This window comes from Variovorax sp. 05L425, assembly GCF_056397705.1.
Genome location: NZ_JBFTNY010000019.1, coordinates 1 through 54,994, shown reverse-complemented (window position 1 = coordinate 54,994; position 54,994 = coordinate 1). Strand labels below are relative to the sequence as shown.

General features: G+C 63.9%; 56 protein-coding genes and 1 pseudogene. 17 read left to right on the top strand and 40 right to left on the bottom strand.

Annotated elements, in window-relative coordinates; genetic code table 11:
- The first annotated feature begins 358 nt into the window (after positions 1-358).
- From AC1DN9_RS21085 to AC1DN9_RS21070, 4 genes are all read left to right on the top strand, one after another.
- Positions 359-760, top strand: a complete 402-nt coding sequence (locus tag AC1DN9_RS21085; protein WP_478103454.1) for an RNA recognition motif domain-containing protein — start codon at positions 359-361, stop codon at positions 758-760.
- A gap of 83 nt (positions 761-843) precedes the next feature.
- Positions 844-1,746 carry a site-specific tyrosine recombinase XerD gene (xerD, locus tag AC1DN9_RS21080; RefSeq protein ID WP_478103452.1) on the top strand — a complete coding sequence of 301 codons (903 nt, stop codon included), beginning with the start codon at positions 844-846 and terminating at the stop codon, positions 1,744-1,746.
- 49 nt (positions 1,747-1,795) lie between these two features.
- Entirely contained in the window at positions 1,796-2,770 is a 975-nt protein-coding gene (locus AC1DN9_RS21075) for a Bug family tripartite tricarboxylate transporter substrate binding protein (protein WP_478103451.1), read from the top strand.
- 51 nt (positions 2,771-2,821) lie between these two features.
- Positions 2,822-3,289 carry a MaoC family dehydratase gene (locus tag AC1DN9_RS21070; protein WP_478103450.1) on the top strand — a complete coding sequence of 156 codons (468 nt, stop codon included), beginning with the start codon at positions 2,822-2,824 and terminating at the stop codon, positions 3,287-3,289.
- Between the two features lie 4 nt (positions 3,290-3,293).
- Here AC1DN9_RS21070 and AC1DN9_RS21065 read toward each other — a convergent pair whose 3' ends face one another.
- The 15 genes and pseudogenes from AC1DN9_RS21065 to AC1DN9_RS20995 all read right to left on the bottom strand — a co-directional run bounded on the left by AC1DN9_RS21065 (position 3,294) and on the right by AC1DN9_RS20995 (position 19,101).
- Complete coding sequence (locus AC1DN9_RS21065; RefSeq protein ID WP_478103449.1) at positions 3,294-3,671, bottom strand: VOC family protein; 378 nt, start codon at positions 3,669-3,671, stop codon at positions 3,294-3,296.
- A 22-nt stretch (positions 3,672-3,693) separates the two neighbouring features.
- Positions 3,694-5,169: an SRPBCC family protein gene (locus tag AC1DN9_RS21060; RefSeq protein WP_478103447.1), complete on the bottom strand. Its 1,476-nt coding sequence runs from the start codon at positions 5,167-5,169 to the stop codon at positions 3,694-3,696.
- A 161-nt stretch (positions 5,170-5,330) separates the two neighbouring features.
- Positions 5,331-5,774, bottom strand: coding sequence for an SRPBCC family protein (locus AC1DN9_RS21055; RefSeq protein WP_478103446.1), 444 nt, complete (start codon positions 5,772-5,774; stop codon positions 5,331-5,333).
- A gap of 3 nt (positions 5,775-5,777) precedes the next feature.
- A complete protein-coding gene (locus AC1DN9_RS21050) occupies positions 5,778-7,472 on the bottom strand; it encodes a flotillin family protein (RefSeq protein ID WP_478103445.1) in 1,695 nt (564 codons plus the stop codon).
- Positions 7,473-7,486: 14 nt separating this feature from the next.
- Positions 7,487-8,326 (bottom strand): phosphoenolpyruvate hydrolase family protein, encoded by an 840-nt coding sequence (locus AC1DN9_RS21045; protein WP_478103444.1) that lies wholly within the window; start codon positions 8,324-8,326, stop codon positions 7,487-7,489.
- A 17-nt stretch (positions 8,327-8,343) separates the two neighbouring features.
- Positions 8,344-9,561: a Tm-1-like ATP-binding domain-containing protein gene (locus AC1DN9_RS21040; RefSeq protein WP_478103544.1), complete on the bottom strand. Its 1,218-nt coding sequence runs from the start codon at positions 9,559-9,561 to the stop codon at positions 8,344-8,346.
- Between the two features lie 522 nt (positions 9,562-10,083).
- A pseudogene (locus AC1DN9_RS21035) lies at positions 10,084-10,593 on the bottom strand (ABC transporter ATP-binding protein); the annotation flags it as partial.
- A complete protein-coding gene (locus AC1DN9_RS21030) occupies positions 10,593-11,411 on the bottom strand; it encodes an ABC transporter ATP-binding protein (RefSeq protein WP_478103442.1) in 819 nt (272 codons plus the stop codon). The pseudogene AC1DN9_RS21035 and the gene AC1DN9_RS21030, both read right to left, overlap by 1 nt.
- A gap of 7 nt (positions 11,412-11,418) precedes the next feature.
- Entirely contained in the window at positions 11,419-12,672 is a 1,254-nt protein-coding gene (locus AC1DN9_RS21025; RefSeq protein ID WP_478103441.1) for an ABC transporter substrate-binding protein, read from the bottom strand.
- 16 nt (positions 12,673-12,688) lie between these two features.
- Positions 12,689-13,840, bottom strand: a complete 1,152-nt coding sequence (locus AC1DN9_RS21020; protein ID WP_478103440.1) for a branched-chain amino acid ABC transporter permease — start codon at positions 13,838-13,840, stop codon at positions 12,689-12,691.
- 61 nt (positions 13,841-13,901) lie between these two features.
- Complete coding sequence (locus AC1DN9_RS21015; protein WP_478103438.1) at positions 13,902-14,843, bottom strand: branched-chain amino acid ABC transporter permease; 942 nt, start codon at positions 14,841-14,843, stop codon at positions 13,902-13,904.
- On the bottom strand, positions 14,840-16,123 hold the full coding sequence (locus AC1DN9_RS21010; protein ID WP_478103437.1) for a metal-dependent hydrolase family protein: 1,284 nt from the start codon (positions 16,121-16,123) through the stop codon (positions 14,840-14,842). The genes AC1DN9_RS21015 and AC1DN9_RS21010 overlap by 4 nt, the downstream gene beginning before the upstream one ends.
- 15 nt (positions 16,124-16,138) lie before the next feature.
- Positions 16,139-17,431 (bottom strand): metal-dependent hydrolase family protein, encoded by a 1,293-nt coding sequence (locus tag AC1DN9_RS21005; protein WP_478103436.1) that lies wholly within the window; start codon positions 17,429-17,431, stop codon positions 16,139-16,141.
- Positions 17,432-17,433: 2 nt separating this feature from the next.
- On the bottom strand, positions 17,434-18,231 hold the full coding sequence (locus tag AC1DN9_RS21000; RefSeq protein ID WP_478103435.1) for an alpha/beta fold hydrolase: 798 nt from the start codon (positions 18,229-18,231) through the stop codon (positions 17,434-17,436).
- A 3-nt stretch (positions 18,232-18,234) separates the two neighbouring features.
- Complete coding sequence (locus tag AC1DN9_RS20995; RefSeq protein WP_478103433.1) at positions 18,235-19,101, bottom strand: fumarylacetoacetate hydrolase family protein; 867 nt, start codon at positions 19,099-19,101, stop codon at positions 18,235-18,237.
- 171 nt (positions 19,102-19,272) lie between these two features.
- Here AC1DN9_RS20995 and AC1DN9_RS20990 point away from each other — a divergent pair, with 171 nt between their 5' ends.
- Positions 19,273-20,052 carry a TetR/AcrR family transcriptional regulator gene (locus AC1DN9_RS20990; RefSeq protein WP_478103432.1) on the top strand — a complete coding sequence of 260 codons (780 nt, stop codon included), beginning with the start codon at positions 19,273-19,275 and terminating at the stop codon, positions 20,050-20,052.
- Between the two features lie 3 nt (positions 20,053-20,055).
- Here AC1DN9_RS20990 and AC1DN9_RS20985 read toward each other — a convergent pair whose 3' ends face one another.
- Together AC1DN9_RS20985 and AC1DN9_RS20980 are read right to left on the bottom strand one after the other, a co-directional pair.
- Positions 20,056-20,460: a DUF3224 domain-containing protein gene (locus AC1DN9_RS20985; protein WP_478103431.1), complete on the bottom strand. Its 405-nt coding sequence runs from the start codon at positions 20,458-20,460 to the stop codon at positions 20,056-20,058.
- Positions 20,457-21,284: a ferritin-like domain-containing protein gene (locus AC1DN9_RS20980; RefSeq protein WP_478103429.1), complete on the bottom strand. Its 828-nt coding sequence runs from the start codon at positions 21,282-21,284 to the stop codon at positions 20,457-20,459. Before AC1DN9_RS20980 ends, AC1DN9_RS20985 begins: the two co-directional genes overlap by 4 nt.
- Before the next feature lie 38 nt (positions 21,285-21,322).
- Between AC1DN9_RS20980 and AC1DN9_RS20975 the strand changes: the two genes are divergently transcribed.
- Positions 21,323-21,847, top strand: coding sequence for a gamma carbonic anhydrase family protein (locus tag AC1DN9_RS20975; protein ID WP_478103428.1), 525 nt, complete (start codon positions 21,323-21,325; stop codon positions 21,845-21,847).
- 119 nt (positions 21,848-21,966) lie between these two features.
- Positions 21,967-22,965 (top strand): Hsp33 family molecular chaperone HslO, encoded by a 999-nt coding sequence (gene hslO, locus AC1DN9_RS20970; RefSeq protein WP_478103426.1) that lies wholly within the window; start codon positions 21,967-21,969, stop codon positions 22,963-22,965.
- Positions 22,966-23,077: 112 nt separating this feature from the next.
- On the opposite strand, the gene metG is transcribed toward hslO, so the two are convergent.
- The 16 genes from metG to AC1DN9_RS20890 form a co-directional block, all read right to left on the bottom strand.
- A complete protein-coding gene (gene metG / locus AC1DN9_RS20965) occupies positions 23,078-24,772 on the bottom strand; it encodes a methionine--tRNA ligase (RefSeq protein WP_478103425.1) in 1,695 nt (564 codons plus the stop codon).
- A 59-nt stretch (positions 24,773-24,831) separates the two neighbouring features.
- On the bottom strand, positions 24,832-25,995 hold the full coding sequence (locus tag AC1DN9_RS20960) for a YcaO-like family protein (protein WP_478103424.1): 1,164 nt from the start codon (positions 25,993-25,995) through the stop codon (positions 24,832-24,834).
- A gap of 3 nt (positions 25,996-25,998) precedes the next feature.
- Complete coding sequence (locus AC1DN9_RS20955) at positions 25,999-26,508, bottom strand: DUF6817 domain-containing protein (protein WP_478103422.1); 510 nt, start codon at positions 26,506-26,508, stop codon at positions 25,999-26,001.
- Complete coding sequence (locus tag AC1DN9_RS20950; RefSeq protein WP_478103421.1) at positions 26,505-27,059, bottom strand: 2OG-Fe(II) oxygenase; 555 nt, start codon at positions 27,057-27,059, stop codon at positions 26,505-26,507. Before AC1DN9_RS20950 ends, AC1DN9_RS20955 begins: the two co-directional genes overlap by 4 nt.
- Before the next feature lie 47 nt (positions 27,060-27,106).
- Positions 27,107-27,988, bottom strand: coding sequence for a nitroreductase family protein (locus tag AC1DN9_RS20945; RefSeq protein WP_478103420.1), 882 nt, complete (start codon positions 27,986-27,988; stop codon positions 27,107-27,109).
- Positions 27,989-27,992: 4 nt separating this feature from the next.
- Complete coding sequence (locus AC1DN9_RS20940; RefSeq protein ID WP_478103416.1) at positions 27,993-29,018, bottom strand: SagB/ThcOx family dehydrogenase; 1,026 nt, start codon at positions 29,016-29,018, stop codon at positions 27,993-27,995.
- Positions 29,019-29,024: 6 nt separating this feature from the next.
- Positions 29,025-30,065 carry a nitroreductase family protein gene (locus AC1DN9_RS20935; protein ID WP_478103415.1) on the bottom strand — a complete coding sequence of 347 codons (1,041 nt, stop codon included), beginning with the start codon at positions 30,063-30,065 and terminating at the stop codon, positions 29,025-29,027.
- A 34-nt stretch (positions 30,066-30,099) separates the two neighbouring features.
- The gene (locus tag AC1DN9_RS20930; RefSeq protein WP_478103414.1) at positions 30,100-30,960 is read right to left on the bottom strand and encodes a nitroreductase family protein; all 861 of its coding nucleotides are present in this window, start codon (positions 30,958-30,960) and stop codon (positions 30,100-30,102) included.
- Positions 30,957-31,829: an McbB family protein gene (locus AC1DN9_RS20925; RefSeq protein WP_478103412.1), complete on the bottom strand. Its 873-nt coding sequence runs from the start codon at positions 31,827-31,829 to the stop codon at positions 30,957-30,959. Before AC1DN9_RS20925 ends, AC1DN9_RS20930 begins: the two co-directional genes overlap by 4 nt.
- Before the next feature lie 904 nt (positions 31,830-32,733).
- Positions 32,734-33,720, bottom strand: a complete 987-nt coding sequence (locus tag AC1DN9_RS20920; RefSeq protein WP_478103411.1) for a hypothetical protein — start codon at positions 33,718-33,720, stop codon at positions 32,734-32,736.
- A 4-nt stretch (positions 33,721-33,724) separates the two neighbouring features.
- Positions 33,725-34,390: an AAA family ATPase gene (locus AC1DN9_RS20915; RefSeq protein ID WP_478103410.1), complete on the bottom strand. Its 666-nt coding sequence runs from the start codon at positions 34,388-34,390 to the stop codon at positions 33,725-33,727.
- 28 nt (positions 34,391-34,418) lie between these two features.
- Positions 34,419-34,697 (bottom strand): cell division protein FtsB, encoded by a 279-nt coding sequence (gene ftsB / locus AC1DN9_RS20910; RefSeq protein WP_478103408.1) that lies wholly within the window; start codon positions 34,695-34,697, stop codon positions 34,419-34,421.
- 18 nt (positions 34,698-34,715) lie between these two features.
- Complete coding sequence (gene eno / locus AC1DN9_RS20905) at positions 34,716-35,999, bottom strand: phosphopyruvate hydratase (protein ID WP_478103407.1); 1,284 nt, start codon at positions 35,997-35,999, stop codon at positions 34,716-34,718.
- 19 nt (positions 36,000-36,018) lie between these two features.
- Positions 36,019-36,309, bottom strand: a complete 291-nt coding sequence (locus AC1DN9_RS20900; protein WP_478103406.1) for a DUF1330 domain-containing protein — start codon at positions 36,307-36,309, stop codon at positions 36,019-36,021.
- On the bottom strand, positions 36,306-37,163 hold the full coding sequence (gene kdsA / locus AC1DN9_RS20895) for a 3-deoxy-8-phosphooctulonate synthase (protein ID WP_478103404.1): 858 nt from the start codon (positions 37,161-37,163) through the stop codon (positions 36,306-36,308). Before kdsA ends, AC1DN9_RS20900 begins: the two co-directional genes overlap by 4 nt.
- Before the next feature lie 79 nt (positions 37,164-37,242).
- Complete coding sequence (locus tag AC1DN9_RS20890) at positions 37,243-38,913, bottom strand: CTP synthase (protein ID WP_478103403.1); 1,671 nt, start codon at positions 38,911-38,913, stop codon at positions 37,243-37,245.
- A 73-nt stretch (positions 38,914-38,986) separates the two neighbouring features.
- Here AC1DN9_RS20890 and coaBC point away from each other — a divergent pair, with 73 nt between their 5' ends.
- The 3 genes from coaBC to AC1DN9_RS20875 all read left to right on the top strand — a co-directional run bounded on the left by coaBC (position 38,987) and on the right by AC1DN9_RS20875 (position 41,398).
- Positions 38,987-40,231, top strand: a complete 1,245-nt coding sequence (coaBC, locus tag AC1DN9_RS20885; RefSeq protein WP_478103402.1) for a bifunctional phosphopantothenoylcysteine decarboxylase/phosphopantothenate--cysteine ligase CoaBC — start codon at positions 38,987-38,989, stop codon at positions 40,229-40,231.
- A gap of 28 nt (positions 40,232-40,259) precedes the next feature.
- Complete coding sequence (gene dut, locus AC1DN9_RS20880; RefSeq protein WP_478103400.1) at positions 40,260-40,706, top strand: dUTP diphosphatase; 447 nt, start codon at positions 40,260-40,262, stop codon at positions 40,704-40,706.
- A gap of 200 nt (positions 40,707-40,906) precedes the next feature.
- Positions 40,907-41,398 carry an outer membrane lipoprotein gene (locus tag AC1DN9_RS20875; protein WP_478103399.1) on the top strand — a complete coding sequence of 164 codons (492 nt, stop codon included), beginning with the start codon at positions 40,907-40,909 and terminating at the stop codon, positions 41,396-41,398.
- Positions 41,399-41,464: 66 nt separating this feature from the next.
- Here AC1DN9_RS20875 and AC1DN9_RS20870 read toward each other — a convergent pair whose 3' ends face one another.
- The gene (locus tag AC1DN9_RS20870) at positions 41,465-41,989 is read right to left on the bottom strand and encodes an FKBP-type peptidyl-prolyl cis-trans isomerase (RefSeq protein WP_478103398.1); all 525 of its coding nucleotides are present in this window, start codon (positions 41,987-41,989) and stop codon (positions 41,465-41,467) included.
- A 14-nt stretch (positions 41,990-42,003) separates the two neighbouring features.
- On the opposite strand from AC1DN9_RS20870, the gene AC1DN9_RS20865 reads away from it, so the two are divergent.
- From AC1DN9_RS20865 to AC1DN9_RS20855, 3 genes are all read left to right on the top strand, one after another.
- The gene (locus AC1DN9_RS20865) at positions 42,004-43,143 is read left to right on the top strand and encodes a JmjC domain-containing protein (RefSeq protein ID WP_478103396.1); all 1,140 of its coding nucleotides are present in this window, start codon (positions 42,004-42,006) and stop codon (positions 43,141-43,143) included.
- Entirely contained in the window at positions 43,133-43,639 is a 507-nt protein-coding gene (locus AC1DN9_RS20860) for a hypothetical protein (RefSeq protein ID WP_478103395.1), read from the top strand. Before AC1DN9_RS20865 ends, AC1DN9_RS20860 begins: the two co-directional genes overlap by 11 nt.
- 88 nt (positions 43,640-43,727) lie before the next feature.
- Entirely contained in the window at positions 43,728-44,006 is a 279-nt protein-coding gene (locus tag AC1DN9_RS20855) for a hypothetical protein (RefSeq protein WP_478103394.1), read from the top strand.
- Positions 44,007-44,061: 55 nt separating this feature from the next.
- Here AC1DN9_RS20855 and AC1DN9_RS20850 read toward each other — a convergent pair whose 3' ends face one another.
- The 6 genes from AC1DN9_RS20850 to AC1DN9_RS20825 all read right to left on the bottom strand — a co-directional run bounded on the left by AC1DN9_RS20850 (position 44,062) and on the right by AC1DN9_RS20825 (position 48,951).
- Complete coding sequence (locus tag AC1DN9_RS20850) at positions 44,062-44,838, bottom strand: MBL fold metallo-hydrolase (RefSeq protein WP_478103392.1); 777 nt, start codon at positions 44,836-44,838, stop codon at positions 44,062-44,064.
- A gap of 12 nt (positions 44,839-44,850) precedes the next feature.
- Positions 44,851-45,933 (bottom strand): outer membrane protein assembly factor BamC, encoded by a 1,083-nt coding sequence (gene bamC / locus AC1DN9_RS20845; RefSeq protein ID WP_478103391.1) that lies wholly within the window; start codon positions 45,931-45,933, stop codon positions 44,851-44,853.
- A 116-nt stretch (positions 45,934-46,049) separates the two neighbouring features.
- A complete protein-coding gene (gene dapA, locus AC1DN9_RS20840; RefSeq protein ID WP_478103389.1) occupies positions 46,050-46,940 on the bottom strand; it encodes a 4-hydroxy-tetrahydrodipicolinate synthase in 891 nt (296 codons plus the stop codon).
- 94 nt (positions 46,941-47,034) lie between these two features.
- Positions 47,035-47,553 (bottom strand): class I SAM-dependent methyltransferase, encoded by a 519-nt coding sequence (locus AC1DN9_RS20835; protein ID WP_478103387.1) that lies wholly within the window; start codon positions 47,551-47,553, stop codon positions 47,035-47,037.
- 32 nt (positions 47,554-47,585) lie between these two features.
- Complete coding sequence (locus AC1DN9_RS20830; RefSeq protein WP_478103386.1) at positions 47,586-47,726, bottom strand: hypothetical protein; 141 nt, start codon at positions 47,724-47,726, stop codon at positions 47,586-47,588.
- Between the two features lie 7 nt (positions 47,727-47,733).
- Positions 47,734-48,951, bottom strand: a complete 1,218-nt coding sequence (locus tag AC1DN9_RS20825) for an MFS transporter (RefSeq protein WP_478103384.1) — start codon at positions 48,949-48,951, stop codon at positions 47,734-47,736.
- Between the two features lie 149 nt (positions 48,952-49,100).
- Between AC1DN9_RS20825 and AC1DN9_RS20820 the strand changes: the two genes are divergently transcribed.
- The 4 genes from AC1DN9_RS20820 (at position 49,101) to AC1DN9_RS20805 (ending at position 54,716) form a co-directional block, all read left to right on the top strand.
- Complete coding sequence (locus AC1DN9_RS20820; RefSeq protein WP_478103383.1) at positions 49,101-51,098, top strand: DNA topoisomerase IV subunit B; 1,998 nt, start codon at positions 49,101-49,103, stop codon at positions 51,096-51,098.
- A 76-nt stretch (positions 51,099-51,174) separates the two neighbouring features.
- Positions 51,175-52,059 (top strand): lytic transglycosylase domain-containing protein, encoded by an 885-nt coding sequence (locus tag AC1DN9_RS20815; RefSeq protein ID WP_478103382.1) that lies wholly within the window; start codon positions 51,175-51,177, stop codon positions 52,057-52,059.
- A 74-nt stretch (positions 52,060-52,133) separates the two neighbouring features.
- Positions 52,134-54,518 carry a DNA topoisomerase IV subunit A gene (gene parC, locus AC1DN9_RS20810; protein ID WP_478103380.1) on the top strand — a complete coding sequence of 795 codons (2,385 nt, stop codon included), beginning with the start codon at positions 52,134-52,136 and terminating at the stop codon, positions 54,516-54,518.
- A gap of 18 nt (positions 54,519-54,536) precedes the next feature.
- A complete protein-coding gene (locus tag AC1DN9_RS20805) occupies positions 54,537-54,716 on the top strand; it encodes a hypothetical protein (protein ID WP_478103379.1) in 180 nt (59 codons plus the stop codon).
- Positions 54,717-54,994 lie beyond the last annotated feature (278 nt).

Sequence of the window (54,994 nt, the reverse complement as noted above, 5' to 3'; positions counted from 1 at the left end):
GAATCGATGCTTGGCAGAGCATTTCCTGTGCCTGTCGTTGCGCAAGGTTTTTCGAGTGGCCGGCGTGCAAATGCACCGCAGAGGCGCGAAATAATCTCAACCGCTCCGTCATGGTGCGCGTGGCACTCCCATGGGTCGGCCCGAGGTCACGCACCGGGATGATGTGTCCGATTGCGACAATTCAAGACATTTCACCCAAAAGCCGAATAGTCGACGACAATACCCGCGCGTCGCGGTTCTCTTGAAGTCCGCGCGTGAACCGGTGATCGGTCAGTTTCGCGCCACAGCGCCTGTTTAGTTTGTTGTGATATTGGGACTCCATCGCTTTGTGTTATTGGTTTGAATTAGGAGTCCCTCCATGGGCAAGAAACTTTACGTAGGCAACCTCGCTTACTCCATCCGCGACAACGATCTCGAACAGGCTTTCAGCCAGTACGGCACGGTCGCCAGCGCCAAGGTCATGATGGAGCGCGACAGCGGCCGCTCCAAGGGCTTCGGCTTCGTCGAAATGAGCACCGACTCCGAAGCTCTCGCAGCCATCCAGGGCCTGCACGAGCAGTCGCTCGGCGGTCGCAACCTCACCGTCAATGAAGCCCGTCCCATGGAGCCCCGTTCGCCCGGCGGCTTCGGCGGCGGCGGTGGTGGTCGCAGCGGTGGCGGCGGCTACGGTGGTGGCGGCGGTGGCTACGGCGGCGGCGGCGGCGGCAACCGCAGCGGCGGTGGTGGCGGCTACGGCGGCGGCGGTCGCGGCGGCTACTAAGCAGCGCGCACCGGCAACGGTAGAAAGGCTCCTTCGGGAGCCTTTTTGTTTTTCCCCCTCGATCTTTTGTTATCTTGCGCCGCATGACCGTGGCCAACGAAACGCCTGAAATCGACGACTTCATCGATGCCCTCTGGCTCGAGGACGGACTTTCCAAGAACACGCTGGCCGCCTATCGCCGCGATCTGGAGCTCTTCGCGAATTGGGTAGCGGCCGAGCGCGGCAAGACGCTGGATGCCGCGTTGGAGAACGATCTCCAGGCCTACATGGGCGTGCGCCTCTCCGACAAGGGCAAGGCGACCTCGGCCAACCGGCGCCTCACGGTGTTCAAGCGCTACTACCGCTGGGCGCTGCGCGAACAGCGCATTGCCGCCGATCCGAGCCTGCGGCTGGCGCCGGCGCGGCAGATGCCGCGCGCGATCAAGACCTTGTCGGAAAAGCAGGTTGACGACCTGCTGGCCACGCCGGACGTCGACACGCCGCTGGGCCTGCGCGACCGGGCCATGCTGGAACTGATGTACGCCAGCGGGCTGCGCGTGAGCGAACTGGTCGCGCTCAAGGTGTTCGAGATGAGCCTGAACGACGGCGTGCTGCGCGTGCTCGGCAAGGGCAGCAAGGAACGCCTGGTGCCTTTTGGCGGCGAGGCGCGGCGCTGGATCGAGCGCTATCTGCGCGAGTCGCGCCCGGCCATCCTCGACGGCCAGCAGACTTCCGACCTTTTCGTGACGAACCGTGGCGCCGGCATGACGCGGATGATGTTCTGGGTCATCGTGAAGAAAAACGCGCTGGCGGCGGGCATTCATGTGCCGTTGTCGCCGCACACGCTGCGCCACGCCTTTGCGACGCACCTGCTCAACCACGGTGCCGACCTGCGCGCGGTGCAGATGCTGCTCGGCCACGCGGACATCTCGACCACGACGATCTACACGCACGTCGCGCGCGAGCGGCTGAAGCAATTGCACGCCAAACATCATCCGCGCGGCTGAAGCGAGTTCGCCGATCGCTGGACAATCACATGACCGAGGAGTTGTATCGATGCCTTTGAATTTTTGCCGTCGCAGCGTGGTGGCGGCGCTGGGTCTTTCGTTGTTTGCCATGGCGGCGCAGCCGCAGGTCGTGCCGAAGACCGTCCGCCTCATCGTCGCGTATCCGGCCGGCGGGGTCAGCGACGTGGTCGCGCGCGCCTTGGCCGACAAGCTTGCAGCGCAGCTCGGTGTGACCTTCGTGGTCGAGAACAAGGCCGGCGCAAGCGGCACCATCGGGATGGATGCGGTCGCCAAGGCGGCGCCCGACGGCGCCACACTGGGCTTTTCGGCGATCAGCCCGTTGGTGCTCAATCCGCACCTGGGCAAGTCGCCTTTCGATCCGATGAAAGACATTGCGCCGGTGGCGAGCGTCATGTATTCGCCCGTGGTGCTGCTGGCGACGCCGGCCACCGGGACGCGCGATTTCCGGACGCTGCTCGATGACGCGCGAGCGCGGCCCGGTGCCATTCGATGGGCGACGTCGGGCCAGGCTTCGCTGGGCCATGTCGTGCTGGAGCAGCTGCGTGCAGCGGCCAAGATCGACGTCACGCACATTCCGTACAAGGGCGGCGGCCAGCAGCTGAACGACGCCATCGGCGGGCAGTTCGAGATCCTTTCGACCAATGCGGGTGCGACGGTCTCTGCGCAGATTCAGGCGGGCAGGCTGCGTCCGCTGGCGGTGGCGGCACCGGCGCGCCTCGACAAGCTCCCGAAGGTGCCGACGCTGGCCGAACTGGGCTATCCCGCGGCCAACATGTCGTCGTTGTTCGGCGTCTTTGCGCCGGGCGGAACACCGTCGATCCTGATCGAGAAGTACAACGTCGAGATCAACAAGGCGCTGAACAGCCCCGACCTGCGCGCCAAGCTGCTGGCCACGGACAACGTGCCGACCGGCGGTCGCATCGAGGATTTCGCCGACGAGATCGCGAGCGAGTATGAGAGCAACGGCCGCATCGTGCGTGCTGCAGGCATCAAGGCAGACTAGACGCCCGTCACGCGACAATGATGCCCGCCTGCGTCGATCGAGGAACACACCATGGCCCAACTGACCCCCGCCACGCGGAACCTGTATCTGGAAGACCTGAAGCCGGGCGATCGCTTCGTCAGCGACGAGCATGTGCTGGACGAGGCGCAGATCATCGAGTTCGCAACGCGCTTCGACCCGCAACCCTTTCACCTGGACGCCGAAATCGCAAAGAGCACTTTCTTCCAGGGGCTCGCGGCGAGCGGCTGGCACACGGCGGCGATCACGATGCGGCTGCTCGTCACCAGCGGCATTCCACTCGCCAATGGCGTGATCGGGTCAGGCGGCGAGATCCAGTGGCCCAAGCCGACCCGGCCGGGCGACGTGCTGCGCGTCGAGAGCGAGGTGGTGGAGGTGATTCCCTCACGCTCGAAGCCGGAGCGGGGGTTGGTGGTGATGCGTTGCGAGACGAAGAATCAGCACGGCGATGTGGTGCAGCGCCTCTCGCCGAAGCTGGTGGTGATGCGCCGGCCGACCTGAGGCGCTAAAGCGTCTCCGTTGGCGCGAAATCCAGCTCCACCTTCGCCCCGTTCGGGTCATGGCAGAACAACTGCCAGATTCCCGCGCCGGGCAGTTGCCGCAGCTCGTATTTCGTGCCGCTCTGGTCGAAGCGGGCTTTCACCTCTTTCAGGCCGCGTGCCGTGAAGGCCATGTGGTCGATCACGCCCGCGCGTTGTGCCGGTGGCTGTCGGTCGAAGTAAAGGTGCAGCACGGCCTGCGGGGCCTCGCCATACAGCCACGCGCCATCGAAGCCCAGATCGGGTCGATGGCCGACCTTGAGACCCAGCAGCCCGGTATAGAAATCCAGCGTGGCCTTCGGGTCCTCTGCGATCACGGTGAAGTGGTTCATGCCGACGATCATTCGTTTCTCCTTGCAGGTGGATTCAGGGCAGCAGCACGAGCGCGCCGGTGGTGCTGCGCGATTCGAGCCGCGCATGTGCATCGGCCGCAGCGTCCAGACCGAAGCGCTCGATCGGCGGCAGTTTGATCGTGCCGTCGGCCAGCGCGCTCCAGACACGCTGCGCGCGCCGCGCGAGTTGGTCGTTGGTGGCGACGTAGTCGAACACCACCGGCCGCGAAAAGCTCAGCGACTTGGCGACCAGCGCATCGGGTGGCAGCGGAGACAGCGGCCCGCTGGCCTGGCCGAGGCTGATCCAGTGGCCGCGCCGCGCGAGTGCAGCAAGGTTCTCGTCGCGCGCGGCATCGCCCAGGCCGTCGATCACCACGTCGGCACCACCGCAGGCGCGTTGCACCGCATCGGCAAAGCGATAGTCGCGCGTCACGATCACGTGCTCGCAGCCGTGCTCGCGCGCGATGCGGGCTTTCTCTTCGCTCGACACGGTGCCCAACACGGTCGCACCCAGACGGCGCGCCCAGGCGCAGACGAGCAATCCGACGCCGCCGGCAGCCGCATGCACCAGCAGCCGAGTGCCCCTCTGCACGTGGCCCAGGTCGTGAAGCAGGTAGTCGGCCGTGATGCCTTTGAGAAGCAGTGCGGCGGCAACTTCGTCTTCGATCGCGGCCGGCAGCCGCACTGCCCAATCAGCAGGCACGCAGCGCACGCCGCAGTAGGCGCCTGGCACGGGCCCGAGATAGGCGACGCGATCGCCGGGCAGGAAGCCCGTCACCTGCGGTCCGGTGTCGAGCACGCTGCCCGCGGCCTCCATGCCCGGCACGCCGGGCGCGCCGGATGAAACCGGCATGAGACCCGGTATCCAGCCGCGCCGCAGGTACACATCGAGGAAGTTCACGCCGACGGCGCGCTGCTGGATGCGAATCTCGCCCGCGCGCGGCGCCGCCACTTCGCTGGCTTGCGTGCGCAGCACCTCCGGACCGCCATAGCGCTCGACGGCGACACGGCGCGTGGGAAGCGGCAGGGCCGTCGGCATCGGCGCGCCGCCGGTCGGCCGCAGGTCGCCGCCCTGGCGCAGATGGCGGCGCAGGTTCTCGAAGCCGGCTTCGTAGACGTCCTCTGCGACCATGTCGCTCAGTTCGCGTTCCATGCCCGGCGGCGTCGAGAAGTTCGATGTCCAATGCCAGAAGGTGCGGTTGCCGTCGGTCACGCGCTTGAGCGTCAGCGTGGACACGTACCGCTGCAGCGGCACGGTCGCTTCGACGATGCAGTAGGTGCTCTTGTGTTCGGCGTCCGACAGCGTCAGCAATTGCTCGCGGATGCGGTTGCCGTCGCGCAGCGTGAAGCTGCGCACGCAGCCCACTTGGTCGCTGCGCTCCTGCGCTTCGATGCGGCTCGCCTCCACCACGTCGTGCCAGTCGGCATGGCTGTTGAAGTCGCGCAGCACGGCCCATACGCGCTCGATGGGCGCGTCGATGATGGTCGAGCGAACCACGCGTTGAAGCATCTCAGCAATCCGCCGCGCTTGGTGCGACCCACGACGCATGCGACCGGCGCGGCCAAAGCCAGGAACCCCGCGGAACCGGCTTTGCCGGGCCGCTGGGGTTGCCCCCGGAGAGGGGGTGTCCGAGCCACACGAAGTGGGCGAGGCTGGGGGTGAGCTTCATCTCAGCGGCTCGTTCCAAAATGCCGTTTCAGCGCATCGAACCCGCCCTGGAAAACGCCGTTGCCGATCGTCTCAGTCAGTTCCCGCTCGCGACCTTCGTCGCATTCGAACTCGGCACTCCATTCGGCGAAGCACCGCGCGCCATCCGTCACCGGCGTGAGCTTGAGCGTGGCGATGTAGTTCGACACGCCCATCGGGCTTTCGAGGATCTCGTAAGTGCAGCTGTATTCGTAGTCGGAAAGCGCCAGCAGTCGCTCGCGAACGGCGCCGCCGTCACGCGTGTGGAGGTGCCGGATGCAGCCGACACGATCGGCAGGCTGGCTGTTCTCGATCCGGCAGTCCGCGATGCCCGGGTGCCACAGCGGCAGGCCGTTGAAATCGCGAATGCGCGACCAGACGCTGTCCGCGCTGGCGTCGATGACGCTCGACACGTAGATCTGCACCATGCGCTATTCCCTGTCCTTGGCCGGCACCGACGGAAGCGCGGCCCGTGCGCCGCTGACGTCGCCGACAAGGCGCTGGATGTCGCCGCCCTCGATGCCGATCTCGCGCAGCAACTGGTCGACCAGCGGCGCCTGCGCGCGGAAGCGCAGCGCCGAATTCACCAGCCCGTCCGCAAAGCCGCCGCCGTCGCCATTGCGTTCACCGCCGCCCGACGAACCGCCGAGCCCATCCACGTGCAGGATCTTGATGCCCTCGATGCGCTCCATCGGCTTCACCGACTCGCGGATGATCGCCTCGGCCTTCTCGACCAGCTTCATTCGCAGCGCGGACATGCGCGCTTCGGGCGACAGCATGTTGTGCGCTTCGTTCATCATGCGCATCGCCTCAGCCTCGATCTCGGCGCGCACGCGCATCGCCATCGACTTGATCTTGTCGGCATCGGCATCGGCTTCGGCCTGGGCGCGCACGGCGGCGCCACGGTCGGCGCTCGCGTCCTTCTCGGCTTGCGCTGCGGTGGTCAGGCGCAGCGCGTCGCGCTCGGCGGCCTGTGCAGCGCCGATCAATTCGATCGCCTTCTTGCGCTCGGCCATTTCGACCTCGCGGGCGGTGAACACCCTTTCTTCTGCGGAGACGGCTTGCGCGCGTGCGTTTTCGGCTTCGGCCTGGGCCTCGCTCTGCGCCTTGCTCTCGCGCGCGATGGCGATGGCGCGTTGCTGCTCGGCGAGTTCGAGCGACAGGCGGCGCTCGATCTCGGCACCCTGGATTGCGCGCTCCTTGGCGATGCGTTCCTGCTCGATGGTCTGCTCGGAGCGGATGCGCGCTGCGTCGATGCTTTGCTTGGCCGTGATCTGCGCGCTTTCGGCATCCTGTTCGCGCTGCGCGCGCTCGACGGTGAGCTCCGCGCGTTGACGCGCGCGGGCGATCTCTACTTCGCGCTGCTGTGCCAGGCGGGCATGCTCGCCGACGCGGTCGATCTCGAGCGAAAGCTTTTCAGCCTCCAGGTTCTTGTTGCGGATCGCGATGAGCGTGTCCTGTTCGACGTCGTTGCGCTGCTTCTTGCGATGCTCGATCTGCTCGGTCAGGCGCGTCAGACCTTCGGCGTCGAAGGCGTTGCTCGGATTGAAGAATTCCATGCCGGTCTGGTCGAGCTGCGTGAGCGATGCAGCTTCGAGTTCGAGCCCGTTCTTCGTCAGGTCTTCAGCCACCGATTCGCGCACGCGCTTCACATAGGCGCCACGCTTCTCGTGGAGTTCTTCCATCGTCATCTCGGCCGCGGCGGTGCGCAGCGCATCGACGAACTTGCCTTCGACCAGTTCCTTGAGTTGATCGGGCTCCATGGTGCGCAGGCCGAGCGTCTGGGCGGCGGCCGCGACGGCTTCAGGCTTGGCCGCCACGCGCACGTAGAACTCGGCGATCACGTCGACGCGCATGCGGTCCTTGGTGATGAGCGCCTTGTCGCGGCCGCGGCTGACTTCGAGCCGCAGCGTGTTCATGTTGACGGGAATCACGTCATGCACGATGGGCAGCACGAAAGCGCCGCCATCGAGCACCACCTTCTGCCCGCCCAGCCCCGTGCGCACGAAGGCCCGTTCCTTGGAGCTTCGCAGATAGAGCCAGTGCAGCAGCCAGACCGCGAGCGCGACGATGATCGCGACCACGATGAGGCCGAGGATGAAGTTGCCGAATTGAGCACCTGACATGGAAGTCGTCTCCTCTATTGCGTATCTCGTGTGATCTGGACGAAGCGGCGCGTCGTCTCGGTGAGCGCCGTTTCCGCAGGCAGCCGCTCCATCGAGCTGGCGCCGTAGAAGCCGTGGCAGTCCGGGCAGCGCGTGAGCACATAGCGCGCATCGTTCGGCGTGGCGATGGGGCCGCCGTGGCACAGCACGATGGCGTCGGGCTTCACGGACTTCACTGCGGCGCTCCACTCGTTGATGTGCGCCACGCAGCCATCGAGCGTGAGCGCGGTCTCGGCGCCGATCGCGCCGCCGGTGGTCAGGCCCATGTGGCAGACCACGATGTCGGCGCCGGCCTTGGCCATCGCGCGTGCATCGCTTTCGCTGAAGACGTAGGGCGTCGTCAGCAGATCGAGCGCGCGGGCCCGCTCGACCAGTTCCACCTCCAGTCCGTAGCCCATGCCGGTTTCCTCGAGGTTGGCGCGGAAGGTGCCGTCGATCAGGCCGACGGTCGGGAAGTTCTGGATGCCCGAGAAGCCGAGCGAAATCAGTCGCCGCAGGAACTCGTCCGGGATCATGAACGGGTCGGTGCCGTTCACGCCCGCGAGCACGGGCGTTTGCTTGACCACCGGCAGCACTTCGCGCGCCATCTCGCAGACGATCTCGTTCGCGTTGCCGTAGGCGAGCAGGCCGGCGAGCGAGCCGCGACCGGCCATGCGGTAGCGACCGGAGTTGTAGATCACGATCAGGTCAATGCCCCCGGCTTCCTCGCATTTGGCCGAAAGCCCGGTGCCGGCGCCGCCGCCAATGATCGGCCGGCCGGCGGCGATCTTGGCGCGCAGGCGTTGCAGGAGCGTGGAGCGGTCGATGCGTGGCATGGGGGGTGCTCCTGGATTCAGGCGCGCAGCGCGCTGGTGGTCGGATGCGACACCTCGTGCCACGCGCCGGCCAGCGCATCGGCAAAGGCCTCGTCGTTGATGTGCAGCGGCAGCCGCAGGAGCTTGCGGTCGGCGCCGGTGCGGAATCCTTGCTCGATCGCGACGAACAGCGCGCGGTCGGCTTCGGGGTCGTGGAAGGGTTGGCCGGCCCGGTCGATCGCCGAAACGCCGCCTTCGGGAATGAGGAAGCGCACTGGACCGCGCATCGCGTTGAGCTTGGCCGCGATGAATTCGCCGATCGCGCGGCATTCGTCCGGCGTGGTACGCATCAGCGTCACCGTGGTGTTGTGTTTGTACAGCTTGCGGGCGCGGAAGCGCTCGGGCACGGTGTCCCAGGCGCCGAAGTTCACCATATCGAGCGCGCCGCAGGAGCCCACGTAAGGCAGGGCGTGGCGCGCGAAGACATCCATGCGCGTCGGGCCGGCGGAGAGCACGCCGCCGACGATTTCGTCGGCGATCTCGGTGGTCGTGACGTCGACGACGCCGGCCAGCAGACCGGAGTCGGCGAGCTTTTCCATCGACTGCCCGCCGACGCCGGTGGCGTGGAAGACGAGGCAGTCGTAGCTGTCTTCCAGCCGCTTTGTCAGCATCTGCACGCAGGGCGTGGTGACGCCGAACATCGTGAGGCCGACCGCCGGCTTGCCGTCGGTCGAGACGATGGGCGGGTGAGCGATCATTCCGGCCAGCGCGTTCGCCGCGTTGGCGAGCACGCGCTCGCTGATGCGGTTGATGCCCTGCACGTCCGTGACCGAATACATCATGCAGATGTCGCTCGGGCCCACGTAGGGGCGCGTGTCGCCGCTGGCCATGGTCGAGATCATCACCTTGGGCACGCCGATGGGCAACGCGCGCATGCCTTGCGTTGCCATCGAAGTGCCGCCGGATCCGCCCGCGGAAATGATCCCGCCGAGGTCGCGACGCGCTGGCACGAAAGCCTCGAAGGCGAGAGCCATCGCAGCCGTCGCGTTGCCGCGGTCACCGCTGAAGACCGCCGACTCGCCCTGCGGATGGTGGCGCGCGACCTCTCGCGGATGCACGCTGGCGGGCGATGGCTTGCCGGACGTCGACAGATCGACCGTGACGACGCGCAGGCCGAGCCGCTCCAGGCATTGCCGCAGGAAGAACAGCTCGCGCCCCTTGGTGTCGAAGGTGCCGGCGACATAGGCCGCGCGCACGCTGCTGGCGGCGACCGGGAAATCGAAGATCTGCGGTGCGGCAGGCGTCGCGGATGCGGCGGACGGTGCCGGTGGCGCAGTCGGTTGGCGCTCGATGTCGGCGATCGGCGCGGCCGTGCCGCCCGCGTTCCAGCGGTTGAAGCCGCGCACCGTGCGCGGCGCGAGGTCGTCGAGCGAGGGCGTGCCGTCGCCATGGGCGCGGCGCACCGTGAAGACTTGCGTGGCTTCGGCGGGGCCTTGCATCGCCTGGCCAACGCCTTCGGCGGGCTCTTCGTCATGGCCGTTGGAGCGCACGCCGAGCAGGCGCTCCTGCATGTCGACGTCGGCCGCCAGTTGCGCGGCGGGCATCTGCTGCGCGATGCGCCCGTTGACCATCACGCCGATGCGGTCGGCCACAGAGATGGCGACGCCGAGGTTCTGCTCGATCAGCAGCACGGCGATGCGGCCTTCTGCGGCGAGGTCGCGCAGGGACTGCGCCACCTGCTCGACGATCATCGGCGCCAGCCCTTCGGTGGGCTCGTCCATCACCAGCAGCTTCGGATTCAGGAGCAGGGCGCGGCCGATGGCCAGCATCTGCTGTTCGCCACCCGAGAGCTGCGCGCCGCCATGCCCGCGTCGTTCCGCAAGACGCGGGAACATGGTGTAGACACGGTCGACTTCCCGCCGCCGGCTGGCGACCAGCCGCAATGTTTCGTCCACCGACAGCGACGGCCAGACACGCCGGCCTTGCGGCACGTAGGCGATGCCGCGCCGCGTGATTTCGTTGGGAGCGAGGCCAAGGATCTCTTCGCCCGCGAGCCGGATGCTTCCACGCGCAGGCACCATGCCGGTGATCGCGTTGCACAGCGTGGTCTTGCCCATGCCGTTGCGGCCGACGATGCCGAGCACGCCGCGTTCGAGCGTCAGGCTCACGCTCTGCAGCGCATGGGCGTGGCCGTAGAACACGTCGAGACTGTCGATGGCGAGCACCGGCGCGTTGTTGCCGACGGTGTTGGCGCCGTCGTTCTCGCGGCTGTTGCGGAACCAGGCCATCAGTGACGGCTCCCCATGTAGATGGCCTGCACCTGGGCGTCGCCCTCGATCTCTGCCGGGCTCCCGGTGCGCAGCGTGCGGCCGTTGTGCATCACGGTGACGCGGTCGACCACGCGCAGGGCGATCTCCAGGTCATGCTCGATCAGCACGAAGCTCATGTGCGCCGGCAGCGAGCGCAGCAGCGCGACGAGTTCCCGGCGCTCCCCAGGCGACAGGCCGGCAGCCGGCTCGTCGAACAGGATCAGCCGTGGCGCGCCGGCCAGCGCCATGCCGATTTCGAGTTGGCGTTGTTGCCCGTGCGCGAGATTGGCAACCTTTTCTTCTGCGATATGGGTCAGTCGCGTGCGCTCGAGCAAGTCTTGCGTCGCACGGGTCGAGGCATGCCCGTCGCGCGCCCGCAGAAAGCTGAAGCGCCCGTTGGCTACGCCGCGCACCGCGAGGAAGAGGTTGTCGCGCACCGTCAACTCGCGGAACAGAAGCGAGGATTGGTACGTACGACGCAGCCCCTTGCGGATGCGCTCGTACGGCAGAAGGTCAGTGATGTCCTCGCCGAAGAAATGGATGCGACCGCCGGTGGGCGGAAAGTCGCCGGTGATCGCATTGAACAGCGTCGTCTTCCCGGCCCCATTGGAGCCGAGGATGGCGTATTTCTCGCCCGCTGCGACGGTGAGCGACACGTCGTCCACCGCGCGCAGCGCACCGAAGGCACGCGTCACCCCGACGAGCCGCAGGGCATCGCCCGACAACAACTGCGCGCCGGCGCCGGCATTCGCGGCGCCGCGCGAAGCGGCCGATCGGAGAGGGGTGATCGTGGCCATTCGGGGCTCAAGTCCTGCAGTCGGGCACGTCGCGAGTGCCCAGGCCCATCTTCTTGAAGTCGGCCTCCGGCAGTCCCAACGTCTGCGAGATGTCAGGCACTGTCTTCACCACCTTGTTGTAGAACGAGCCGTCCGGCGCCTTTGTCACTTCGGTGATGTAGGTGGTGCCCACGCCGTTGCGGTTGGCGTCGATCTTCACCACGCCCGCCGGGCCCTGGAAGTTGGTCTTCTGCAGCGCTTCGCGATAGGCCTTCTGGCCGTTCGACAGATCGCCCTTCACTGTATCCAGCGCGTCGAGCGTCGCCTTGGTGTTGATGTAGTAGAGGTAGGCGAAGAGCGACGGGCTCGGGAAGCCGTCCTTGAAGTTGGCCTTGTAGTCGGCGACGAATTTCTTCCACTCCGGCGTGTCGATCGAATCGGCCATCGGGCCCGCGGATGCGGTGCCCAGCAGCGATTCGCGGCGCTTGCCCTTGTAGTTGAGGACCGTCTGGTCCACCGTGATCGAGCCGCCGATCATCGGCTTGTCGCCGCCGGCCTGCTCGTACTGCGTGAGGAAATTCACCGCGTCGGAGCCGCCCAGCACCACCAGCAGGGCGTCGGCATCTTTCGGGATCTTCGCGATGACGGAGGCGTAGTCCTTGGTGCCCAGCGGCACCCAGGCCTTGTCGATCACCTTACCGCCCTTGGCGCAATAGCTGGCCATGAAGCCCTGCACCTGCGAATACGGGAATCCGTAGTCCTCCGCGATCAGGAAGGTCTTCTTGTAGCCCTTGGAGAGCGCATGCTCGCCGAGGCCTACCATCCACTGCGCGCCCTCGGTGTTGAAGCGGTAGAAGTTCGGTGCCGGGTCCGAGAGCGTCGCCCCCTGCGCGCCCGAAGAGCCGTTGATGAAGGTGATGTTGGGCTGCGTCTTCGCGTAGTTCTTGACCGCGATGCCCTCGTCGCCCGACAGCGGGCCGATCATGATCTGGACCTTGTCCTGCTCGACCGCCTTGCGCGTGGCGTTCACGGCCTTGTCGGGGGTCGCGTCGGAAGAGACCTTCACGAACTCGATCTTCTTGCCGCCCGCCATGCCGTTCTTCTGCTTGAGCGCGAGGTCCGCGCCGCGCATGCTGTCCTGCCCGGGTGCCGCGAACGGCCCCTCCAGCGTGGCGAGGAGGCCGATCTTCAGGGTCTCCTGCGCGTAGGTGAACCCGGACACCGCAAGCAACGCCGCCGCGGCCACGATGCTGCGCCCGAACACTCTTCTGCCTTTGCTCATGTCTCGCTCCTGGTTGTCATTGATGAATGCGGCTCCGGCCGCGGTGGGTGAAAAGGCTCACCAGGCGTGTGCGGCTCTGCCACAAACCCAGAAGCCCGTCGGGGGAAAACAGGACGATCGCGAGGAAGACGCCGCCGATCACGAGGTTGAAGCGTTCGCGGTCGACGAGGTCGATGGCGAAGTTCTGCAGCAGCACGAACACGATCGCGCCGACGAAGGCGCCGACAGGATGCTTCATGCCGCCGAGCACGGCGATGATGAGGATGTTGATCATGGCGCCCGTGCCGATCGTGCCGGGCGAGATGCGGTTGTTGTACCAGACCATCAGCACGCCGCCGACCGCAGCCAGGAGACCCGCTACCGCATAGGCGGCGACGCGGTGCGCGGTGACGTTGTAGCCCAGTGCCTGCATGCGGCGTGGGTTGTCGCGAATGCCTTGCAGCGCGATGCCGAAGGGCGCGCGGATCAGATACTTCACCCAGAAGTAGCCGGCCAACGCGCACGCCAGCACGAGGAAGTAGAAGGGCACCGGCTCGCGAATGTCCAGCCCGAACACCGTCGGCGCCGCGAGCTTGCTGAAGCCCTGGAAGCCGTTGAACACCGTGTAGTTCTGCTGCGCCAGATAGAAGAACGCGACGCCGACCGCGAGCGTGATCATGATCGTGTAGATGCCTTCGGTGCGCACCGAAAGCCAGCCGACCGCCGCCGCGAAGATCGTGGCCAGCGCCACGGCCACCACCAGCGCCAGCCACCACGGCCAGCCCAGGCTGATGGCGATGTTGCTGCTGGTGCCGAAGATCGCAAGCATGTAGGCCGCGAAGCCCGCGACCGTCATCTGCGCGAGCGAGACCATGCCGCCGTATCCGCCCAGGAAGGTGAGCGACAGGGCGATCAGCCCGAGCGCGAGCGATTGCGCGCCGATCTGGTAGGTGAAGAACGGCGTAGCGACGAAGGGATAGATCAGCACGAAGGCCAGCACCACCACGTGCCGCCAATGCACCGCCCGCCACGCGGAACGCCAGCGTTGCGACGGCAACCCGGTCGTCCCGGCCGTCGATGTTGGCGTCGTCGCAACCGGATGAAGCCTGCCCGCTTCGCCGCTGCGCCGGGCCGCGCCGGCCGCGGCCGCCGAGGAGTTCATGGCTCGTCGCCATTGTGCGGCGCTCATTGAGAAACCTCCGTGCTTCGCACTGCGGTGCGAGCTTGCTTGGGGCGGCCCGGCACTGCGCTCATGTATTCCTCCCCATCAGCCCGCGCGGTTTGAAGGCGAGGGCGACCACCATGATCACGAAGGTGAAAACCACGCTGTACGTCGGCGCATAGGCGAGGCCGAACTGCTCCGCCAGGCCGATGAGCATCGCGCCGATGGCCGCGCCCACCACGCTGCCCATGCCGCCGACGATCACCACCACCAGCGAGGCGAGGAGGTAGCGCGTGTCCTCGCCCGGCGAGACCGACAGCGCCGTGCCGCCGACCACGCCTGCCAGCCCCGCCAGTCCTGCGCCGATGGCGAAGGTCAGCGCGAAGACGCGCTGCACGTTCACGCCGGACGCCGCGAGCATCCCGCGGTCATCGACGCCGGCACGGATCATCATCCCGATGCGCGTGCGCGCCAGCAGCAGCCACAGGCCGATGCCGATCACGATCGAGGCCAGCAGCACCATCAGCCGATAGGTCGGAAACTTGTTGACCAGCGGCAGCGTGGTGGAGCCGTAGATCCATGCCGGCGGGTCGAAGGTGTAGATCTCGGCGCCCCATATCCAGAGCGCGATGTCCGCCATCACGATCGAGAGGCCGATCGTCACCAGCGTCTGACGCAGGTCCTGCCCCTGCATGTGCCGGAAGATCAGCACCTGCATCAGCAGCCCCAGCACCGCGGCCGAGAGAAATCCGGCGATCACCGCGAGCACCCAGGAGCCCGTGTGCTCGCCCACCATCCAGCCGATGTAGGCGCCGACGAGATAGAGCGAGCCGTGCGCCAGGTTGACGTTGCGCATCAGTCCGAAGACCAGGGTGAAGCCGCTCGCGACGAGGAAGTACAGCGAGGCCAGCGTGAGCCCGTTGAGCAGCGTCTTGAAGAAGAGCGGCGCGTTGTCCACGATGGCCCACACCGCGAACACCGCGATCGGCACGCCGAACACCAGCCACGGCACCCACTGCCTGCGTTTCATGCGGCGCGCTCCCAGAGGCGTTGCGCGCTGAACTCCGGCGCCTTGGCGAATTCGCCGTCCTTCATCACGGCCAGGATGCGCTTCGGGTCACGCAGGATCGAAAGATTGGCGAGCGGATCGCCATCCACCAGCAGCAGGTCGGCGAGGTAGCCGTCCTGGATCGTGCCGAGTTCGTTGCCGCGCATCATGATCTGGCCGCCGTAAAGCGTGGCGCAGCGGATCGCCTCCATCGGCGTGAAGCCGAGGTACTTGACGAAAAACTCCAGGTCGCGCGCGTTCTGGCAATGCGGCGTGAAGGCGAAGCCGTAATCACCGCCCGGGAGGATGCGCACGCCGCGCCGGTGCATGGCCTTGAGCGATTCGAGTGCGGCATCCCACTCGATCTGGTAACCCATCGCCGAAGCCTTCTCGTAGGTGATGCCGTAGGCCTCGGCCTCGTGCAGCATCGCGTAGAGGATCGCGATGCCCGGTGCGACGAAGACGCGGTCCTTCGCGGCCTCGAGCATGTCGAGCGTCTCCTCGTCGGTGAAGCTCGCGTGGTAGATCACATCGATGCCGTGCCGCAATGCCTGCTTGACCGATGCCGCCGAGCGGGCGTGTGCCGTGCCGCGCTTGCCGCGCACGCGCACTTCGGTCATGGCCGCATCCACTTCCGCGTCGCTCATCCAGGTGGTCTCGGCCGGCGAGTCGGGCGTGAAGTTGTCGCCCGAGAGGTTGAGCTTGATCGAGTCGACGCCGTACTTGAGGAACATGCGCACCACCTTGCGCATGTCGTCCGCAGAGTTGACATTGACGCCGAAGCTGAACTCGGGGAAGGGCAGGTGCGGCAAGGTCTCGTCGCCCAGGCCGCCGGGCACCGTGATCTCCTGGCTGGCGGCCAGATAGCGTGGCCCCGGGATCTGGCCCGCATTGATGGCATTGCGGATCACCACGTCCAGCCGCGGCTTGGCGCACGCCGCGCCGACGCAGGACGTGAACCCCGCCTGCAGATACCGGCTCGCCACCTTGGCGCACCACAGCACGTGCTCTTCCAGCGGCATGCGCTGGATGGCCGAAAGCGTGGCCGCGTCGTTCCACGAAAAGTGCGTATGCGCCTCGCACATGCCGGGCATCAGCGTGGCGCCGGCCGCGTCGACCACCATCGCACCGCTCGGCGCGATCGGCGCGGTGCTGCGGCCCACCTGGCGGATGCGATTGCCGCGCACCAGCACGCTGCCGGAGTAAGGATTCTGTCCTGTCCCGTCGATGATTCGAACGTTAGTGAAGACGACGTCAGCCATGATCTTCTCCTGTGTTCACGCACTTGCCCACCGGGTGGTGTGCGCGCGGCGCACGGGCGGGGCACGATGGAATTCACCATCCTTCATCACGGCCAGGATGCGCGCCTTGTCCTGCAGCACCGTGATGTCCGCGAGCGGATCGCCGTCGATCAGGAGGATGTCGGCGAGATAGCCCTCGCGGATGTAGCCGAGCACCTTGCCCATGCGCATCATCGGCCCGCCCCAGGCGGTGGCCGAAAGCAACGCTTCCATGGTGCTCATGCCGACATACTTGACGAAGTACTCCAGGTCCTTTGCGTTGGTGCCGTGCGGTGTCCACGCAAAGCCGTAGTCACCGCCGGGCAGGATGCGGATGCCGCGCCGGCGCATCGCGCGCATGCTCTCGACGGCGGCGTCCAGCTCGCGGTGGTAGCCCATCTTGCGCGTGACTTCGGGCGTGAGGCCCCATTCGCTCGCGTGGTGGGAGGTGTTGATGAGCCATGCGAGTCCGGGCGCAATGAAGTGCTCGAACTTGTGCGCTTCGAGCATATCGAGCGCTTCCTCGTCGGTGAAGCTCGCGTGGTAGATGACCTCGATGCCCTGCTTGACGCACTGCTTGATCGACCAGGTGGAGCGCGCATGCGCCGCGACCCGCTTGCCCCATGCCTTGGCCTCCTGCACGCAGACGGCGATCTCCTCTTCGGTGAACTGGCTCATCTCGCTGGGCATGCCGGTGATCGATTCGCCCGACAGGTTGATCTTGAGCGAATCGACGCCGTACTTGACGAACATGCGCACGCAGCGCCGCATCTCTTCTACGCCGCTGACCACCGCGCCGAAAGCGAACTCGGGCTGCGGCAGGTGCGGCTGCGTGGTGTCGCCCAGGCCGCCAGGCACGGTGATCTCCTGGCTGGCCGCGAGATAGCGCGGGCCGATGATGGTGCCGTCGGCGATGGCGTTGCGGATCACCACGTCGAGCCGGGGCTTCGCGGCGGCGGCGCCGACGCAACTGGTCCAGCCCATGTCGAGGTAGCGCTTGGCCACTTCAGCGCACCACAGGATGTGTTCTTCCGGCGGCATGCGTTGGATCGCATCGAGACTGGGCTGGTCGTTCCACGAGAAATGGGTGTGGGCCTCGACCATGCCCGGCATCAGGAAGGCGCCCGCGCCGTCGATCACGCGTGCGCCGGTCACGGGCGCGGACTGCACGCCGTAGCCCGTGCGGACGACGCGTGCGATGCGGTTGCCCTGCACCAGCACATCGCCGGTGAAAGGCGCTTCGCCGCCACCATCGAAGATGCGCACATTGGTGAACATCACATCGGCCATGGTCAGATCCTCGCTTGTGCGGCCAGGAAGTCACGCAACTCGCGCTGGCACTCGTCGGGGCGCTCGATGGGCGTCCAGTGGCCGCAGCGCGGCAGCACCACCACGCGCTTGCTGGCCGCGCGGTGCAGCCGGTCGGCCATCGCGCGGACGGACTGCGGCGGCGCGACGCCGTCTTCGTCGCCCGTCACCAGCAGTACGGGCGCTTCGATGCGGTCCACTGTGGCGGGCTGCGCGCCCGCCAGCGCTTCGCAACTGCGCGCGTAGGCTTCGCCGTCCTGGCGCATCAGGCTTTCACGCACGAAGGCGACAGCGATCGGAAGTCGCTGGCGCGTGTCCGCCGAAATCGCGGCCTGCAGCAATGCCTGCGTGATCTCCTGCATGCCGGCCGCGCCTTCTCGGGCCTTCGCGGCGCGCGCCTTCATTGCCGTGCGGGCGGCATCGGGTGGCGCGATCAACGGGCCGAAGAGCGCAACGCCGGCCACGAGTTTCGGATGATCCGCCGCGATGTGCTGGCAGACGATGGTGCCCATCGAGTGCCCGATCCAGTGGGCGCGCGCCACATTGAGCCGCTCGCACACGCGAAGCAGCGTCTCGACGTAGCGCTCGATCGACAATTCGCCTTCGGCGCGCTGCGAACGCCCGCTGCCGGGCAGGTCCACGCGGATCACACGGTGTCGCGCCATCGCGGGCATCAGCGGCGTGAAGGTGTTGCCGCTGCCGCCCAGGCCGTGCACGCAGACGATGGCCGGGCCTTCGCCTTCTTCTTCCACCGCGATGCGGTCGATCAGTTGGAATGCCATGGCTTACTCGAATCGGTTCTCGATGACGCCCACGCCGTCGATCTCGACGCGCACCACGTCGCCCGACTTGAGCCAGCGTGGCGGATTCAGCCCCATGCCCACGCCGGCCGGCGTGCCCGTGGCGATCACGTCGCCCGGGTAGAGCGTGATGCCGCGCGAGCAGGTCTCGATCAGGGTAGGGATGTCGAAGATCATGTCCTTCGTCAGCCCGTCCTGTCGCGCTTCGCCGTTGACCCAGCCGCGCACGCGGGTCGCTCGGCCGTCGAGTTCGTCGGCGGTCACGATCCACGGACCCATCGGGCAGAAGTCGTCGAAGCTCTTGCCCAAGTCCCACTGCTGATGGCGCATCTGCACGTCGCGCGCGGTCACGTCGTTGACGATCGTGTAGCCGAACACGTAGTCCATGGCGCGCGACCGCGCGATGTCGCGCCCGCCTCGACCGATGACGACTGCGAGTTCGGACTCGTAGTCGATCTGCACGGTGGTGGAAGGCGAGGGCAGCCGCACCGTGTCGCAAGGCCCGACCACGCATTCGCCGAGCTTGCCGAAGACGATCGGCCACGGATCGCTTGCAGGCATCGATTCCCGGAACACCGTGCCCGCAAGTTCTTGCGCATGCGCGCGGTAGTTGCGTCCGATGCAGAACAGACTGCGCAAGGGGCGCGGCAGCGGTGCGCGCAGCGTGATCACGTCGACCGGCAAGCGCGTGCCCGATGCGGGCGGCAAGGTTTCGCCACGCGCCAGTGCCTGAATGAGCGGGAGCACTCCCGCCGAAGCATCGCGCACCGCAAGAGGCGCGGCTTCCCGCCCGTCGGCAGAGATCGTGCCGACGTGCTCGCGTCCACCCCAACTCCAGCTGGCCAAGCGCATGCCGTTGTCTCCGGGTTGCTTCGCGGTGCTTCGAGCCTTGCGCTCGTCGCCGCGAAGATCAGGGAACCTGCGTTTTGAGACTTGCGTCTCAAATCGGGATCGGTGCATCATACGATCCGCCCTCGGACACACACAAGCCAAGTCAGCCCCCCAAGAACCCGTAGAAACCCCATGGCTCGACTGAAGCACAAGCTGAGTGAACCCCCGGTGCCGCCGGAGAGCGGTGTCAAGGCCGCCACTTTCAAATTGCTGCTTGGCGCCGCCATGGACATCATCCAGCAGAGCGGCCACATTCCTTCCGTCGCCGAAGCGGCGGCACGGTCGAAGGTGTCGCGCGCCACCGCCTACCGCTACTTTCCGAGTCGCAGTGCGCTGGTGACGGCCGTGATCGACAGTTCACTCGGCCCCGTGAGAAAGCTGGCTTCCGACATCCCGAACGGGCGCGACCGCGTGCACGAGCTGTTCCTGCAGACCTTCCCGCGCTTCAAGGAATTCGAGGCGCAAATGCGGGCCGCGGCGCAACTGTCGCTGGAGCAATGGGGGCTGGAGCGCGCCGGCCTGCTGGAAGAAGAGCCCTACCGGCGCGGGCATCGCGTGCGCATCCTCGAACATGCGATCGCCCCCCTTGCGCCGCAGCTGCGTCCGGCCGCGAGAGACCGGCTGCATCACGCGCTGTCGGTTGTCTATGGCATCGAGCCCTACGTGATCCTGAAGGACATCTGGGGACTGCGTGACCGCGAGGTGGAGCGTACGGCGCTGTGGATGGCCGATGCGCTGATCGATGCGGCGCTGCGCGAGTCCGAGCAGGAGCCGCCGGCTCGTGCGGCGCGTGGCAATGGCGCGCGCCGGCCACAGGCGGTCGCGAAGCTCGTTGAAATTCCTGGCCGAAGTCCCGTCAAAAAAAAGTCGAAGTCGAAGTCGCAGCGCGGCGAAGCCCGAACTGGGGCATGACGTTCAACCGCCGGGCAGGCGATAGGTCAATTCGTAGAAGTGCTTGCCTTCCACGATATCGATCTTGAACGCGCCTTCGATACCGGCCAGCTCTTCGGTGCCGGAGTCCGGAACGACGGTCACGGACAGTGAGGGCGCGCCGCGGCGCATCGTGCCGGTGTGCTGCAAGACGAACGAGCCGCGCTTGTTTCCGAGAACCCCGGTGACTCGCTCGATGGCAACGTAGCCGGCCGAGCCCTTGGTGCTCGTCATGGCGCTGAGCATCTGCCCCTTCGTGGTTGCAACGAGATCGCCGGTGATCTGCTTGTCGAGGGTCATGCGGCCCAGCAGCTTGGGCTCGGAATCCTCGCTTTCGAATGGCAAAGGTTGGAGCGAGACCGTGAATGTGCCTTTTGCGACTTGGGTCATGGAGATTCCTTGGGTGGGTGAGCCGTCAGTGCGTTCAACTCTTCGTCGGTAAAGCCGGCCCGTACACGCGCCTCGATGTTGAAGGGCGGCTTGAGACGCGGCGCCTCGTGCCGGCGGTAGAGCACGCGGTAGTGCGAGATCGGATCGAGCCCTTCGCGTTCGCACAGCCAGCCGTACCAGTGGTTGCCGATCGCCACGTGGCCGATTTCGTCGCGCAGGATGATGTCGAGGATCGCGCAGGCATCCAGCGCGTCGGGCGTGTTGACACGGCGCAGCTTGGCCTGGATCAGTGGCGTCGCATCGAGCCCGCGGGCTTCGAGCGTGCGCGGCACCAGCGCCATGCGCGCGACGACATCGTCCTTCGTCTTCTCGCACATGTTCCAGAGGCCGTCATGGCCGGTGAAGTCGCCATAGCTGTAGCCCATGCCGCGCAGGTGCGCGTGCAGCAGGGTGAAATGCCGGGCTTCCTCGTCGGCCACGCGCAGCCAGTCGCGGTAGTAAGCCTCGGGCATGCCGTCGTAACGCCAGGCGGCGTCGAGCGCGAGATTGATCGCGTTGAATTCGATGTGGCAGATCGAGTGGATCAGCGCGGCGCGCCCTTCGCGCGTGAAAGGCGATCGCTTTTCGACCGCGGTGGCCGATACGCGCAGGGGGCGATTTGGTCGGCCGGGCACGCCGGTTTCGTCGCTGGCCTGTCGAACCGGCACGGAGAGGGGGCGAGTAGCGAGAAGGTCGAGTTCGGCGAAGACGGCGCGCGTGGCCGCAACCTTCTCTTCAGGATCGGTCAGCCGCAGTGCGGCCAGGGCGCCAAGGCGAGGGTGCATCCCTACAATTCTAGTTTTTGACCTCTGGAGACACCGCGATGGCCCTGTATGAACTCGACGGCGTGGCGCCGCAACTGGGCGAAGGCGCCTGGGTCGCCGACAGTGCGCAGGTGATCGGAAATGTCGTGCTGGCCGAGAACGCCAGCGTCTGGTTCGGCGCGGTGCTGCGTGGCGACACCGAAACGCTCAGCATCGGGCGGAACAGCAATGTGCAGGATCTGTCGGTGCTGCATGCCGACCACGGCTGCCCGCTGACCATCGGCGAGAACGTCACGGTGGGCCACCAGGTCATGCTGCACGGCTGCACGATCGGTGACAACTCGCTGATCGGCATTCAGGCGGTGATCTTGAATAACGCGAAGATCGGCCGCAATTCGATCGTTGGCGCCGGCAGCGTCGTGACCGAGGGCAAGGAATTCCCCGACAACTCGCTCATCATCGGCTCGCCCGCCAAGGTGGTTCGCACGCTCGACGATGCGGCCGCCGCCAAGCTGCGGCAGAGCGCCGAGCACTATGTTGAAAACGCCCATCGCTTCGCGAAGGGCCTGAAGAAAATCGCTTGAATGAAGCCCACTCCCACCTCTTCCCGCGTTTCCGAGACCAAGGCACCCGCGGAACCGGCTTTGCCGGGCCGCTGGGTGCGCCCCCTAGAGGGGGAGCGCCAAAGGCGCATGGGGGTGTAATGTCTGAACTCCACAAGTTCCTGTTCGATGGCCTGCCGGTGCGCGGGATGATCGTGCGCCTGACGGATGCCTGGCAGGAAATCCTGGCGCGACGCGCGTCCAACACCGCGACCGGCGCCTATCCGGCGCCCGTGGCCGAACTGCTCGGCGAGATGACGGCCGCCGCCACGCTGATGCAGGCCAACATCAAGTTCAATGGCGCGCTGATTCTTCAGATCTTCGGTGACGGCCCGGTCAAGATCGCGGTCGCCGAGGTCAAGCCCGATCTCAGCCTGCGCGCCACCGCCAAGGTGACCGGCGAACTGCTGGCCGACGCGCGGCTGTCCGACATGGTCAACGTGCACAGCAAAGGGCGCTGCGCGATCACGCTCGATCCCAAGGACAAACTCCCCGGGCAGCAGGCATACCAGGGCGTGGTGCCGCTGGTCGGCGACCACGGAGAAAAGCTTCAACGGCTCAGCGACGTGCTCCAGCACTACATGTTGCAGAGCGAACAACTCGACACCACGCTGGTGCTGGCGGCGGACGACAAGGTCGCCGCGGGCCTGCTGATCCAGCGCCTGCCGGTCAAGGGCGAGGCCAACCTCGAAGGCACCGCCAAGGGCGACCACGACCAGGTCCAGCAAGACCAGATCGGTCACAACGAGGACTACAACCGCATCTCGATCCTGGCGTCGAGCCTCACGCGCGACGAACTGCTCACGCTCGACGTCGACACCATCCTGCGCCGCCTGTTCTGGGAAGAAAAGGTGCTGCGCTTCGAGCCGCAATCCGGCATGCTGGGGCCGCACTTCGCGTGCACCTGCGGACGCGCGCGGGTGGAGGGAATGATCCGTGGGCTCGGTCAGGAAGAGGCCGAGAGCATCCTCGCGGAGCGCGGCGACATCGAGGTCGGATGCGACTTCTGCGGCAAGCAATATCGCTTTGACGCGGTCGATGCCGCGCAGATCTTCACGGCGCCGGGTGATCAGATGCCCGGCACGGCGGTGGTCCAGTAGGCTCACTGGTGAGCGGCCTTTTGCTGCAGCTACGGGGGAAGTGACAAGGCTTTGATCACGGCCAGTCAGCGATAAGGATTGCGCGAGTTGGACGCTGAAAAAATGTGCGCCATCATTGAGAAGCAGAAAAAGCTTGATGAAGCTGCTCGGTAGTGACTCGCCCAAGCAAATGTTTGTACGGCTGAATTGAATGCCCGGGTCCTAAATAGTGCTCGGCGCTGTCAAAATTGAGCGGGGCTATTTGCATGAAATCCTCCGCGCGCTCTGCCAGTTGCGGAACAATCGGCCTCAACACGACGGTAAGTAGTCGGAAAGCTTCAATGCAGAATGAGCAAACAACATGCAGCGCACGGTGCTGCACTGGATCCTTGGCAAGCAGCCACGGCTTTTTTCCATCGTAAAAGGCATTGACCAAGTCAGCCATGCCCATCGTTTCACGAATCAGCCTGCTGTATTCGAGGTGGGCAAAGCAGTCTGCGGAATGTTGAACATGAGCTTGAAGTTGTGTCAGTAAAGCAGCAGCCTCTCCATCGCAAGCACATAACCGGGAGTCGAAGTATTTCGTTAAAAATCCTGCCGATCTGCTTGCGATGTTGACAAATTTTCCGATTAAATCGGAATTAACGCGAAATACAAAATCATTGAAATTGAAATCAATGTCTTCAATTTTTGAATTCAGCTTGGCTGCAAGATAATATCGCAGACAGTCGGGATCCATTTTTGCCGCAAGATAGTGCATCGGGTCCATGCCGTTGCCCTTGCTTTTGCTCATTTTTTCGCCGTTGATCGTAAGGTGGCCATGCACATGTATACGGGAAGGGGCTTTGCGTCCACTGAATTTAAGCATCGCTGGCCAGAATAGGGTATGAAAATAGACGATATCCTTGCCAATGAAGTGGATCTGCTCCATTTCACTCGAATCCATGAAGGCTTCAAAATTCTCCTGTACTCTTGAGTTTGGATATCTGTGGTTGCACGCTTGACCTTTGGAAAAATGATTTTTCAGACTCGCAAGATATCCAATTGGCGCATCCAGCCAGACGTAAAAATACTTGTTTGGTGCATCTGGAATTTCAATTCCGAAATAGGGGGCATCCCGCGAGATGTCCCAGTCGCGCAGACCAGATGAAAACCATTCTTTTGTCTTGTTGAGGATTTCAGGCTGCAGCGAGCCGCCTTCTGTCCATCGGCGCAGATAATCCGTGACTTTCGCGTCTGACAGGTGAAAAAAATGATGTTCGGACGATCTGATCTCGGGCACAGCTCCGGTCAGTGATGAGCGTGGTTCCAGTAGGTCGGTCGCAGAATAAACAGTTCCGCATACCTCGCAAGCGTCTCCATATTGATCATGGGAGTGACATTTCGGACAGATCCCCTTTACGAAACGATCTGGAAGAAACATGCCTTTGACAGGGTCAAAGAATTGCGAAACTTCTTGAGTAAAAATTAGACCTGTTGATTTCAATGATAGGTAAATTTCTCGCGCTAAATTTCGATTTTCAGGACTATGGGTCGTGTACCAATTATCGAATTCGATGCTAAAGCCAGCGAGAAAGGCCGTGCGACCTCCCGTCACGGAGGCAACATAATCTTCGGGTTTCATTCCCGCGGCTTCCGCCGCAATCATGATGGGCGCTCCATGTGCATCGTCTGCGCAAACGAATTGAACGGAGTTGCCCCGCATGCGTTGCGCGCGAACCCAGATGTCTGCTTGGACATACTCCATCAGATGTCCAGCATGAAGTTCGCCGTTGGCATATGGCAAGGCCGTGGTGACAAAGAATTTTCGATCGCGATCAATGGTCATTTAATTTGTATATTTGCGAGATTGTCATCTTCTTTGGAAATTATTTTCCATTGGACGTATTACGCTAAACAAGTCGAAATACGTCTATAAGCTTTGGGGATGGTGATTCCAAGCCGGTTGCCGAGGTCATTGAAGTAATTCAGGGGCTTCCCGGGGTCGACATGTGCATAGAAGTCCGGGCTCAGCACTCTTGCGACGGAGTGCCTACCCAGTATCGATCTCTCCTGTGCAAGGTAGACATAAATGCGCTGAGACACAGACAGGAGGTTTTCGCGAATGTCGTTCAGCGAGCAGCGGGGAAGCGCCACGAGCGCGCTGAGTTGAAGGCTGGGAGTAGCGAGCAAATCCGAAAGCGGTGTTGTTCTCCCCTCGATATGGAAGGTTGCTGCATTCCTCTCGAGGCGCCCCGATACCCGCCACTCGTCGCCGGTCCGTACGGAGAACATGGACTGATTCCTCTCCGTTAGGAAGGCTCGCGCGTGCGCTGCCTCGGACAGGGCCTTTTGAAGGGCCTGACCGGCATTGAGCGCGCAGGACAGTCCAGAATAGAGGCCAAATGCGCCTCTCTGTCGGTCAATGCCGTATGCGAACACGGTATAGCCGCCCAGGCCGGCATCCAGAACGTAAGCACTCAAGTTCTCATCGATGTCACGGCGTGCCGGCTCGAATGCATCGATGCCATTGATCCTTGTGGCCGTAGCACCTCCCAACCACCAGGCTATCCACGTTTGTCGCTCTACGAACTCCATGGCTGCATGTTCGAGTGCGCGCGTTTCATCGACGTGCGCCGCCATTCCGCTTGAGTCGCGGTTTGGGTGCGTCACAAAATCATGCCGAAGGTCGGTGTGACCGAGACTCACTAAGTTTCTGGGCATGAGGCATGGTTGCCAATCTCTCCACCTCAAGACGCGACATGCTGACAGCTTGACGCGGGGCCAATCAAATTGCTCCGCCGAGAGTTGAGAATAGAACTGAACAAGGCATTCCTCGCCAGCGTCGTATTCGCCGAGAAAATAGCAGCCACATGCGGACACCCGATGCATGAAATGCCGTCGCTCGACGAACTCGCCGAGTGCCCGGCTGACCGTGCCGTTCAGTCCGAAGGCGGCCCCCGCGGCGCTTCCTTCGAATCCGCAGACCCTTGCCTCCGTCAGCAGCCGTGGCGTATGGATCGAGTAGGCATCGATGTCGAATCGATGTAGCGAGGAACTGGCCCAGAACATCCGCTACGAAGCTAGGCAACGACGCAGTTCGCGCGAGATCGAGTCGCGCAACCGGAAATCGGGATTTCCCTGCCGTTGCAGGATCGCGGACAGAAATTGCTGGCCCAGGCCTTGCTCAATCAGGTTCGCACACTCGATTTCGATCAACTCCACCGCTTGCCGAGGGGCAAGATCACAGCTAGTGGAATCACGTCGGTCGAGTACTCTTGCCGGAAACGGAGACTCCAGAAAAGCCTGCGGACGATCCGCGATGCAAAACATATACGCAAGTTGTTCGGCTTCAGCGCCGATGATCTCGGTGACTTCACGCCTTCGTTTCAGTGGTAGTGTCTGAACGCGATAGATGTTCGTTCCATAAACGCTGTGATAGAGACCGGCAAGACAAACATGTCGCTCGCATCCCCAGGAAACGAGCAGATCATGCGTTCCCTTCAAATGTGCATAAAGCGAGCCGTGCAGATGCATGGATAGGACGGCTCCGCACTCAACCAGATGGGTGAACTCCTGACTCATTCCACTGCCTTGCGTTGCGTCTTGATGACGACCGATATGCGAAGTTCTGCGCAATCCCGGCTAGGGGCTCTCGCACAATGAGGAATGCACCCGGGGAAGGTGATCGCCCGGCCGGGCTTCGGGTAGATCGAACGAATGATGTTCTCTCCGTCTTCCGCATAGAAGACCGTATCGCCAGCCCAATTGCGATCCCAGGCCGTGTGCGCGTAGTACACAGTTGAGAAGTAGTTTTCCTTGTCGTCGTGGTCGATGTGAACGGAGCCCTCGACGCCATAGGTATGTGCGTTGGCGTAGACCCGTAGAGGTTCATGCCCTCGGAGCACAACGTTCTCCAGCGTCTTCCACAACTTGAAGATTGGGGCTAGAAGCGGTTCCTGCTGAAGCTCGTCTTCGCAACTGCTTCGCCCCTCCTCCGAGCCGGCAAAGTGCGAATGCCAATAGCAGAATCGATCCTTGGTCCTATTCGATTTCCAGCCGTATTGCCAGATCGGACTGCGAACGAGGGCGGAAATCTGTTGCTGGAGCCGAGGCTCAACAAAATCTTCGCTCACGACAATCCCATCATGTCGTCCAGTTGTCATGCAAGATTCCCCAATGGTCATGCAGCTTGCCTATCGTCGCTCAGCCCAACGATCAGGAGTGGTTCTAATTCGAGCGGCATGTAGGGAGGCTGCGACATGAATTCGGCGCTCCGCACTTCAAGCTGCAAGCCGTTGTGCTCGGCATGCAGCTTGAGCGCCGCTAGGACATGGCCCAGATCGAGATAGATGCATTGATAGATCCACCCTGTGCGGTAGCGCCATTGATATCTTTCAAAATCAACACCGATAACGAGCTCGGGCCACCGTGTCGATCGGTTGTCATTGCTCGCCGGAATCGCGCCGATCCTCCCATCGTCATGAATGCGAAGGAAGATTCTGCGTTGCGTCGAGACCTCGTTGACCAGCACGTGACAGATCAGTCCGTGCCTGGCTCCGATGGACGGGACCATTTTGCGAGACACTGTTTCGTGATGAAATTGCACCGTCTGTATGCGCTGAAATATCAGACGTGCCGCTGAGAGTGCCATGGTCCCGAGGTTGGTGAGGTCCAGTTCAGCTGCGTCAACTACCCGCTCTTCGCCTGAATGGCGTGAGATGTAAGGGTCCTCGGCCTCATAGTCCAGCATGTCTTGTGCATCACGGCGCATCGCTGATGCATTGTCGGCATAGTCCCAGTGACGTCCGGACGCTCTCAAAACTCGAAAATCATCGCTGGCGTGACATGAGCTGACGTCTGCGCCGAGCAGTCCGAGGGCTTGAAGGTCGGATCGGAGGCGCCCTTCTTGAAAAATGATGCCTGAGGTGAGCGAGTGAATAAAAGTCTCGCGTTCCGACGCCGACATGCCGGAGGTCGAATAGTGAGCCTGATTCGCGGAATACGAAAGCCTGCAATCGTTTGGCAGCAGCCAGAAGGTTGGCAATGAAGTTGTCTTGCGCATGACCTCAACCAATTGCAACCTGGCAGACGGCGGTTTCCATCAAGCCATCTATCCCGAGCATCTCTTCAACTTTTCGTTCTTCGATCGAATAGGCACTGAAAAATGGGATCCGCATCGATTTGGCGAGCAACTGAAGTGAAAGCAGAAGGTGACCGACATCTAGGTGAATGACTCGATAGCTGCGAGAATCTCGGTATCGGTGCATGCTTCGCTCGACAACTGATGTCAGGACAATGGCGGCTTTCGGCACGAAGTTAATGCGACGGTTCAGCCCAAAGATCTCGTGCATGTACGTTTCGAGAAGTTGAATCGGTCTGATCGACTCGAGGCAACATGTCGACGAATTGAAGTGATAAACGCCTGGTTCAAGGCCGCCAAGATTGAACGCGAGCAGATATGCCTCGGTGGGATGGCGACTGCCCCCGGATGGGCTTGTTCGACGCACATGTGATCCGGTGACTGCGAGTCGCTTGTGGCCGCTCACGCCGAATGTCTCGGCGAGAAGGTTGCCAACGATCTTCAGAGAAGCCGAAACTTGATCGGACTCACGGCCTGTACGTTCAAGTACCTCTGTGAATGCCATTGACGAAGCGGGCCGCTCCATTGGCCCCGTCGTGGTGGCGGCCGGATACCCTTTTGTCTGCGCAGGCATAGGAGAGGCTTCGATCTTGGATCGCATGCCCTTGAAGTCCTCAACCCAGCCAGCAGTCACCGAGTAGTCAAGCTTCGGGAGGAAATTCGTGTGCAGGTAGTGGCGTAGAGGTTCGATCCAACCACAATCTGACCAGGCTTGTGCGTCGGTGGCGTCATACAGTCGTTCTTCAGCCGATGGCGAGTTTTCGTCGACACCCGGGTCGTCGAAATGGAGCGCACCGTCGCATAGCCCTTCGAAGAATTTCACGTCCAAAAGTGCATCGACGGCCCATCGATCTCTGCTCGCGGGTTCATACAGGGCAGCCCATGCCGGCGTGAAGAGGGCTTCCAATAAGATGTTTCGACGGCGGCCAGCAACAAGTTCAGTTGTTTTCATCGGTTCTCATCCGATGGCGACCATGTACAGTGGCCCCATGCTCGTCGTCTTCTGACCTATCAACGACGCCGCCACGGCGTCATTGAAGGCGGGCGTGATGAAGTTGCTCAGGCCGGCGGCCGTTGCTGCCAGGATGTAGTAGTGCGCAAGCTCCGCTGTGTTAATCAGCAGGTTCCTGTAGGCGCGTGGATGTCGATAGCGCATGTAATAGCGCTGCCAGTGGGCTGCAATCAGGAGGGCGCAGGCACAACCCCGGACCTTGCCTTGCCCGATGCACATTTCGACCAACTTTGATGAGAAATCGCCGTTGGCAATTTGGTGCATGCGGCCTGTCGCTATCTCATATCGGTAGACCCCGGCTTCAATGCCGTCGATCTTGTTGCATATGACATATGTTTCCAGCGCACTGTAGGATGAGCGGTCAAAGAGCGTTTGTTCTGGCCTTGAGGAGTGGGCGATCTCTTCCCGGTTTCGTAGCGACTCCAAATTGCCGGCCTGCAGGATTCGCGCGAGCATCTCGGTCGACATCACATTTGTGGTCCACGCCTCGCCAGAGCGCCTTGACCTCATAACTTGCAAGAGATCCGCACCCCCATGCATCCCGCGCTTGCAGGCAGGAAGTTCGATCCAAACGCCCGTGTCGGACGCCATGGAAGAATCCGGGATCGGATCGTTGCGTGGCTGCTCGCTGGGCGCAATCGACTTGAACTGGGTGGCACCGAAGTCTGCGTAGTCCAATGAACGCGACCTCAAGTGCAGCACGAGGGCGTCGAGCCATCCACGGCGTTGCCAGTGCTCGGCAGCATCCTGCAGCCGGTGGCGATAGTTGTCACTGACAAGGATCTGCGCAGTCACCAATTCCTTCAACAACTCAACGTGACTGGTGCCGTGATCCGTCGAAGCGTCCAGCTTCTCGAGCAACGACTTCTCCTCGATGGGATTCTCCGCGTAGACGATTGCGCGGATGACGTCATGGTCCCGAACTTCAAAGGATTTGCCTTCGAGCAGGAGGTCTAGTTGAGGAGGCTGGGTGAATCGAAGCCTCATGAACGCATTTCTCTTCAACATGATCCTTTCCAAGTCAGTCATCCATGGGGTTCAGCGTAGATGTCGAAGTGGCGCCAAACAACTGAACGGAACAGACCAGCATCTTTCGTGGATTGAACCCAAGGAGGACGGCGAGTTCGCCGTCGGCATATCCCCCGAACAAGCAGTTGCCGTACCCGAAGCGCTGCCCGACGAGCGCCGCTTGCTGCGACATTGCCCCGCATTCGAGGAGGCCAAAGCGATATCCGCGTTCGCCGTACCTCAACGTGCCCAGATCGACGTCGAAGACATAAGCGAGGAGGAATGCGACATCTCGGAAGGCCGCGCCTTCCTCGCTCAATGATTGATCGAAGCATGCGTTTTCAAGGGCCGAGATATCGACACTCAAGAGGGGATAGATTGATCGTTGAAGGAATGCCAAGTGGAGCACCGTACCGCCAGCCCAACGATCACCAATCGGCACAAGCGGAATGACGAGAACGTGAATCGGATAAATGCCGCCCGCCGAAGGTGCGGGCATCCCGAATTCGGTACTTGGTGCGCAGAACGTGTGGTACAGAAAGGGAAACATCTCCTGCTCATTGAGTTGAGGTGACTTCACGAAGGCCCGTTGGGAGCGCCGTCGAAGAAGATCGCCGACCAGCGCTGATTTGTATTCGGGCACTGCAACCGGTGGTTCAGCAGAGAGGATGACCTGGTGCCTCGCTGACAATTGATACACCCTATTCTCAAGATAGGGAGTGCATTCCGTTCCCAGGCGTCCACTTCGGAGAAAGGAAGACTGTCGATGAAAGCGCTCCACGCCGATAGCGGCAGCACTGCTCGCGTTGCTGACAGCAATTCGGCCGCGAAGGGACAGCGGCCCATTTTGGCGTTTGTCGCCGGGGAAACTCATCCGCATTTGTCACAGTCCAGAGTGATGGGAGGTGTTTGCCGATGCAGGTCGAAGCCATCAAGATGGAATTGGGACGACTCTAGAAATAGGCGGGAATGGGTGTGCTCGCGATGGGGGCCGAGAAGCTCGCGCACGCGATTGCGAAGTACACCGAGCGCGATGAGGTGGTCGGTGTCTTTGACCGGATGTTCCAGCCCGTCGATGACGCCAGGCTTCAAATGAAGGTCGCGCAGAACATCGGACCAAGTCGGACTGTATGCACTCCCCTGGTTTCGGACCTGGCTTGCTGCAGCCGACTGGCAGAAATGACAAGGCGTACCGGCGAGCGGGAGATAGGGCGAGTCGATCACCAGCGTGCGTGCAGCGAAGTACGCGGTCATTACTGCCGCATTACGCATCGCTTTCGCACGCGTTTGAACGAGATCGATGAAGTGCGAATCATATGGATCGGCATATACGACTACGAAGTCGCCATCGCAAAACCCTGTGGCATCAAGGCTCGCGCCTGTTTCAAGTCCAGTGAAGTAGGACAGGTCATCTATCAGCGTTCCTAGACCCGGAACATTCTCTCGACGCATCAGCAGACGCAGACGCGAATATCGAGAGAACTTACTGCTGACTTGTCTCAGGACACTGATCTCTATCAGAAAGGCTTCGACCTTAGGGTCGTAGTGACCCGTGTGGCGCGTCAGAATTTGCTGCAGCTTCTCATTTGAAAGGACTGTTCCCCAACCTTGAGCGGCCAACTCTTCGGCCGCACAAAAGACACTTGGGTGGTCGAGGCGAACAAGCCCCTGCCTTGTGGCCAGCAGCCAAATTCCATCGCTGGGCTGAAGACATTGAAATGGGAGAACAAGCAGTGCGAACATTGACAAGTCCGTTCAAATTTACCGCTTAAAGTGGCCGTGCGTTTCGTCGAAGGAGCACACGGCCACTTGGGCTAGACCTCGATCAGTTGTTGCTGGAATCGATCCAGGCGCCTGCGCCGTCGGCGCAACCCTGCATTCGCACAGCTTCGACTTCAAGCTTCGACAAGCGCTTAAGCGCCACGAAGCTTCCGTATGACTCCGACGGGGATTCGAAGTCCTCAGTTGTCTTGTGACGTTGAGTACCAACTGAGTCCGTAGATGCCATCAGCTGGGGACTATTTTCTTTCATAGAAACCTCCTTAAAGTACCGACACATTCATCGGCCAAAGCACTTTACTAAGTGCCAGAAAATTTGTCCAACAAAACGATTGCCGGTTTGCAAAATAGACAAATGTTAATTAATTCAAGAGATTTCGAATGATTGTTTCTAATTGACAATTGTTGGTTAATTGGAAGCACTCTTCACTTGGTTGGCACCTCGAGGTAGAAGCGTTGCGTGATATTTGTCGGCGAAGTGTTCGCGTAAGACATGGCTGGCGTTATCGCCTGCTACCCGATCCTTCTTTCTCGACGTCCTGAAATTGCATCTGCTACACAGGAGTAGAAAATGTGCACCGAGCCTTCAGGCGGGTGTCTACGAGAGCCTCTGGGTGAGATGTGGCTACCGGAGCCAGCGAACTTGCGCCGAGAACCTGTCGGCGAAACCGCGCAGCGCCTGCTATGTAGACGACGGCGAGCGCCTCATGCGGGCATGCACCCACGGTGCTGCAACGGGCACAAACTGACGCACATGCCCAGGCCAATGAAGAGGCCGAATAGCGCGCCGCATGCGAAGCGCACTTTCATTTCGAAGGCATCCGGCTGCTTGTCTGCCGGCATGGAATCCGATTCAGTCTTCGTAGACTCAGGGGCCAAATCGCGCGGGCTCGGTCTCGAACCCGCTGAACCGGATGTCCGGTGCACTCGTGTTGTGGCGCGATGGCACTGTCCGGCCAAAGCGGACCTGCGCCGCTTCGAGTGTGGAGACCGAGGACAAGTCCAGCGTCTCAAGCAGCGAGGCGGGCATGGCCTGCCAACTGATCGCACTCATGTCCGCGTTGTCGGCGGTCACGTACATCGACCGCAGCATTGCGAAAGGCTGGTCGCGCCTGGTCGGCGGCTTGATTGACACATCGAGGGCTGTACGCATGTGGCTGATCTCGGCAACCTTTACGTCCGCGCTGCCGCCGCCGGCGAAACGCACGTGGAAGCGGAGCGGCTGGGTTTTGACGTCGATCGATGCGATGTTCACCACCGGTCGGCCGTCGTGCTCCACCGGCCCCATCAGGAAGGACGACCCGTACACACCGTCGCCGAAACGTGGCAGCGGTAGCGGCTTGAGGCGCCAGTACCCGTCGGCGGGGTAGAGCACCAGCGCCTCCATCGGCTTCTTGCCCTTCGCCTTGGCGAAGATCTGGATCAGGTGGAAGTCGTTGCCCGAACGCGCGCCGACCCTGACCGGAACCCGGTTGGGCCGCCAGAAGGTCGGCAGCGTCATGCCGACGATCGTCCATTGCTTGTCGTCGTGGAGCACGACGCGACGCTGCTTGAAGGCGTATGCCGGGTCCGTGGGGTGGGCGCCGCCGTCGAAGTTGCAGCCCGAGAAGTCGGGTGCGGTGACATCGCCCTTGATCGATTCGATGTAGGCGGGCTGAAGTGCTTCGACGTGGAATCGCCGGATGCCTTCGCCCCGGAGGATCAGGGAGACGTTGTCTTCCTCGGCACAGGCCGTGGGGCGTGTCTGGTTCTCGACGATGACGGTGGCCGGCGCCGCCGAAGCGGTCGCAGAGGAGAAGGCCAGCACGGCAAGGCAGGCCGCAGCGAAGGAGCTGGAGTGGAACGAACTTGCCATCTGTCTAGGGTCGCTTGGCCAGGAGATCGCGAAAAAGGCGGTGCTCGCACACAGGATCGGAGCATTTGTCGCAGGGCCAGAACCACGGCCGCTCGCCGTTGGCCGAGCGACCCGAACTGGAGGAGACGCCGGCCGATTCGGCGCGGGCGTTGATCGCGTTCCATGCACTGGCGAGACGCTCCGGGCCGTGGCCGTGTATCACTGCATACGGCGATCCGGCGCGGGAGAGAGCTGCTCGCACCAAGGCATCGGCGCTTTGCGCCCGCTCGCTCGATGCTGGGTCGGCGCCTTGCGGCAGATCGAGCGCCATCAGCAGCGTGATCGCATAGCCCCGGTGCGCGGCCAATGCCAGTTCATACAGGGAAGTCTCGCCGGAGCCGATTTCGCCTTCGACCGCGGCGATCAGTGCGGTGGTGTCCGCGACGACAACGCCCCGTTCGGCGGCCGATGCGATACGGAGCGTCTGTTCGGCGGCCATCTCGGCCCGCTCGACGGCGTTCAGATCGCGCGCGAGACGCGTTCGCCATTCGCTCAAGACATCCGGCATCAGCTCGGCCGCAATGCTCCGTTGCACGAGGCGCGCGGTGAGCGCATTCGCAAGTTGGGTCTTTCCGGTGCCCTCGGCGCCCAGCACCGCGATGACACAGCCAACGGGGAGAGCGGGCGTCACGTCACGTTCCCGCAAGCGTTGAAGTCATTCAGTGCGTGATCTGCACGAACACTTCGTTGGGCTTGACCATGCCCAGCTCCTGCCGGGCGCGTTCCTCGACCATTTCAAGCCCCTCCTTGAGATCGTTGACCTCGTTGGCCAGCCGCTCGTTGGCCAGCGCGGCACGCGCGTTGGCCTCTTTCTGCTGGGTCAGCTTTTCTTGCAGTTGCGCCACGTCGCGCACGCTGCCGCGCCCGGTCCATAGCTGCCACTGAACAATCAGCAGCAACAGGACCAGGATGATCGGGACGATGACGCGTGAGCGCATGGCGCCTGATCCGCCGGATCAGCGCAGGTTGTAGAAAGCCGAGCGACCCGGGTAAGAAGCAACATCGCCGAGGTCTTCCTCGATGCGCAGGAGTTGGTTGTACTTGGCGATGCGGTCCGAGCGCGACAGCGAGCCCGTCTTGATCTGGCCGGCGTTGGTGCCGACCGCGATGTCCGCGATGGTGCTGTCTTCGGTCTCGCCCGAGCGGTGGCTGATCACGGCGGTGTAGCCCGCGCGCTTGGCCATCTCGATGGCGGCGAAGGTTTCGGTCAGCGTGCCGATCTGGTTGATCTTGATCAGGATCGAGTTGGCGATGCCCTTGTCGATGCCTTCCTGGAGGATCTTCGTGTTGGTCACGAAGAGGTCGTCGCCGACCAGCTGCACGCGCTTGCCAAGGCGCTCGGTCAGGTGCTTCCAGCCGTCCCAGTCGCCTTCGTGCATACCGTCTTCGATGCTGATGATCGGGTACTTGTCGACCCAGCTTGCCAGCATGTCGGTCCAGCTTTCAGCCGTGAGGCTGAGGTTTTCGCCGGAGAGAATGTACTTGCCGTCCTTGTAGAACTCGCTGGCGGCGCAGTCCAGGCCCAGGGCGATCTGTTCACCGGCGGTGTAGCCGGCCTTGTCGATGGCTTCGAGGATGAGCTGGATCGCGGCTTCATGGCTTTCGACGCTGGGCGCGAATCCGCCTTCGTCGCCCACGGCCGTGCTGATGCCGCGGTCGCCGAGGATCTTCTTGAGTGCATGGAACACTTCGGCGCCGTAGCGCACGGCCTCGCGGAAGCTTTTCGCGCCCACGGGGATGATCATGAACTCTTGCAGATCGAGGCTGTTGTTGGCGTGCGCGCCACCGTTGATGACGTTCATCATCGGCACCGGCAGCTGCATGCCGCCCATGCCGCCGAAGTAGCGGTAGAGCGGCAGGCCCGACTCTTCGGCCGCGGCGCGGGCTACGGCCATCGACACGGCCAGCGTTGCGTTCGCACCCAGGCGGCCCTTGTTGTCGGTGCCGTCAAGGTCGTTCAGCGTGCGGTCAAGGAAGGCCTGTTCGCTGGCGTCGAGGCCGAGCACCGATTCGGAAATCTCGGTGTTGATGTTCTCGACGGCCTTGAGCACGCCTTTGCCGAGATAGCGGCTCTTGTCGCCGTCGCGCAGTTCGATCGCTTCACGCGAACCGGTCGATGCGCCTGAAGGCACGGCCGCGCGGCCCATGGTGCCCGATTCGAGCAGCACGTCGCACTCGACGGTGGGGTTGCCGCGGCTGTCGAGGATCTCGCGCCCGACGATGTCTACGATTGCACTCATCTTTTCTCTTTCTCCAGGATCAAATACCTTCGACGACGATCATTCGCATGATCGCGGCGCCCTGGCGCGCGGCGCGCGCCTTGCTGTATTCGGGCGAATCATTGAATTTCTTCGCGACCTCGATGTTCGGAAACTTGAGGATCACGATGCGCTCGGGATGCCAGTCGCCCTCGAGCACCTCGACCTTGCCGCCACGCACGCAGACCTCGGCGCCGTGCGCCTTCATGGCTTCCGAGGACCACTTCTTGTACTCTTCGTACTGCGTCGGATTCGTGACTTGGACGTTGGCGATGATGTAGGCGCTGCTCATGCTTGAAAAGTATCCTCCAGGAATGCGCTCTTCTTGGTGACAGCATCGAGCGCCACCAGCGTTTCAAGCAGCGCCTTCATGTGCTTGAGCGGCACCGCATTGGGTCCGTCGCTCAGCGCCTTGGCCGGGTCCGGATGGGTTTCCATGAACAGGCCGGCGACGCCCACCGCGACCGCGGCGCGCGACAGCACCGGCACCATCTCGCGCTGGCCGCCGGAACTCGTTCCCTGGCCGCCGGGCAACTGCACCGAGTGCGTGGCGTCGAAGACCACCGGTGCGCCGGTCTCGCGCATGATCGCGAGCGAGCGCATGTCGGAGACCAGGTTGTTGTAGCCGAAGCTGGCGCCGCGTTCGCAGGCCATGAAGAGGTCTTCGGGCAGGCCCTTTTCCTTGGCGGCCGCGCGCGCCTTGTCGATCACGTTCTTCATGTCATGCGGCGCGAGGAATTGGCCCTTCTTGATGTTCACCGGCTTGCCCGACTGCGCCGCGGCGCGGATGAAGTCGGTTTGCCGGCACAGGAAGGCGGGGGTCTGGAGAACGTCGACCACTTCGGCAGCGGCGGTGATGTCGTCCTCGGTGTGCACGTCGGTCAGCACCGGCAGGCCCAGTTCGCGCTTGACCTTCGCCAGGATTTCGAGGCCGCGGTCACGGCCAGGACCGCGAAAGCTGGTGCCCGACGACCGGTTGGCCTTGTCGAAGCTGCTCTTGAAGATGAAGGGGATGCCCAGCGACGAGGTGATTTCCTTGAGCGTGCCGGCGGTGTCCATCTGAAGCTGCTCGGACTCGACCACGCACGGACCGGCGATCAGAAAGAAGGGCTTATTGAGCCCAATGTCGAATCCGCAAAGTCTCATAGAACCCCCACGCTTGCCACTTCGTGTGCTGCGCTGCCCCCCGGGGGGGCCTTCGCGCCTTCGGGCGGCCGTGCGGCGCTCATGCCACCACCTTCAAAGCCTTCTTGTCCGCGTTCTGGTGCTCCAGCGCGGCCTTGATGAATGCGTTGAACAACGGATGACCGCCCCAGGGCGTGGACTTGAATTCGGGGTGAAATTGCACGCCCATGAACCACGGATGCACGCCTTGCGGCAATTCGACGATTTCGGTCAGGTGCTCGCGCTGCGTGAGCGCTGAGATCACCAGTCCGGCACGGCGCAGTTCGTCGAGGTAGTTGACGTTGGCTTCGTAGCGATGACGGTGCCGCTCGGTCACCACGTCGCCGTAGATGCTGTGGGCCAAGGTGCCGGGCGCCACGTCGGAGCTTTGCGCGCCGAGGCGCATCGTGCCGCCGAGGTCGGACTTCTCATTGCGGACCTTGACGGTGCCGTCGGAGTCCTTCCATTCCGTGATCAGCGCGATCACGGGGCAGGGCGTCTCCGGTTCGAACTCGGTGCTGTTGGCGTTCTTGAGGCCGGCCACGTTGCGGGCGTACTCGATGGTTGCTACCTGCATGCCGAGGCAGATGCCCAGGTACGGAACCTTGGTTTCGCGGGCGAAACGCGCAGCGGCAATCTTGCCTTCGACGCCGCGCTGGCCGAATCCGCCGGGCACCAGGATCGCGTCGTACTTGGCCAGCCGGGCGACGTCCTGCGGGGTGATGGTCTCCGAGTCGACGTAGTCGATCTTCACGCGGGCATGGTTCTTCATGCCGGCGTGGCGCAGCGCCTCGTTCAGCGATTTGTAGCTGTCGGAGAGGTCGACGTACTTGCCGACCATCGCGATGATGACTTCCTTCTGCGGATGCTCGACTTCGTACACCAGGTCGTCCCAGCGCTTGAGCTTGGCCGGCGGCGTGTTGATGCGCAGCTTGTCGCAGATCAGGCCGTCCAGGCCCTGCTCGTGGAGCATGCGCGGCACCTTGTAGATGGTGTCCACGTCCCACATCGAGATCACGCCCCATTCGGGCACGTTCGAGAAGAGCGAGATCTTGGCGCGCTCGTCGTCCGGAATGGGCCGGTCGGCGCGGCACAGCAGCGCGTCGGCCTGGATGCCGATGGCGCGCAGTTCCTTGGCTGTGTGCTGGGTCGGCTTGGTCTTGAGTTCGCCGGCGGCGGCGATCCAGGGCACATAGCTCAGGTGCACGAAGGCCGAGTTGTTCGGGCCCATGCGCAGGCTCATCTGGCGCACGGCTTCGAGGAAAGGCAGGGATTCGATGTCGCCGACCGTGCCGCCGATTTCGACGATCGCGACGTCGACTTCGTGCGCCGTGCCGATGCCGGCGCCGCGCTTGACGTATTCCTGGATCTCGTTGGTGATGTGCGGAATCACCTGTACCGTCTTGCCGAGGTAGTCGCCGCGGCGCTCCTTTTCGAGCACGGTCTTGTAGATCTGGCCGGTGGTGAAGTTGTTGGCGCGCCGCATGCGCGTCGTGATGAAGCGCTCGTAGTGGCCGAGGTCGAGGTCGGTTTCTGCCCCGTCGTCGGTGACGAACACTTCGCCGTGCTGGAACGGCGACATCGTGCCCGGGTCGACGTTGATGTAGGGGTCGAGCTTGATGAGGGTGACTTGGAGGCCGCGCGATTCAAGCAGCGCGGCGAGCGAGGCGGAGGCGATTCCCTTGCCCAGGGAAGACACCACGCCACCGGTGACGAAGACGAATTTGGTCATGCCAGTTCCGGACGCAGATCCGGGAAGTGGGAAATGGGGATTGTAGAGGACGGCCACCCATTAAACTGCCGCGATGCAACAAGACCTCGCGGGCAAACACATCGTTCTGGGATTGACCGGCGGGATCGCCTGCTACAAGTCGGCCGAACTGTGCCGATTGCTCGTGAAGGCCGGCGCCTCGGTCCAGGTGGTCATGACCGAAGCGGCAACCCAGTTCATCACGCCCGTCACCATGCAGGCGCTGTCGGGGCGTCCGGTCTACATCTCGCAGTGGGATGTGCGCGAGGACAACAACATGCCCCACATCAACCTGAGCCGCGACGCGGACGCCATTGTCCTGGCGCCGGCCAGCGCCGATTTCATCGCGCGGCTGGTGCAGGGGCGCTCCGACGAACTGCTGAGCCTGATGTGCCTCGCGCGTCCCGCCGATCGCGTGCCGCTGCTGATCGCCCCCGCGATGAATCGCGAGATGTGGGGCCATCCGGCAACGCAGCGCAACCTGCGGCAGGTCGATGCCGACGGCGCCCGGGTGCTGGGCGTCGGCAACGGCTGGCAGGCCTGCGGCGAAACCGGCGACGGCCGCATGCTGGAGGCCGAGCAGCTCTTCGAGGAAATCGTCGCGCAGTTCCAGCCCAAGGTGCTGGCGGGCCAGCACGTGGTCGTGACGGCCGGGCCGACCTTCGAGGCGCTCGACCCGATCCGCGGAATCACCAACCATTCGTCCGGCAAGATGGGCTTCGCCATCGCCCGCGCCGCGCGCGAGGCCGGCGCCGAGGTCACGCTGGTGGCCGGCCCGGTGCACCTGCCGACGCCGCGCGGCGTGCAGCGCGTCGACGTGAAGTCCGCGCAGGAGATGCTCGAAGCCACTCTGCGTTCGGTCGCAACCGCATCGGTCTTCGTCGCGACTGCCGCAGTGGCCGACTGGCGCCCGGCGTCGCACAGTGCGCAGAAGATCAAGAAGGACGGCAGCGGCAAACCGCCGGCGCTCCACTTCGTCGAAAACGAGGACATCCTGCTGACGGTCGCGCAGGGCGCGCGGGCAAAGGGCGGGGAATTGTTCTGCGTCGGCTTTGCAGCCGAAAGCGAAAACCTCGTCGAGCATGCGAAGGCCAAGCGAGAGCGCAAGGGCATTCCGCTGCTGGTCGGCAACATCGGCCCGCTGACCTTCGGGCAAGACCACAACAGCCTGCTGCTGGTCGATGCGAACGGCGTCCGCGAACTGCCCCACGCGCCCAAGCTCACGCTGGCGCGCGAACTGATGGCTGAAATCGCCGCGCGGCTGCCGGCTTTTGCCCGCGGCGCGGCCACGAAACAATGAATCCAACGCAATCCCAAAGGCAAATCCAGTGAAAGTCGACGTTCGTATCCTTGATCCCCGCATGCAGGACCAACTGCCGGCGTATGCAACGCCGGGCAGCGCCGGGCTCGACCTGCGGGCCTGCCTCGATGCGCCGATCACCCTGGAGCCGAATGGCTGGCAACTGGTGGGGACGGGCATCGCGATCCATCTCGCCGACCCCGGCTTTGCCGCGCTGATCCTTCCGCGCTCGGGCCTCGGCCACAAGCACGGCATCGTGCTCGGTAATCTGGTCGGCCTGATCGACAGCGACTACCAGGGCGAACTGAAGGTCAGCGCCTGGAACCGCAGCGATACGCCCTTCGTGCTGCAACCGATGGAGCGACTGGCCCAGTTGGTGATCGTTCCGGTCGTTCAGGCGCGGTTCAATGTGGTGGGCGAATTCCCGCCCAGCGAGCGCGGCGAAGGTGGCTACGGGTCGACCGGTAAGCATTGATTCGTGTGGCCTCCTGGTCGTTGTAGGCCCGCGCCCGCATTGTCAAGAATGGGTTTCTCACGCGTAAAGACAGGAACCCCGGTACACGCCGCCGCGTCGAAGGTTTCAACATGTGTCCGGTCATCGCGATCGCTGCCCGGGCGTTGAATCATGTGTGGGGCGCACGCCGATGGCGCCGTATTTTGAGGAAGCAATACATCATGAAAATCTCGACCCGTCTCCTGGCCGTCACCGCTTCGGTGTTCGCCATCTCCACCCTGACGGCCTGCGTGGCGCCGCAACCGGTCTATGAAACCGGGCGCTACCCCTATCAACCGCCACAACCGGTCGCCCAAGGACCCTACGTCGAATACGGTCGCGTGGCCAACATCGAAGTGATCCGCAGCCAATCGTCCGGTGCGCCCACTTCGGGTGGCGGCGCGATTGCCGGTGGCGTCGTCGGCGGCGTGCTGGGCAACCAGATCGGCAGCGGAAACGGCCGGGCGGCTGCTACCGCGCTGGGTGTGGTCGGCGGTGCGTTGCTGGGCAACAGCGTTGAGGCCAACAACAACAGACCTCGCGTGTATGAGAGCTACCGGGTGTCGGTCCAGACCGACAACGGCGGCTTCCGCGCTTTCGACGTGCCGTCGCCGGGTGATCTGCGCATCGGCGACCGCGTGCGCATCGACAACGGCCAGATTTCTCGCTACTGAGCGCCGCGGCCAGTTCATGAAAAAGCCGGGCATTGCCCGGCTTTTTCGTGCGCGCTTGGCCAGTCTTCAGTGCAGCAGATCGTTCCCCGGCGCCGTCGTCGGAATCTTGAAAAAGCCGGTACCCGCCGTGCCTCGCCCGACTTCTTCCTCGGTGGCTTCGCGCACCGATTTCACCGTCATGTCCAAGCGGATCGCGATGCCCGCCAGTGGATGATTGCCGTCCAGCACGAGGTGATCCGGATAGATTTCACTCACGGTGTAGAGGACGTCCTTGGGCATGTCGGGATTCACGCCGGCCGGCAACGCCGCACCGTCGAAGGTCATGCCTTCTTCCGTTCCTTCCGGGAAGAGCGTGCGGGGTTCGAGAAACAGCAACTGGTCATTGAAATCGCCGAAGGCCTGTTCGGGCTCCAACTGCAGTTGCACCTGGGCGCCTGGCTCATGGCCGAGCAGCGCGGCTTCGATCGCATCGAAGAGATCGTCACCACCGACCAGGAATTCGACCGGCTCGTCGAGGACGTCCAGCACTTCACCCAACGTGTCTTTCAGCGTCCAGGTCAGACCGACCACGCATTGTTCAGAGATTTCCATACGAGAATTCTCCCATGGAGATTGATCAACCCTTGCCCCTGCTCGGCGGCCTGAGCGCCCAGCAGTTCATGCGCCGTCATTGGCAGAAGAAGCCACTGCTGATCCGGCAAGCAGTGCCCGACATGGTGCCACCGATTGCACGGACGGAGCTGTTCGATTTGGCAGCGCTGGAGGACGTCGAGTCGCGCCTCATTCGCCACGGCAAGTCGGGATGGGCGCTTCGTCATGGTCCCTTTGCACGGCGCGCATTGCCGTCGTTGAAGCAGCCTGCCTGGACCCTGCTGGTGCAGGGTGTCGACCTGCACCACCAAGGTGTGCATGAATTGTTGCAACGGTTCCGATTTGTGCCCGATGCCCGGCTCGACGATCTGATGATCAGCTATGCGAGCGATGGCGGCGGCGTCGGTCCGCATTTCGACAGCTACGACGTGTTTCTCCTGCAGGCGCAGGGTCGCCGCCGCTGGTCGATCGGCCGCCAGCGCGACCTGCGCCTCCAGCCTGATGTCCCGCTGAAGATCCTTGCGCAGTTCGAGCCCGAGCAGACTTTTATCCTCGAGCCGGGCGACATGCTGTATCTGCCGCCACGCTACGCGCACGACGGCGTTGCGGTCGGCGGCGATTGCGTGACCTACTCGATCGGCCTGCGTTCGCCGGCTGCCGCACCCTTGGGAGCGGACCTTCTGGCGCGTATCGCCGAGGCGCAGGCCGACGCCGTTCAGGACGCGGCCGCACAAGCCGCGGTTCACTATCGCGACCCCTCGCAGCCTGCGCTCGCAAATCCTGCGGCGATGCCGGCCGCGCTGCAGGCTTTCGCGCACGAAGCGGTCCTGGCGGTCATGCGCGACGGCGACGTGATCGATCGCGCGCTGGGCGAGTCCATGACAGAGCCCAAGCCGACGGTCTGGTTCGACCAGGGCGAGCCGCCCTCGGACCTGAATGGCATAGCCCTGGATCGCCGCACCCGCATGCTGTACGACGCGCGGCATCTCTACATCAACGGCGAGAGCTTTCGCGCATCCGGCCGCGATGCCAAGCTCATGCGCCGACTGGCGGACCAACGCATGCTCGGCGCCCGCGATCTCGCGACGGCGAGCGACGATGCGCTGGCCCTGTTGAGCGACTGGTGCGAAGCGGGGTGGGCCCATGCCGAATGAAGAGGCGCCAAGCATCGAATTGCCCGAAGGCACGTTCGACGGACGCAATGCGTTCGACCTGCATCTGCGCGCTGCATTCGCCGCGGCAGCGCAGCAGAACTGGCGCGAGTTCGTATGGAGCGATCCTGATTTCGAGGATTGGCCCTTGGGCGAGCGCTCGATCGTCGATGCGCTTCAGGCATGGGCTGGAGCGGGGCGCAGCCTTGTCCTGCTGGCCCGGAACTTCGATGTGTTTCAACGCCAGCACGCACGTTTCGTTCATTGGCGCCGCATGTGGGGCCACATCATCGATTGCCGCGTTTGCGATGGACCCGGCCTTCCGCAGGTGCCGAGCGCCATCTGGACGCCTTCGTGGTTTCTCCATCGGATCGATGTCGAGCACGTACGAGGTGTGTGCGGCCGCAGTCCGGAAGGCCGGCGGGCGATTCGCGAGCGGATCGACGAGTGCCTTCGCCATGCGAAACCCGGGTTCCCGGCGTCCACGCTGGGCTTGTAAGCCAACGCCGCGAATCACGTCCTGAGACACATTCCCGCGGAGGGGCAGGTCTAGAATTTTCGAGACCTTCATCCAAAGGAGCTATGTAATGAAGAAGTCCCTATTGATCGGATCGCTGATTGCTGCCGCCGCACTGACGGCCTGCGGCAAAAAGGAGGAGGCTCCGGCCGAGGTTGCGCCGCCGCCTGCACCGGCGGCTGCCCCCGCGCCTGCGCCAGAACCATCCGCGGCGGCACCCGCTGCGCCTGCTGCCGATGCTGCGTCCACGCCGGCACCTGGTGCTTCTGCTGCGCTCGATGCAGCCAACGCGGCGACCGAAGAAGCCAAGAAAAAGCAGGAAGAGGGAACTCCTCCGGCGAAGCCCTGAGGCTTGCCCGACCCGCAACGCCAAGGCCGCCAGTCGGGCGGCCTTTTTCATGCGTTCACAGGTCCAGCCAGGGCGAGCCTTCAGCTGCGGTGGCTGTCAGCATCTCGTGTTCGCTCGCACCCAGCGCTTCAGCCATCACGCGCCGCACGACGTCAGGCTTGTTGTTCTGTTCGCTCAAGTGCGCGCCCAGCAGATGGCGAAGGCCGGGGTGACACACCGTGCGCGCGATGGCGGCCGCCGCTGTGTTCGACAAATGCCCGTAATTGCCACCGACGCGCAGCTTGAGAAAGGGCGGATACGCGGAGCCGGCCAGCATGTCGCTGTCATGGTTGAACTCGAGCAGAAGGGCGTCGAGATGCATGAGCCGGCCCAACACATGCGGCGTCGCATGACCCAAGTCGGTCAGGATGCCGAGGCTGCGTGCGCCATCGGTGCAACGCAGTTGCAGCGGTTCGCGCGCATCGTGCGGGACCGTAAAAGGCTGCACGAGCAGATCGCCGACCTCGATGTCGAGGCCGTCGCGCGCAAGGTTCAGACGGCCTTCGAAATCGCGTCCGCCGGTCGCCAGCCACGTCCCTTCGCTCATCCACACCGGAATACGCTCGCGGCGTGAAAGCGCGTACGTGCAGCCGATGTGATCGCCATGCTCGTGCGTGACGAAGATCGCGTCGATGTCGCCGGCAGCGAGGCCGGCGCGCGCAAGACGTGCGTCGAGATGACGCAGCGTAAAGCCGCAGTCGACCAGGAGCCGTGAAGTTCGGCCACCGCTGGTCGCTTCGACCAGCGTGGCATTGCCGGTGCTGCCGCTGCCCAGGCTGCGGAAGCGGAGCATGCAGGCCTGGCTTTACTTCAGGTCGTCGGCGATGACCTGGACGATGCGCTGCGCGTTGGACGTGCTGTCCGGTGCGCCGGCGCCATCCAGTACCGACACCGTGCTCGTATCGCCCTGGCTCTTGACCAGGATGCGGAACTTGAGCGGCGCCTCGGCCTTGCCGGAGCCGAAGGTGAACAGCTTGCCGAAGAAGCCCGGTTGGTCCTTGTCGGATTTCGGCGGCACGTAGCGGACGAAGTAGGTGCCGGCGCTGCGGTCGCGGTCTTCCACGGTGAAGCCGGTGCGGTCGAGTGCCAGGCCCACGCGTCGCCATGCGCGCTCGAAACCTTCGTTGATCTGCAACACTGGCTGGCCACCGACGTTCGAGACGCGGGCGGTTTGTGCGGGCGCCACGGTCGCGGCAAGGATCTTCGACTGCTCTTGCGACACGCCGAGCTTCACCATCAGGCGGCGAAGGAATTCGGCTTCGAGCTCAGGATCGCTGGGGCGGGGCTGCCACACCGTCTGGTCCTTGGTGTTGGTGCTGTAGACCTCCTGCATGCCGCGATGGCTGATGAAGATCTCGGTGCCGGTCGGCGTGCGTTCCATGCGCGTGCGGAAGCGGTCGAGTTCGCCGGTCGAATAGACCGAATCCATGAACTTGCCGATCGTGCCGCGGATGATGTCCTGCGGCAGCTTCGCGCGGTTCTCGGCCCAGTCCGTTTCCATGATGCCGAGGTTGCGTTGTTCGGTGGTGAGCAGGAAGCCGCTCTCCTGCCAGAAGTCCTTGACCGGATCCCAGAGCTGGTCTGCGGGGCGGTTGACCACCAGCCAGCGCTGCGAACCCGAGCGCTCCATGCGAACGTCGCCCACCGAATTGACGGCGGTCGGAAGTCCGGGCGCATTGGCCAGGCCTGCCTGGTAGGTGTTGGCCGTGACGGCGCCACCAGGGACCACATAGCGGTTGTCGCGCGACAACTGCGTCAGGTCAGGAGGCACTTCGAGCGTGGGCGCCTTGCCGGCGCTCTTGTAGTCGATCTTGTCGCTTTCGAGGGCTGAGCAAGCGGCAAGACTGGTGACCAGCGCCAGCAGTGCGAATCGCGAAATGGTGTTCAACGTCGTCTTCCTTCTAGGAATGTTTAGCTCAATCGATGGGCCGCAGCGCCCGCAGTTTCAGAGCGCAGTCCGGGCAAAAGGTTGCCGGCGTTCGCGAACGGCGCAGTAAAGATGGGTCAATCCTTGAGGAGGCCGCTGGCGCGAAGCGCGGCCTCGACAACCGGCCGGCCGGCCTCGGCAAGTTCGGTCAGGGGCAGGCGCAACGCACCGCCGCACAGACCCAGCCGCGCCATGGCCCACTTGACCGGAATCGGATTGGGTTCGACGAAGAGATGGCGATGCAGCGGCATCAGCTCGAACTGGATCTGCATCGCGCGCTTCACGTCGCCGGCGATCGCGGCCATGCAAAGCTCGTGCATCTTGCGGGGCGCCACGTTGGCCGTGACGCTGATGTTGCCCTGGCCGCCGCACAGCATCAGCGCGACGGCGGTGGGGTCGTCGCCGGAATACACGGCGAAGTTCTTGGGCACCTCGCGGATGAGCCATTGGGCGCGCTCGATGTTGCCCGTGGCTTCCTTGATGCCGATGATGCCGGGCACCTGCGCGAGGCGCAGCACGGTGTCGTGCGCCATATCGGCGACGGTGCGACCGGGCACGTTGTAGAGCACCGTGGGAAGGTCACCGACCGCTTCGGCGATCGCCTTGAAGTGCTGGTACTGGCCTTCCTGCGTCGGCTTGTTGTAGTAGGGGACCACCTGGAGCTGGCTGTCGGCGCCGACGCCCTTGGCGAACCTGGCGAGTTCGATCGCTTCCTTCGTGGAATTGGCGCCGCAGCCGGCCATCACCGGAACGCGCCCGCGGGCCTGTTCGACCGAGACGCGGATGATCTCGCAGTGTTCCTCGACGTCGACCGTCGGCGACTCGCCCGTGGTACCGACCACGCCGAGACAGTCGGTGCCTTCGTCGATGTGCCAGTCGATCAGTCGGCGCAGGGCGGGATAGTCGACGCTGCCGTCGTCAAGCATCGGCGTGACCAGTGCGACGATGCTGCCTGTCAGTTGCTCCAAGGGAAATCTCTTTGTCGGTTGGACGAAAAGAGAGCATTCTACTGATCCGCCGCCCCGTCCGGCTCAGGGCGGGCCCGCGGCGAACAGCGGGAGGCTAGGGTTCCCGGAGCAGATGGCGTGCCGGTGCGCCAGGCGAGATCGGCCCGGGACGGACGGCCGCGATGCGCTGGACAAAGCGGTCAGGCGCGGCCTGGAAGCCGTTTTCGTAGGCGATCACCTGCAAATCGGCGCACGCGGCCAGCAATTCGCCGTGGCGCAGCAGGAAGTCGGGCCGGGACGGTTTGCCGACAGTCTCGTTGCCTTCCGCGAAGGTTTCATACAGCAGGACGCCGCCCGGTGCGACGGCTGCGACGATGTCGGGCAGCAGCGGACGCCAGAGATAGTTGGTGACGACGACGCCGCCGAATATCTGGCCCGTGAAAGGCCAGGGACCGTCTTCGATGTCGGCCTGCAGCACCCGGCCATACGGCGCTGCCGCCTCGATGGCTTCCGGCGATCGATCCACGCCTGTGGCCGCGTGACCGCGCCCGGCGAACCAGCACATGTGCCGGCCCGAGCCGCAGGCGACGTCCAGCACCGTGGCGCCCGGCGCCAGGAGGTGGGACCAGCGCACGATCCAGGGCGATGGGGCGAGCGAGTCGTGGTTCAAAAGCAGGCCCAGAGCTGGTCGATCAACGTGACAAGGAATGCGGGGCGCGTATAGAGCGCGAACACGCCCGCCAGCGCGATCACTGCCGCTGTCAGCCAGCCGACGTACACGAGGCGATGAAGAATCGGTCCCTGCATGGCTCGCTCAGGCCGGTTGCGCCGCAGGACGCACGATGGCGCCTTCCTTGACCGGCAGGTTGATCAGCGCCGCGCACACGCCCAGCGCGATCGCGATGTACCACACGAGGTCATAGCTCCCGGTGCGGTCGTAGAGATAGCCGCCGAGCCAGACGCCCAGGAAGGAGCCTACCTGGTGGCTGAAGAACACGATGCCGCCCAGCATCGAAAGGTGAGCCACGCCGAAAATCTGCGCCACGATACCGCTCGTGAGCGGCACCGTCGACAGCCAGAGGAAGCCCATCACGCTCGCGAAGACGTACACCGTCAGGGGCGAGATGGGAACGATCAGGAACAGGGCGATCGCCACTGCCCGGCTGATATAGATGGCTGCCAGCAGCTTGCGCTTGGCCAGCCTCGCGCCGAGCGAACCGGCGATGTACGTGCCGAAGACGTTGAAAAGGCCGATCAGCGCGAGCGCATAGCTGGCCACCTCCGGCGACAGGCCCTTGTCCCGCAGGTAGCTCGGCATGTGCACGCCGATGAACACCACCTGAAAGCCGCAGACGAAATAGCCGGCCGTCAGCAGCATGAAGCTCGGGTAGTTGAAGGCTTCGCGAATCGCCTGGCCGATCGTCTGGCTGCGGCGCACGGAGGTCGCCGCCACGCGCGGCTCGCGCAGCCCGAAGGCCAGCGGCACGATCGTCAGCACCATGAGCGCGAGCACCACCAGTGCCGTCTGCCAGCCGAGGCGGGCGATCAATTGCCCTTCGACCGGAACCATGAGGAATTGCCCGAAGGAGCCGGCCGCCGCCGCCACGCCCATCGCCCACGAGCGCCGCTCGGGCGCGATCTGCCGTCCGATCACGCCGTAGATCACCGCATAGGTCGTGCCGGCCTGCGCCGCCCCGATCAGGACGCCCGCCGTCAGCGCAAACACGAAGGGGGTGGGGGAGAAGGCCATGCCGATCAGGCCCAGCGCATACAACACGGCGCCAGCCAGAAGCACGCGGAACGCACCGAGCTTGTCGGCCAGCATGCCGGCGAACACGCCGATCACGCCCCAGGAGAGGTTCTGGATCGCAATGGCGAGAGAGAAGGCCTGCCGCGACCAGCCCTGTTCCTGGGTGATCGGCTGCAGCCAGAGCCCGAAGCCGTGGCGGATGCCCATCGACATCGTGACGATCAAGGCGCCGCAGATGAGGACCTGCTTGAGGCTGAGAGGCTGGCTGGGAGAGGAGGTCATTCCGGGCAATGTACCCAAAAGGCGGATCTGGCGCTGCCCGGTGCGCATGGCGATTGATGCAATTTCGGAATCGATTTGATGACATGCGCGAAGGTCCACCGGAGCGGCCTGCCGGGCCGTGTCATCGGGGAGCCCTAGAATCCCGCGCCATGGCAAGCAAGGAACCAGGCAGTTACGGCGAGGCGTCAATTCGCGTCCTCAAGGGGCTCGAGCCCGTCAAGCAGCGGCCGGGCATGTACACCCGCACCGACAACCCGCTGCACATCATTCAGGAAGTACTGGACAACGCCGCCGACGAGGCGCTCGCCGGCTACGGCAAGAAGATCAAGGTCGTGTTGCACGGCGACGGCTCGGTCAGCGTCGAGGACGACGGTCGCGGCATTCCGTTCGGCCTGCATCCGGAAGAAAAGGCGCCCGTGGTCGAACTGGTGTTCACGCGCCTGCACGCCGGGGGCAAGTTCGACAAGGGCTCCGGCGGCGCCTACAGCTTCTCGGGCGGCCTTCACGGCGTGGGTGTGTCCGTGACGAACGCGCTTTCGAAGCGTCTGGAAGTCACGTCGTACCGCGAGGGCTCGGTCGCGCAGATCGCCTTTGCCGCCGGCGACGTCATCGAGAAGCTCAAGGTGCGCCCGCAGGAAGGCGCCGCTGCCTCCAACGGCGACGGTCCGCGTGACCGCAAGCAAGGCACCACGGTGCGCGCGTGGCCTGACGCCAAGTATTTCGAATCGCCAGCGTTGCCGATTCACGAACTCACCCACCTGCTGCGCAGCAAGGCCGTGCTGATGCCCGGCGTCACGGTCACGCTCGTGGTCGAAAAGACCAAGGAGACCCAGACCTGGCTCTACAAGGGCGGCCTGCGCGACTACCTGATGCAGACGCTCAACGGCGATCCGGTGATCCCGCTCTTCGAAGGCGCGGGCCATGCCGACAAGAACGCCGACAACTTCGCCGAAGGCGAGGGCGCCGAGTGGTGCGTCGCCTTCACCGAAGACGGCCAGCCGGTGCGCGAGAGCTACGTCAACCTGATCCCGACCAGCGCCGGCGGCACGCACGAAAGCGGCCTGCGCGACGGGTTGTTCAACGCCGTCAAGAGCTTCATCGAACTGCATTCGCTGCTGCCCAAGGGCGTGAAGCTGTTGCCCGAAGATGTCTTCGCGCGCGCCTCGTACGTGCTTTCGGCCAAGGTGCTCGATCCGCAGTTCCAGGGCCAGATCAAGGAGCGGCTCAATTCGCGCGACGCGGTGCGACTGGTGTCCAGCTTCGTGCGCCCGGCGCTGGAGCTGTGGCTCAACCAGCATGTCGACTACGGCCGAAAACTCGCCGAACTGGCCATCAAGGCGGCGCAGACGCGCCAGAGGGCCGGCCAGAAGGTCGAGAAGCGCAAGGGCTCCGGCGTGGCCGTGTTGCCCGGCAAGCTGACGGATTGCGAGAGCAAGGACATCGCCCACAACGAAGTCTTCCTGGTGGAGGGCGATTCCGCCGGCGGCAGCGCCAAGATGGGCCGCGACAAGGAAAGCCAGGCCATCCTGCCGTTGCGCGGCAAGGTGCTCAACACCTGGGAAGTGGAGCGTGACCGGCTGTTCGCCAACACTGAAATCCACGACATCTCGGTCGCGGTCGGCGTCGACCCGCACGGGCCGGACGACACGCCCGACATGTCGGGGCTGCGCTACGGCAAGATTTGCATCCTGAGTGATGCGGACGTCGACGGCTCGCACATCCAGGTGCTGTTGCTGACGCTGTTCTTCCGGCACTTTCCAAAGCTCATCGACACCGGGCACGTGTATGTCGCCAAGCCGCCGCTTTTCCGCGTCGATGCGCCAGCGCGGGGCAAGAAGCCGGCATCGAAGGTGTATGCCCTCGACGAGGGTGAGCTGACCGCGATCCTCGACAAACTGCGCAAGGACGGCGTGCGCGAAGGTGCGTGGAGCATCAGCCGCTTCAAGGGCCTCGGCGAAATGAGCGCGGAGCAGTTGTGGGAAACGACGCTCAACCCCGACACGCGGCGCCTGCTGCAGGTCCGCCTTGGCCGTTTCGACGTGCAGGGGACGCAGGGCGAGATCACCAAGCTGATGGGCAAGGGCGAGGCTGCGGCACGGCGCGAGTTGATGGAACTGCGCGCCGATGACGTCGAAATCGATGTGTGACCGCACCAAACAATTTGTGACGCTCTGGCGAATGAGCGGGCGTCTCGCACGGGCATAGTGCCGGATGGCGTTTCGGATGCGGTTTCCTGGTGGGTTGGGTGCGGTGCTGTCAGCGTTGATGCTGATGGCCACGGTGCACACGGCACAGGCGGCCGACATCTACGGCTATGTCGATGACAAGGGCGTGGCGCATTTCGCGTCCGAGAAGCTCGATTCGCGCTACCAATTGTTCTTTCGCGGCGGCCAGAGTTTCGATACGGCGAATGGCGTCGGCCTGTGGGGGCGCGCCGGCAAGCACCCGATCGACGGCAAGGTGCCGCGCGCTTCGCAGACGCTGCTGGCAATGTTCGAGTCTTCGCCGGGCTTCAAGCCGGCCCAGGGCGCGATGCGCGAGGCGGCGCGCCGGCATTCGATCGACTACGAACTGCTCCAGGCTCTCATCGCCACCGAATCGGGCTTCGATGCACAGGCCGTGTCGCCCAAGGGAGCGCTCGGGCTCATGCAGGTCATGCCCGCGACGGCGGAGCGCTACGGTGTTTCGAGCGACAAGCGTTCGTCGATCGAGAACAAGCTCTTCGATCCGCGCACCAACATCGCCACCGGCTCGCGCTACCTGCGCGACCTGATCGGCATGTTCCCCGGACAGATCGAACTGGCGCTTGCGGCCTACAACGCAGGCGAGGGCGCGGTCCAGCGCGCCGGCAACAAGATCCCCAACTACCCCGAGACGCAGAACTACGTGACGACCGTGCTGCAGCTCTATGCATATCTCAAGCCCTCGGCGGCGATCGGACGCGGCAGGGCGCCCTCGCGCATTCGCATGGAAATGGATGTTCCGGCGGGCGGCGCTCTCGGTCGTGGCAATATGCCGCCCGACGCACGTGACAGGCCGGTGATGCCGGCTTTGCCCGAGCTGCCTCTGACCGTTCCGGCCGAGCCGGCGGATTCTCCGGTGTCTTGAATTCGCAAGTTTCCACGTCGGGTTGAGCGCGCCAAGGCGAGCCGACCTGCAATCACTTTTCTCTTCATTTCTCCATGGACTCCCAACCGACGCTCGATTTCCAGAGCCCTGAAGACGACAGCGCGTTGACGCTGGCCGACTATGCGCAGACCGCGTACCTCGAATATGCGCTCAGCGTCGTCAAGGGCCGCGCGTTGCCCGATGTCAGCGATGGCCAGAAGCCCGTGCAGCGGCGCATTCTCTATTCGATGTCGCGCATGGGCCTGGGCTTTGGCGGCGCCAACGGCACGGTCGGCGCCAAGCCCGTCAAGAGCGCGCGTGTGGTCGGCGACGTGCTCGGCCGGTTCCATCCGCACAGCGATCAGGCGGCCTACGACGCGCTGGTGCGCATGGCGCAGGATTTCTCGCAGCGCTACCCGCTGGTCGACGGGCAGGGCAATTTCGGTAGCCGCGACGGCGACGGCGCCGCGGCCATGCGCTACACGGAAGCCCGGCTTGCGCGCATCACCAGCCTGCTGCTGGACGAGATCGACGAAGGCACGGTCGACTTCATCCCCAACTACGATGGCTCGACGGAAGAGCCGCGGCTGCTGCCCGCACGGCTGCCTTTCGCGCTGCTCAACGGCGCGAGTGGCATCGCGGTCGGCCTGGCCACCGAGATCCCGAGCCACAACCTGCGCGAGATTGCCGACGCCTGCGTGGCGCTGATCAAGTCCAACGGCAAGCTCAGCGACGAGGAACTGTTCAACTTCGTGCCCGGTCCGGACTATCCGGGCGGCGCGCAGATCATCAGCAGCGCGACCGACATCGCCGAGGCCTATCGCACCGGCCGGGGCTCACTCAAGGTGCGAGCGCGCTGGAAGATTGAAGACCTCGCGCGCGGCCAGTGGCAACTGGTGGTCAATGAATTGCCGCCGGGCGTGAGCACGCAGAAGGTGCTGGAAGAGATCGAGGAGCTCACCAACCCGAAGGTGCGCGCCGGCAAGAAGGCGCTGACCGCCGAGCAGACGCAATTGAAGGCCGCGGTGCTTGCCGTGCTCGACGTCGTGCGCGACGAATCGAGCAAGGACGCGCCGGTGCGGCTGGTGTTCGAGCCCAAGACTTCGCGCATCAGTCAGGACGAATTCATCGGCACGCTGCTGTCGCAGACTTCGCTGGAAAGCTCGTCGCCCATCAACCTCACCATGGTGGGTATCGACGGCAAGCCGACGCAGAAGTCGCTGCGCCAGATGCTCAACGAGTGGATCGCGTTCCGCGAAATCACCGTCGAGAAGCGCTCGCGCCATCGGCTCGGCAAGGTCCAGGACCGCATTCACATCCTCGAAGGCCGGCAGCTGGTGCTGCTGAACATCGACGAGGTGATCGCCATCATCCGCGCGGCCGAAGAGCCGAAGGCCGCGCTGATCGCGCGCTTCAACCTGAGCGACCGGCAGGCCGAGGACATCCTCGAAATCCGGCTGCGTCAACTCGCGCGGCTGGAAGCCATCAAGATCGAGCAGGAGTTGAAAGGCCTGCGCGAAGACCAGAAGAAGCTCGAAGAGATCCTCGGCAGCCCGGCCGCATTGCGCCGGCTGCTGGTGAAGGAAATCGAGACCGACGCCAAGAGCTTCGAAGATCCGCGTCGCACGCTGATCCAGGCCGAGAAGCGTGCTGTCGCGGAGGTGCGCGTGGTCGACGAACCCGTCACGGTCATCGTGTCGCAGAAGGGCTGGGTCCGCACGCAGAAGGGCTGGGCCAGCGAGCGCGCGGCGGGCGCGGGCGCGCCGGAATACAGCTTCAAGTCGGGCGACGCGCTGTACGGCGCCTTCGAGTGCCGCACGGTCGACACGTTGCTCGTCTTCGGCACCGCCAAGGACAAGAGTGTGCGGGTCTACAGCGTGCCGGTGGCTTCGCTGCCGGGTGGACGGGGCGACGGCCAGCCGGTCACGACGCTGATCGATCTCGAGAGCGGTACGCACGTGGCGCATTACTTCGCGGGGCCGCTGGGTGCCAATCTGCTGCTGTCGAGCACCGGCGGCTACGGTTTCATCGCGGCGGTCGAGAACATGATCTCGCGCCAGCGCGGCGGCAAGGCCTTCGTCGATGTGGGCGAAGGCGAGCAGTTGTGCCAGCCCTCGCTCGTGGGTGGCGCCGGGGGTGCCGAGCCGATGCCGGCGGCCACGCATGTGGCCTGCGCGTCGACCGGCGGACGCATCCTGACCTTCGAGATCGCCGAACTCAAGGCGCTGCCGAAGGGCGGACGCGGACTCACGCTGATCGACCTCGAAGCCAAGGACACGCTCGCAGGCGCGGCCGCCTACACGCGCAGCGTGAAGATCGAAGGCATCGGTCGCGGCGCCAAGGACCGCGAGGAGACGCTGGAAATTCGCACGCTCAACAACGCGCGCGCCGCTCGCGCACGCAAGGGCAAGGCGGCCGATCTCGGCTTCAAGCCCACGAGCATCGTGCGCGTCCAGTAACGCAACGGGTACGCACAGATGGAAGCAGCCGGCGTCATCGGTCTCTTCATTGCCGTGGCGAGCGGCTTCGCGAGCTTCCTGTTCGGTCGCTGGCTGTCGCGCAAGCGGCGCGAGAAAAAGGCGGCGAAGGCGCGCGCGGCTGAAGAGGCACTGCAGAGCCGCCAGGTGCGGCGTGCCCGCGAACGGCAGCGCCGCTGAGGCCATCGAAGCGCTGCTAGGGCCTGTTCACACTACTTCCGGGGATCGCGTTGCCGTGCAAAGGGGCTGGATGCAAGGCGCCCGCGCGCAGCAAGGCTGTGGCCTTGCAAGCGWGGGCAACGCCGCAGACGGCCCCTTTGCACGGCAACCCGAAGGGAAGGTATGCCAGGACGGGCCACTCGGCGTTGCGCTCCTTGCATGTGCCAACGCACATGCGGCGTCGCGCGCCTTGATTGGCCCGTCCTGGCATACCTTCGCGACCCCGGAAGTAGTGTGAA

Excerpts from the sequence above, each read along its gene's own strand:
- AC1DN9_RS21085 (WP_478103454.1), top strand. The coding sequence starts at position 359 with ATGGGCAAGAAACTTTACGTAGGCAACCTCGCTTACTCCATCCGCGAC.
- xerD (WP_478103452.1), top strand. The coding sequence starts at position 844 with ATGACCGTGGCCAACGAAACGCCTGAAATCGACGACTTCATCGATGCC.
- AC1DN9_RS21075 (WP_478103451.1), top strand. The coding sequence starts at position 1,796 with ATGCCTTTGAATTTTTGCCGTCGCAGCGTGGTGGCGGCGCTGGGTCTT.
- AC1DN9_RS21070 (WP_478103450.1), top strand. The coding sequence starts at position 2,822 with ATGGCCCAACTGACCCCCGCCACGCGGAACCTGTATCTGGAAGACCTG.
- AC1DN9_RS21065 (WP_478103449.1), bottom strand. The coding sequence starts at position 3,671 with ATGATCGTCGGCATGAACCACTTCACCGTGATCGCAGAGGACCCGAAG.
- AC1DN9_RS21060 (WP_478103447.1), bottom strand. The coding sequence starts at position 5,169 with ATGCTTCAACGCGTGGTTCGCTCGACCATCATCGACGCGCCCATCGAG.
- AC1DN9_RS21055 (WP_478103446.1), bottom strand. The coding sequence starts at position 5,774 with ATGGTGCAGATCTACGTGTCGAGCGTCATCGACGCCAGCGCGGACAGC.
- AC1DN9_RS21050 (WP_478103445.1), bottom strand. The coding sequence starts at position 7,472 with ATGTCAGGTGCTCAATTCGGCAACTTCATCCTCGGCCTCATCGTGGTC.
- AC1DN9_RS21045 (WP_478103444.1), bottom strand. The coding sequence starts at position 8,326 with ATGCCACGCATCGACCGCTCCACGCTCCTGCAACGCCTGCGCGCCAAG.
- AC1DN9_RS21030 (WP_478103442.1), bottom strand. The coding sequence starts at position 11,411 with ATGGCCACGATCACCCCTCTCCGATCGGCCGCTTCGCGCGGCGCCGCG.
- AC1DN9_RS21025 (WP_478103441.1), bottom strand. The coding sequence starts at position 12,672 with ATGAGCAAAGGCAGAAGAGTGTTCGGGCGCAGCATCGTGGCCGCGGCG.
- AC1DN9_RS21020 (WP_478103440.1), bottom strand. The coding sequence starts at position 13,840 with ATGAGCGCCGCACAATGGCGACGAGCCATGAACTCCTCGGCGGCCGCG.
- AC1DN9_RS21015 (WP_478103438.1), bottom strand. The coding sequence starts at position 14,843 with ATGAAACGCAGGCAGTGGGTGCCGTGGCTGGTGTTCGGCGTGCCGATC.
- AC1DN9_RS21010 (WP_478103437.1), bottom strand. The coding sequence starts at position 16,123 with ATGGCTGACGTCGTCTTCACTAACGTTCGAATCATCGACGGGACAGGA.
- AC1DN9_RS21005 (WP_478103436.1), bottom strand. The coding sequence starts at position 17,431 with ATGGCCGATGTGATGTTCACCAATGTGCGCATCTTCGATGGTGGCGGC.
- AC1DN9_RS21000 (WP_478103435.1), bottom strand. The coding sequence starts at position 18,231 with ATGGCATTCCAACTGATCGACCGCATCGCGGTGGAAGAAGAAGGCGAA.
- AC1DN9_RS20995 (WP_478103433.1), bottom strand. The coding sequence starts at position 19,101 with ATGCGCTTGGCCAGCTGGAGTTGGGGTGGACGCGAGCACGTCGGCACG.
- AC1DN9_RS20990 (WP_478103432.1), top strand. The coding sequence starts at position 19,273 with ATGGCTCGACTGAAGCACAAGCTGAGTGAACCCCCGGTGCCGCCGGAG.
- AC1DN9_RS20985 (WP_478103431.1), bottom strand. The coding sequence starts at position 20,460 with ATGACCCAAGTCGCAAAAGGCACATTCACGGTCTCGCTCCAACCTTTG.
- AC1DN9_RS20980 (WP_478103429.1), bottom strand. The coding sequence starts at position 21,284 with ATGCACCCTCGCCTTGGCGCCCTGGCCGCACTGCGGCTGACCGATCCT.
- AC1DN9_RS20975 (WP_478103428.1), top strand. The coding sequence starts at position 21,323 with ATGGCCCTGTATGAACTCGACGGCGTGGCGCCGCAACTGGGCGAAGGC.
- hslO (WP_478103426.1), top strand. The coding sequence starts at position 21,967 with ATGTCTGAACTCCACAAGTTCCTGTTCGATGGCCTGCCGGTGCGCGGG.
- metG (WP_478103425.1), bottom strand. The coding sequence starts at position 24,772 with ATGACCATTGATCGCGATCGAAAATTCTTTGTCACCACGGCCTTGCCA.
- AC1DN9_RS20960 (WP_478103424.1), bottom strand. The coding sequence starts at position 25,995 with ATGTTCTGGGCCAGTTCCTCGCTACATCGATTCGACATCGATGCCTAC.
- AC1DN9_RS20955 (WP_478103422.1), bottom strand. The coding sequence starts at position 26,508 with ATGAGTCAGGAGTTCACCCATCTGGTTGAGTGCGGAGCCGTCCTATCC.
- AC1DN9_RS20945 (WP_478103420.1), bottom strand. The coding sequence starts at position 27,988 with ATGCGCAAGACAACTTCATTGCCAACCTTCTGGCTGCTGCCAAACGAT.
- AC1DN9_RS20940 (WP_478103416.1), bottom strand. The coding sequence starts at position 29,018 with ATGAAAACAACTGAACTTGTTGCTGGCCGCCGTCGAAACATCTTATTG.
- AC1DN9_RS20935 (WP_478103415.1), bottom strand. The coding sequence starts at position 30,065 with ATGAGGCTTCGATTCACCCAGCCTCCTCAACTAGACCTCCTGCTCGAA.
- AC1DN9_RS20930 (WP_478103414.1), bottom strand. The coding sequence starts at position 30,960 with ATGAGTTTCCCCGGCGACAAACGCCAAAATGGGCCGCTGTCCCTTCGC.
- AC1DN9_RS20925 (WP_478103412.1), bottom strand. The coding sequence starts at position 31,829 with ATGTTCGCACTGCTTGTTCTCCCATTTCAATGTCTTCAGCCCAGCGAT.
- AC1DN9_RS20920 (WP_478103411.1), bottom strand. The coding sequence starts at position 33,720 with ATGGCAAGTTCGTTCCACTCCAGCTCCTTCGCTGCGGCCTGCCTTGCC.
- ftsB (WP_478103408.1), bottom strand. The coding sequence starts at position 34,697 with ATGCGCTCACGCGTCATCGTCCCGATCATCCTGGTCCTGTTGCTGCTG.
- eno (WP_478103407.1), bottom strand. The coding sequence starts at position 35,999 with ATGAGTGCAATCGTAGACATCGTCGGGCGCGAGATCCTCGACAGCCGC.
- AC1DN9_RS20900 (WP_478103406.1), bottom strand. The coding sequence starts at position 36,309 with ATGAGCAGCGCCTACATCATCGCCAACGTCCAAGTCACGAATCCGACG.
- kdsA (WP_478103404.1), bottom strand. The coding sequence starts at position 37,163 with ATGAGACTTTGCGGATTCGACATTGGGCTCAATAAGCCCTTCTTTCTG.
- AC1DN9_RS20890 (WP_478103403.1), bottom strand. The coding sequence starts at position 38,913 with ATGACCAAATTCGTCTTCGTCACCGGTGGCGTGGTGTCTTCCCTGGGC.
- coaBC (WP_478103402.1), top strand. The coding sequence starts at position 38,987 with ATGCAACAAGACCTCGCGGGCAAACACATCGTTCTGGGATTGACCGGC.
- AC1DN9_RS20875 (WP_478103399.1), top strand. The coding sequence starts at position 40,907 with ATGAAAATCTCGACCCGTCTCCTGGCCGTCACCGCTTCGGTGTTCGCC.
- AC1DN9_RS20870 (WP_478103398.1), bottom strand. The coding sequence starts at position 41,989 with ATGGAAATCTCTGAACAATGCGTGGTCGGTCTGACCTGGACGCTGAAA.
- AC1DN9_RS20865 (WP_478103396.1), top strand. The coding sequence starts at position 42,004 with ATGGAGATTGATCAACCCTTGCCCCTGCTCGGCGGCCTGAGCGCCCAG.
- AC1DN9_RS20860 (WP_478103395.1), top strand. The coding sequence starts at position 43,133 with ATGCCGAATGAAGAGGCGCCAAGCATCGAATTGCCCGAAGGCACGTTC.
- AC1DN9_RS20855 (WP_478103394.1), top strand. The coding sequence starts at position 43,728 with ATGAAGAAGTCCCTATTGATCGGATCGCTGATTGCTGCCGCCGCACTG.
- AC1DN9_RS20850 (WP_478103392.1), bottom strand. The coding sequence starts at position 44,838 with ATGCTCCGCTTCCGCAGCCTGGGCAGCGGCAGCACCGGCAATGCCACG.
- AC1DN9_RS20830 (WP_478103386.1), bottom strand. The coding sequence starts at position 47,726 with ATGCAGGGACCGATTCTTCATCGCCTCGTGTACGTCGGCTGGCTGACA.
- AC1DN9_RS20825 (WP_478103384.1), bottom strand. The coding sequence starts at position 48,951 with ATGACCTCCTCTCCCAGCCAGCCTCTCAGCCTCAAGCAGGTCCTCATC.
- AC1DN9_RS20820 (WP_478103383.1), top strand. The coding sequence starts at position 49,101 with ATGGCAAGCAAGGAACCAGGCAGTTACGGCGAGGCGTCAATTCGCGTC.
- AC1DN9_RS20815 (WP_478103382.1), top strand. The coding sequence starts at position 51,175 with ATGCGGTTTCCTGGTGGGTTGGGTGCGGTGCTGTCAGCGTTGATGCTG.
- parC (WP_478103380.1), top strand. The coding sequence starts at position 52,134 with ATGGACTCCCAACCGACGCTCGATTTCCAGAGCCCTGAAGACGACAGC.
- AC1DN9_RS20805 (WP_478103379.1), top strand. The coding sequence starts at position 54,537 with ATGGAAGCAGCCGGCGTCATCGGTCTCTTCATTGCCGTGGCGAGCGGC.